The following is a 57671-nucleotide window of genomic DNA, read 5'->3' on the forward strand; positions in this document are numbered from 1 at the left end:
TTTGAAATAATCTTCCCAATAGATGAAGATTTAAATCACAACAATATTACATCTGTTACAACAGCGTATAGAAATGTAAAAATACAACAAATACACAACTCTTTCAAATTAGAAGATTCCCAATTTATAGAAAGTAATGATATTGGAATAGTTCAGTCTAATACAAAAACTAGAAGATTAGGTTATTTGAAATTAATAGTTGAATTATTTGAAAGTTCAAATTATTTTCCAATTACTTATTTAGGGAAACGAATTGAAACCGATAGTATGTTGTACAATGATGCCCTTTACGAGTACGGGAGTCGTATGGGAGACGATAAGGGGCTAATTAAAAAGACAGATAGCGGTTCTTCAGCTAAACCTTATATTGAATTATTGGAACAGCTTAATTTATTAACACAAGTTAATAGTTCTTACATATTAACAAAACAAAGCAAAATATATTTTCAGTTAAACAAATTTTTAAAACAGGAAATAGATGTAGTTGATGCAAATTTATTTCAACTTAATCTTTTAGATAAATTGTTCTTTTTTCGCCAAATTCTAATTTCTGACCCTTTGTACATTTGGGTAATTATTGATATTATTTTTATTGTTAGAAAACCAATTGGTACAATGTCGATAAAAAAACTTTTTGTAGATTATATAAAGAATGAGCTTGATTTAAGTCAAGCTCATTCAAACAATAATGCTACGAAGAGGAAAATTATAGATTTAAAAACACGGATATCATCTTGGCAAAAACCTCTAACTTATTTAGAACATATTGTTGAACCAAGAATAAACTGGTTAGTAGATTTAGGTATTTTAGAATTAAAAACAGAATCAAAGGAAAAACTTTATTACTTCTCTAAATCTGGTTTAAATCTTATTAATGTTTTATTTGAAATATTAGAAAAAAATCTGAATAAACATCTGATTATAGAATCTGTTATTAATAATCACTATTTCTATATTTTTAATTATATCTTTGATTTGAATAAAGATAAAGGCAGTTTGGATATCAACAAAATTGAAAATTATCTTTTAGAGGCCTTTCAAGTATTTAAAACTGAAGCCCCTAATAGAATTGCTGCTTCACAAGCCATTGATTATGTTTGTTTCAAGTCATTTTTTGATGATAATCTAATAGTGGAATTTGAAGAAATAAAAAAACACTTACACAGACCTAACAATAAATTCTCAATGGATTGGTTCAAAACAGAGAATGATGGTGCTTTGTATTTAAAAAAATAAATCAGTTATGGAATTATCAGACTTAAAACTTAAAGAAAATCCTTTTAGAACAGGACCATCAATTAACCCTAAAGATTTGATTTGGGCAGGATTCCCAGAGTTAAAAAAGAAAATAGAAGAGCGTTTAATTTTTTCTATGAAAACTTCTCCATCCAGAATAGTTCTGAACTGGGGTAGATATGGTAGTGGAAAAACACATGCTGCAAATTTTTATACAAAGACAGATAGAATAAAAGTTTTAAATGACGAAAAGTCAGCCAAGCCATCTAAAAATATTAAAATAAACTTACCTCGTACATCTAAAGATCCTGTACAATCTTTTTTTAGAAGTTTTCTAGGGCAGATTAGCTTGTCGGATATCAAATCTAATTTTGATTTAGTAAAAAATGCCTTGTTAGAAGAAGAGTCTATAGATGCTATTATTGAAGTAAATTCTAATGATACCATTATATCAGACTTATTTAAATTGATAATATCAGATGACAATATTGATCAATTTCAAGCCATTGAAGCATATTTATTTGGAGATGCAACAAAAGGGACATTAGTCAAGTTAGGATTGCCGTTTGGTCTAAAAGATGATGAACAAATTGTAAATTTCATAAGCACATATGTAAATTGTATAACTTTTGAAAAAAGAGTCTTTTCATCTTTCACTCTTTGGTTGGATGAATTTGAAGATATAGATACCTTAAATAAGCAAAGCCAAGATAGAATTACTACTTTCCTAAGACAATTATTTGATAAGACACCAAATAACTTTCTGTTATTTTTGAATTTTACTCCTAAAACATTCTTTAATATTGAGGATTTATCCATTATTTTGGGTGAAGCACTTTCAACCAGAGCAAAAATAAGGATACCTTTTGAAGTCCCTTCTATTGAAGAAGCGATTCAATATGTAGAAGAGTTAATCTCTCCTCAGTTAGACAAGCCTGAAGATAAGTATGGGCCGTTTGAAAATGAAGAAACGTTGAAATATGTACTCGACAATATTGGGAATTTATCAATTCGTAAAATTAATGAAGTGTTTTCTTTAATCATTGAATTAGCAATTTTAATGGAAAAAGATAAGATAGACATTGAATTTATTAGGTCTGTAAAAGATGAAATCCCTTCATTTGAGAGTTAATTATGGTTGCTTATTTGGATACTTGTACTATTCTTAATTTGCTTCAAATTAATTATGATGATGAATATATCAAACACCTTGTAAAGTCATTTGAAGAAATTAAGCTAACTCCAATAGTTTTTCAAGAATTAGGGAGTAATAAATTTGTTAATGTTATTGATGATTCTAATAAAGAAGTATTGAATAATGTGATTTTCAATCAAATACAAAAATATGTTGATTATTCAAATAGTGATGATACATTAGCATTTACAAAGAAACATAATTCTGAATGTTTTAAAGATAATGGAGAGTCTCATTCTGTAAGTTATTCAGTAAAGGTGAGTCGTTTTGGAAAAAATGATTTCGGAGATAATCTTCTTAAAACACATTTTATCTCTGATGATGCTCCAGCTCAAAAAGATTTTAATCATTTTTATCAAATTAATGTCGTAGGGCAAATTTTAAATTCAATTGATTTAATGACAATTTTTTGGTTGAAACAGTATATAACAAAAAATGATTTAATAAAATACTGTCACTCTTTAAAACAGCTTTATAATAAAGATATAGGGCTATTGCTAATCAAACTTAAAGATTATAGTCGCGATTTTGTGGATGATCTAAATAGTAAACAAAAGATTGTATTTACGAAATTGATAGAAATATTGAGTAATATTCAAGATGACACCAATAATAAAATATCAGAAATAATAAGTGATCCTGATTTCAAAGATGTTTTAAAAAAGAATAAAGATTGGAAAGAATTGCTTACAAATATTCAGCAAAGTAATTTTAGAGAAAAAATTCCTTATATTAATAAAAGAATGCGAGATTTGGAAAAGGTTTGGGAAGTAATGTAATTTTTTGCTTTTAATCTTAATAAGAGACTGAAAAAAATTACAGCTCATTTACAAATTTAATAGTGTTCTTAATTTTCAAGACCTTATCAAACTTTGGTATAAGGTCTTGATGTTGGTTAAGTCTAAATTCAATATCATCACGATTCCACCAATCCGCCCAAAATTGCTTTTGACTTAATTTTTCCAAAGTTTCTGTTAATGGATTGGTTATTTGAGTACTAACTGCTAGGAAAAATCCACTAGCGTCATGTTGCTCTATAGTGTCTCTAATATCTTGAACTTTACTTTTTCCAATAGAATTATTACTTGCTTTACATTGACCAACAATCTTTCGAATTTGAGAAGGAGATACTCCTTGATGAAATAATTGATTTTTATCAGCAATTTCCCAATCTATAATTAGATCTCTTCCTTTATCTCCTTGATTAGTTGGTGCCGCTATTCTTACTCTTTTTACTTTCACATCTCTTTCTAAAAGGCTTTTTATCAATAATTCAAATTGTGTTGGGCAGGGATTCTCTAACCATTCGAAAATTGGAATTGGAAACAAGATTGAGGCTTCAAGATTATGACGCTCTCTAATCAACTCTTTTTCTTTTTTAAATGCATCTAAACCTGAAGATATACTTTTCGCAATGATAAATTCTTCTTCAATATTTATTATGAGATTTTCAATAACGATAAAATTGTTTGCTCTATGACGTAGGTTACTATTGATAGATGTCAGAACACTTTCAATTTCTTTTAATGCTTCATAATTGAAAAAGTTATAAGTTCTTGAATCAATTAATATATTCCCATTTATGCCATTTATCTTATGAGGTTTATAATCGAATACTTTTGTTATTGTCTCTAAGTAATATGCTAGCGACTTGGATTTTATTATAGTAATATCATTGTCAATATCATAAACAAAAGAATATGATGGTCTTATTCTACTTCCACTATTATAGCGATTAATTGTTTTTGCATAATCATTAAGGTTAGCATCGACATCATAATCTCTTTCATTTACAAGATTCTCTTCTTTCATACACTCTTCACACGGACAACCAATCAACCCCCAAAAAGAATATCTCCATTCAAATAAAATATGAAGAAGGTTTTCAATATACTTTAGAACATTATTTGAAGAATTCGCGTATTGTTCAGGATAAATGTATCTACCCCAAATTTCATCATCAATGACAGGATGAGGTATATCAAATATAGAACAGGATATTTTAGCTTTCACTTTTAGAAAACTCGAAAACATTAAGCTAATAACTATATGTATATCGCTTCTGTCTCCATGATATACTATATCACTAGTTCTTACTAAAAAATAAAAACTTAATTTATCGTCTTCAATGTTTAAAAATAAAGTCAATCCATCAATTTCTCCTGTAAAAATTCTGAAAAAATTGACATCAGAATTGTCAACAATGAATGAAAAAGACTCACATATTTTTTTTACATGTTCTTGTATTTTAGTATTATCCATTCAATTTAGTTATAAGTCGTTAATAAATCAAAAACCGCAAGATTAAATAACTATTTCTTTTAATATCAATCGTCCAAGGTTCCGATTAATTGTTCCATACCAAAATTCAATAAAAAGTCGGAGTAGTAGCTATCAAAAACATCACGGATGTAATCATCGATAGTTATTTCTTCGTCATTGTTTTCAGCCACCAAAGAAAGTCGATAATTCTTCTTTTTCGTGATCATATATAGAAATAAAGAATGAAAATAAACAGAGGCGATATATCTCTTTTGAGCTACAATTATTTGATCTTCGTTCTTTAATTTCTTTCTGTAATTCAAATAGACGTTACTATCCAAATTTACATAGATTTTTTCCAATATATCTCCCGAAGCTATAGGATTCATAACAGTGTCATAATTCATAGAAATACCATGAGATTCCAAGTCATCCCATTGTTCTTGTGAAACTCTTACTAATTCAGGTAATCCAATATTGGTAAAATCTTCTTCCTCTTTAGGTGCAAGTTGCTTTTTTTCTTCGGGATCGACAATTTTGAGGAATACAATCTCTTGGAAAAAATCGTTTCCGGCACCTTTCAACGATGCTTCAATTTCTATTTCATCACCTTGTCTCAATTCTATGTCTGGATTGAAGGTAATTTTAATTGTTCCTTTATCCGGACTTGATTTAATAATATTTAATAACTCTCCAGGCTCTTTTTCATTCCCTTGTTTATTGCCTCCTTTACTATCCGTTCGTTTTACTCTTAAAATGCTCACTTGTAAATCGCCGGGTTCATCTGTACGGTCAAAATAATGATCTTCTACATCGGTCTCAAACCGCAATGTCTTTTCGCCTCCAGTTGGTACAGGAATAGGACTGTTAGCTTTATGTTGTAATTTAAAAAAGCTAGGAAAACGCTCCGGTTTAAATGGTTTTTGTTGTTTTTCTTGTGGTCTATTTCCTGCATGCTCTTTTTTCTCCGGTTTTTCTTTTGATTTTTCTTCGAGCTTGAGCGTATTTTGTAATAACTTGAAAAGTTCGCTATCCTTGGATAAGTTTTTTGCAAAGCTCTTTATAAGTTCAGAAGTATCTTCACTTTCTAAACCGATAGAATCTTTCCTACGCTTATTAATATCATCAAGTTTAGATTTTGTTAATTTCTTTCGTAAATAATCCCTTAATTCTTCTGCTTTTGTTCCATTCTTCAAACGATCTCGGGAAGCCATAAAAAGGTCTTTTCTAAATTCATACTTCATCTTTGTACAATCCACATTGATAAGCAAATAATCTTTGAGAAGATTGTATTTTAGACTTCTTGTTATAAATTCAGAAGTATAATGACCATGAACCTGTCCGTTCATTGAAAATAAGGAGGACATATTATTTTTAAAATATCTACGCTGTATATCCGCTTTTGTCTCTTTAACTGTTTTTCCTTCTTGCTTTGCCTTCAAAACATAACACGTAACTTTCATTTTACCAAAAAGAGTATCTTCATATTCTTCAGAAAACCAATCTTCAACATAATCCTTTTCTTCTTCCAAACGCCTTTGAAGGCCATATACAGAAGTTTCTAATACCTTATTGTTTGGATAACGTTCCTTGGTATCGATAGTGAATATTGGTAGAACTGGTTTAAATAGAAATTCATTCAGACTTTGGTTTAAATCTTGGGCAAATCCGGAAATTCCTTTCATCTGATAGGAATACATTTTAATAATAGAGCCAGTTTTAAATTTTCTGTTAAGGAGATTTAAATCTAATTCCGAAATATCAAAGGAAGGAATCTCTCGGTCAATTTTTAAATATTCATACCATGTATTTTTTTTAGTTTCTAATTCATCCTTCGATAAGGGATGTTCTCTCACTAATGTAAAACCAAAATTACCGGAATTATCAAATCTTTTAGAGCCAATTAATTGATAGCCTTTGTTTCCACAAAATACAATTGCTCCACTACCACCCATGTTGTATTTTCCTTGAACAAAATGAATTTCATTTTTATTTCCTCGCATTAAAGAAAGAAAAGTTTTCTCAAAATCTTTAGGATGCTGTCCTTCTCCATTATCATAAATAATCACAGAACTTTGCTTAGTCGGTCCATCTGCAATTATTTGTATATCTTCAGCCTGCTTTCTTCTAAATGTATTTAAGTCCCAATTTTTATTATCAGGAAAGAATAGTTCAATTGCTTCATCCATAGATTTAGGTGCATCTTTACTTTTAGGATCTAATCCTAATTCAAGGCATTTTTTCATCAATGTAGCATCAATAGAGTTGGTAACTTTTTCAACTAATGCTGCAATTGGATTAGATTGCTGATTTTCAATAATACTGAAATTTGATTCATTTTCTCCAATTGGAAACCAGTTTAATGCATCTTTTAAGTATGCATTCCCAGAGATAAGTGCATCGACATCGGTTTCAGTTTTGCAGAGATATAGTGATTCGAATAAAGTTTTAGGCATAAAAATACTTAATTATCGGATTGCTATAAAGTTATGAATTCTTTCCAAGAATATTTCGATATCTTCCATTGTATTCTCTTTTCCGAGAGAAATACGGATACTACTCATAGCATTATCATTAGAAAGTCCCATTGCTAAAAGAACATGTGACGGTTGGATGATAGCGGAATTGCATGCAGAGCCGTTACTTACAGCAACATCCTTATTCATACCAATAAAAAATTCGGTGTCAAAATTAGGAATACAAATATTTATTGTATTATAAATTCTTGAAGCATTTTTACTATTTATAAAAGATCCTTCAATTTTTGATAACGCTTTTTCTAAAGTATCCCGAAGATTTTCAATATGAACACGATTGATTTCCATTTCCTTTTCAGCAATTTCGAATGCTTTTCCTAATCCTGCTATCAATGGTACATTATGCGTTCCGCTTCTTAATCCTTTTTCTTGACCTCCACCATGAATTAAAGGTTGTATTTTATTTTGTTTTGTAATTATGTGGTTGATATATATTCCACCAATACCTTTAGGAGCATACATCTTATGACCAGAGAAGCACAGTATGTCAATATTGGATGTTAGGACGTCTATAGGTAATTTCCCTACTCCTTGTGTGCCGTCACAAACGAAATATATGTCAGCTTCTTTTGTTATTTTACCAACTTCATTAATTGGATGAATAACGCCTGTTTCATTGTTTACCCACATCAAACATATTAGCAAAGTATCTGATTTTATTAAAGACTTTAACAATTCCAAATCTACTGTACCATCATTATCTACAGGAAGGTAATCAATTTCATATCCAATACTTTCTAAATAATGGCAAGTTTCTAAAACTGCTTTATGTTCTGTAAGGCAGGTAATGAGATGTTTTTTTTTATTAGTGGGATTTAATGCTAAGCCTTTTAATGCTAAATTTAGGCTTTCGGTTGCACCAGAAGTAAAATAGATCTCATTGGAATTACTTCCAATCATAGCACTGATTTCTTTCCTTACTTCGCTTATTCTACGTAATGAATCCATTCCAAAAGAATAGGAGCTTGATGCATTACCATACATAGTAGAAAAATATTTGTAGCTATAATCTAATATCCTTTTATCAACTGGAGTTGTAGAATTGTTATCAAGATATATCATTGAATTTGTGATATTTATATCAACCTGTAAAGAGGATTTTATGAAAAGTTAATGAAATCACTTACGAACTATCCAGCAATTATTTTCGTAAAAACAATGAATAGTTGAGATAAAATTGCCTTCAAGATCTTGAACATATAAATTTCTAAATGTCCCTAATGCAATAATAAAATTATTTTCAGGAATCTGGAGTAATTTTGAAACTTGTTCTTTTAAAATTTCTGAATAATTTCTATATACACTTAACCAGCTGAAATTATTTGTAATACTTATGTCTGTATCATATTTCTTTATACTACCCTCTGTTATAATGTAAGGTACTTCTCCAATATTTACACCTGATGAATAAACCTCAATATAAGTACCGAAGTCTATAATTTTTTCTATAGGTATCTTCAAAGATAATTGTACTCTTTCTAATTCTTCCATAATTTTTTTTCGATTTATAATTTTTTTTCTGACGTTACTTTTCAAATTTTTTATTCCTATTAAATACATCAAATAAAACTCCTATTTATTAGGTTTATCAAATATACAAAATCATCACTTAAAATAAATAATGGTACTTTGATACCTTTCAAAAACCACAAATATGAAAACACTAAAAATCTACAGTGTAATTGCTACTATTGCAATCATCGTATTATCAATAATTCTTTATCAGAAGATCAAAAAGCACGACAAAACCCAAGAAGTATATAAAGAAACAGAAGAAGTTCCCCATCAATGTTCAGATAGATAATACAGCGAATTGAATAAATAAATATAAATCGCAGGCATGCACTTTAATCTGGGATAGTTATGCCTTTAGCATTTTCAAATTCTTTAAAGAACTGTTCTAAAGAAAACTGCTGATGCCTAAGTATATTATAAATAGTTGACATGGGAATATTGTAACCTTCTGGCAATTTTAGTTTAGAAATTGTAGAAGAGGTTATGCCACAGAGTTTAGCATATTCATTCTGTGAAATAATTTCGCCTTTTTGGTTATAATATTCTCGCAGTAATTTACTTTCAATAAAATTGCACAGGTGCTTATTCACAAGTGCATTCTTATTATTTAAAACTTCTTTGTCTATCATTCATTAGTAATCTAGACAAAAAAATTTTTTATAATTATCATCAAAAATTTCTCTATAAAAATCTACAATAGGTATTATATCAATCTGTTTAATCGCCTTATCATGTAGGTTGATTAGTGATCCGTTCGGACCAATTTTTCTAAGCTCTTCAATATCTATATTCGTTATTGTGAAATAGCCATCTTTTTCTAAAATAGTACGAAGTTGTTTTTGGAAAGTATTGTACGCATGAATTTCATTTATTGTAGAATAATTCATTGCTAATAATGCACAGAATTGTAATAGCAGAAATTGATGAAAATATGCATTCCACTCCTTCTGAAGATGAGATTAACAGGATATACGAGGCTATACAACAGGACAGAATAAATAAAACTGCAAGAGTTAAGGAAGCTTTATCAAAAATTGTTGGATAAAGAGAATCCGTTGTTTACAGTAAAAAAATAGGAATTTCAGATAGTTACATCCGTGAGATACTTGAAGGAAAAAAAGTGAAAGCAGGTTATGAGATAATTGATAAGATAGAGTTGTTTTTAAATACGATCCTACCTGATTTTGAAATGTCTATTGAAAACCCACTAACTTTAAAAAACTTCACGCAGGATTATGTCAATACGATAACAAATGAGATCAATAGAGTTGTCGTAAATCTAAAAGATTATCGTTTTAATCTTGCTCAAATGATTACAACAAGAGAAACTGCAACAGATTGGAAGGGTGATAAAATTTCGGTTACAAGATCAATTGAATATTCCATAGAAAGACCTAGTTGTTTTTTTTATCATCTGAGAAGCTTTATTTGTTCAACTATATATATTGTTTCACTTTTTCTTCTACAAATGAAAAATCAATCCATTTACTAAAATGCAATAAAGCAAAGTGGTGCTGTTCTGTATCTAATTCTTCCAGTTTTTCCATAAGAACTTCTGGCTCAATCTCTTTTCTGATAATTTGATATAATAAATAATATGAATAGTCTACAGATTTTAGAAAATCAAAAGAATCAGGATTTTCTGAAGCACAGATCTCTATAATTCTTTTTTTATGTGAATGATATAATTCAGTTTCCCAGATTCCTTCAGCATTTTGCGCCAAAATATTTGCATTTTCTGGTTTTACCAACAAATTTAAATAATGGACATAGCCGGACGAAAGGTATTCATCTAATAATTTTTCAGTTACATCAGTTTGCGCAAACTCAACGTACCGAATTGCTGCTCTTTTATCATAAGAATATTCAGAATTAAAGAAGGTATTAAAAAAATCAATTTTATAATCGTCAGGCAATTATGATAATTGTAATTCTAAAATTTTTCTTAATCTTTGGGATTTTCGATAATTCATTCCTGCTTCTAAAAGCTCATTAAGATCTTCAAACATTTTTTCATGATCATTATAGTTTGGTATTCTCCTTTCAATATTGTTGTACATTGAATCACTAAATTCGGGAATATTATTTTCAATGTAATCTCTAACTAATCTTTCAAAATCTACGGTATTGAAAGCAGCCTGAATTAGTGCGCTATAAGGATGATCTATTTGTGCTGTCACATCTGCTTTTTTTTCAAACAATAAGATTAAAAGTTCTTTTTGATGTTCATTCATGGTTATTTTTTTATGGTCTTACCTTTTCAATTATATCTTTCAAAGTCTGAAATTCCGGATCATCTAAAATATCCAGAGAGTTATTTGTTGCCAATAGTATCGATTCTCGACACAGATTAATTCTTCGCAATAATGGCAAAACTATGGAATTGCCATGTTGAACATATTTTTTTATTTCGCTGTTATTAGTTGGAATTTTATAACCTTCACGACTACTTGCGATAAGAATACCCTTATCTCGTAAACTACCAACCATATTTCCAAATTGTTCTTTACCTAATTTGGACTCTCTGTTAACATTAAGATGTTCGATGAACTCCTGGGCGGTGGTGTAGTTTTTATAGTGATTGGATTCATGGTATCGAACTAAGACTTTCAGAAAGTTTATAGCATCCTGCATTTGTTGGGTTTCGGGAGATGCAGTATCAAGATAGTCAAAAATGCTTCGAAGACTTAAATCTGTAATTGCCTGACTGTAAAATTCGTCAGCCTTCGTTTCATTGTACTCATTAATTTTATACACTTTTGGAAAGTGATTAATACCGATAATCTTTCCAGAAAGTCTTTCTAAGAATTGCTGAGAATGATCACTTTTTTTATGCTCATCAAAAATATAACCTAATGTACCGGCAATAAAATCAGCGACTTGTACTCCTAACTCTTTATCACTTTTATTAACAAAAAACTCAGAACCTTCAAATAATGTGCGAATATGATTTTGCCTTACATAATTCTTGAATTCGAGCATAAATTCATTGCCACCATGTTCATCGACTTTAAGCTCCAACCGTGGAAACGTTTTATAAAGTTCTTTATAGAGTATACCATTCAAATATTTGTAGAATGACTTTTTATATTTAAATCCTTCACCATAAAGCTTTGTCTTGTCAACAACTACTGAGTAAATATTGAATTTAAGCTTGGCAAGCTCATCTAATATATGAAGTCTCCTTTTATAATTATCTTTTACTTTAGATGATTTGATTTCTCCAGTCTGAAAATATCTTGACCTGATTTTTTCAACTTCAATATAAAATTTTTCCAAATCTTCATAATTTACTATTATACTGGCAATTATAAAGTGTGTGCTTTCCGTTGAAAATTTAAATGAGTTGTTTCCAAATTCATCTGCAAATGCAATTACTTGTTTCATATATCCTAAATTTATAAAGTTACAAGATTTTCTAATATTATTTTATTAGAATCTGCAAATTAACTTTTCAAATAGGATTTAGAAAATATGAATTAAAAGTATATTTGCATTTGCTCGATATTTTGTTGAGCAAGATTATTAGGTTAACAACAGAATATATGTTATCAACAGATATAAAAAATAAAGTACAGTCATTATGGGATAGATTATGGGCTGGGGGTCTAGCTAATCCAATTGAAGCGATAGACCAAATATCATATCTCCTCTTTATGAAAAGACTAGAATCATTTAAAAGTGATTTAGAAGATAAATACAAATGGAGTGTTTACAATAAGTTCAATGATAGTGAACTTTTAAATCATGTAAAAAATAATGTATTCAACTTTATAAAGAATGATTTAGCATCTGCGGAAGACCCCTATGCTATAGCTATGAATGATGCGGTATTCAAATTTAAGAGCCCCGCATTACTTCGAGATGCGATGAATTATATTAATGACATCTATTCATTAATTGATGATGAGATAAAAAATAAAAACAATCATTTTCAGGATATTCAAGGTGATGTTTACGAGCATTTGTTACTACAAACTAATGAAGCGGGTAAAAATGGACAATTTAGGACTCCTCGTCATATAATATATTTAATGGCAAATATATTAGATCCGGATATAGATGGTAAAATATGTGACATAACATCGGGCTCAGGTGGTTTTCTAGTTGGAGCATACCAATATATACTTACGAAATATTCAAAAAAAGTTACTGATGATGAAGATGGACTTCCCCGAGGTATTGATGGAGATAATTTAGATGATACTAAAACGAAACATTTAAAAGAGCAAACTTTTTTTGGGTTTGATATAGATCAGACAATGATCCGTATTGGGGTAATGAACCTAATGATGCATGGAATTGAAAAACCAAATTTAGTATACACTGATTCATTATCTGAAGATTATGAGAATATTGAACTATCACGAAAAAAAGGTGAAAAGTCAGATGATATAAAAAATAAATCAATTCAAGGACTTTATAAATATATATTAGCAAATCCTCCATTTACTGGGAAAGTTGATAGTATAAGAATCAGTCAAAATTTGGATAGGGTATATCCTCCACAATTTGATAAAGAAGGAAATAGAAAAAATATTACAGTACAGTCTGAATTATTATTCCTTGAAAGAATTATTTATATGCTTGAAGAAGGAGGGCGTGCAGCAGTGATTGTTCCTGAAGGTGTTCTGTTTAATTCCGGAAAATCTCACAAAGCTATCCGGAAGCTTTTACTAACGGATTGCGCATTAGAAGGAGTTGTTTCGTTGCCAAGTGGAACTTTTCTTCCGTATACGGGAGTAAAAACATCTATTCTACTTTTTTCTAAAAGGAAATATAGAAATAAGGAGGATGATTTACAATCATTAAATGTTTGGTTTTACGGGATGGATTCTGATGGTTATTCTTTAGACAATGCTAGAAAAAGAACTATTGATTTTCCATTAAAGGATATGCTTAATGAATGGACAAATAAAAACAATAAAGATCAATCAAACCTTGAATTACATCATTTTGAAATACCAGTCGAAAAGATTATAGAAAATGATTTTGAGCTAAACTTCAATTTATACAAAGAATATGTATATGTTCCGCAAGAATTTGAAAAAACAGAATCATTACTAAAACAATTAAAAGTTCTTGAGAAATCTATTTCAGAACAGTTAAAGAACTTAGATAACTTATAATATGGAGTTTGTTGAGTATAAAATAGGGAAACTTGCGAAATCCATTCATACAGGAAAGACACCTCCTTCACAAATGAAGGAATATTTTAAAGAAGAAATTAATTGGATTACACCTTCTGATATGGATGGAAGAAAAACAATTACTAATACAATAAGAAAAGTATCTAAAAGTGCTTTAAATGATAAGTATGTTTTTCTACATCAAAAAAATACAATTGTTATAGGAACTAAAGGAGACATTGGAAAGGTATGCATTGTAGATTCTCCATCAGCATCAAATGATCAAACAACAGGCGTGTTTTTAGATTCGGAGTTAATACTTCCTGAATTATTCTACTATTGGGTGAAATTAAATAAGGGGATGTTAGAATTTAAGGCTAATAAAGCTATAATCTCAATATTAAGCAACAAACATTTAAGAAGAGTAAAAATAACTTTTCCAAAGAATATAACAGATCAACAAAAGATAGTATCTGAGTTAAATCAACTACAAGATGTAATTGACTTAAAAGTTAAAACTATAGAAATTATAGAAACGCTTAAGAAAAACTATTTCTTAGAGTACTTTTTGGATAATCCGTTATCCGAAAAGTGGGATTACATCAGTATAGATGCAACAAATGCTGTAAAAAGTACAAAATATGGATTGACAGAAAAACCGAACTCAGATATTGATGGGTATCCTGTTGTGAGGATGAATAATATTACTTACAATGGTGATATTGACCTTACAAATTTGAAATATGTTACAATAAAAAAAAGTGAATTTGAATCCAGTCAAATTCAAGATAGAGAAGTACTCTTTAATAGAACAAATAGCCCAGATCTTGTAGGAAAATTGGCAGTGTGGGATAAAGGATTGGGTTATACCTATGCTGGTTATTTGTTCAGAATATTATTAGATGAAGATATATTAAATCCATATTATTTTAGTGGTTATTTTAATGCTTCATTTGGTAAATATGTATTAAGAAACAAAGCTCGAATCTCAGGTAATCTAGCTAATATCAGTGCTTCAAATTTATTAAAGCAAAAGATTTTTGTAGCTCCTATAGACTTGCAAAGAAAGTATGAGAACGTTTGTAACACGTTGAATTCAATCAAGCAAAGATTAGAACATTCATTAAACATATTTCAACAGTTATTTGACTCTCATCTTCAAAAGTCTTTTCTTTTTGAGAATATTTCTGAAAGAAAGGATGGGATTAATGTTGAATATGAAATTTTTGACGATTTAATAAACACATTCAACTTAGAACAATTTAAAGAAAATAATAGACTTTCAATTTTAATTGATTGGATCGAGAATAATAAATTTTCAGATATTGAAAAGTATGATATTGCTTTTAAGCACCTCTTGTCATTATTAGAGAAAGGAGCAATTGAGCAAAAAAATATTAGAGGTAAAATTAAACTAACAGTATCAGAATGAAATTACTCAAATTAGAAATCAATTCAGATTATGGTAGTTTAAAGAAAGGATTCAAGCTTTCTTTCAGAGATGAATTTTGCGAATTTATTGAGCCTAAAATTCTGAGTAAGGAATGGAATGATTTTCACCCGTTTTGTTTTGCAGGTTTGAATGGTAGTGGAAAATCAAACGTTCTCGAAGCTTTGGCAAATATTTTTTATCATATAGAGAGTTGTGCAAATGTGAATCAGCCTCAAGTTTTCGTAGATAATTTTGATGAAAAAGATTGTAAACCCGATGCATTTCTATTGCGATACTACATTCTGAAAGAGAATGGAGCAAAGTCAAATATAGAAAATTTTACGTTGGTAACTATTCAAAAAAAAGTGGGAAAACGCCCAGAAATGTATCATCAGCCATATCCTTTTAATGGGGGAAAAGTAAAAGTTTCTGTTGTAGCTCAAAAAAATGGTAAGATACAAGCAGAAGCTAAAAAATATCTTCCAGATTTAGTTATCGGCTATTCTTCAGGTGAGAACGAGATATTAAGTATTCCTTTCTTAAAAACTCGATTGGTACATTTTGATGAATATTTAGAAGCATTAAATGAAAACTTAAAATATAATGAGCCGGAGAGTAGTCTGATTTATATTGATTATGAAATGAGTCAGGCGGTTTTGCTTTCAAATTACATATTTCAAGAAGATTCTGTATTAGAACCATTAGAAACGGAATTGGGAATTAAAAGTATTAAACGCTTCCGAATGAATGTAAACAAACACTTAGAAGGGAATAATAATATTATTGATCGATATTCAGCAACCCTTGCTAAGTTTAAGAAATGTAGCACTTCTTATTATGAGAGTGACGCAAATCTCACTCTAGATTTTTGGGTCAATCCTGAGACAAAAAAAGCATTTGATATAAACTTCAAGCATGGAATATTTGAACTTTTCAGAGCTTTTCAAATTCTTTATACATTAAATTATAGGACTGTTGCTGGCGCAATTAAATCTGATGTCTATCAGTCTAAAGGATATTATACTGATGGAAAAGTACCACGACCAGCACCTGAAGAAACCGTATTCCATTTTCTAGACTATTATATTGAGAAAGAGAATATCGTAACTAAAGAAATCTCCCAGCTATTAATGAAAAATTTGTCAGATGGTGAACAACAATTTTTGCATACACTTGGAATTTGTTTAATGTTGAAAAATAAGTCGGCTGTTTTATTATTAGATGAGCCGGAAACACACTTCAATCCTGATTGGCGTTCAAAATTCATTAGAACATTACAAAAAAGTTTAGAAGCCAGTAAAACAAAAAATATAATGAAAGATGTCTTAATCACTTCACACTCTCCATTTATTATTTCCGATTGTTTTCCTGATAAAGTTATTGTTTTCAAGAAGGGAGAAGACCCTCAGAATGCACTGAGAAAGAAATTTAGAACATATGGAACATCAACAGATTTAATTATGGAAAATCTGTTTAAGAAGAATTATACTATAGGTGATAAATCGAGGGAAGAAATCGAAGATATACTTAGAGAGATAAAAAACAAAAAAACTTTATTGCCTAAGGAAGTTTTAAAATATAAAAACAGGGTTTCTCATCTAGGGGATTCGATGGAAAAAATATTATTGTTTGCCCAGCTTAACGAATTAGAAAAACAATAAATATGCTAAGAGTTTATAAACCTGTTAATCATAAGATAAAAAACGTCCACAAGCTGATGGAGTATTTGATTGTCGAGGTCTGGTGTAAAGCTGATAGAAAACTACCCAAAACCAGATTAAACATTGAACTCAAATCTATTTACGAAAATAAAGATTATGAGTGGTTTAAAAATTCTGTGGATAATATATATTCTTTATTTCGGGACAAAAGTTTAAGTCAGGCAGAAAAGGATAAATTTCAAGAGACTTTCATCAATAATAATGAAATTGAGAAATTATGCAATGGTTCAAATACTCCTGTTTATTCAATGGATTTTCACCCAATAATTAAAGTTGCAATTGTGAATTTCTTCTCAGAATTATATACAAAATTTTTGGGATGGAAAGATGTAAAAGATAATTATGGTTATAAAAAAGACTATTATGATCTTTTAGTTTCTAAAACCAATCGTTTCAAAGAATGTCCCTGTTGTGGTTACGGAGATTTAAAAACCTGGTTCTCTGATAATAGATCAGCCTTCGATCATTATTTACCTATCAAGCACTATCCATTATCCTCTGTTAATTTTGATAATCTAGCTCCCATGTGCGATGATTGTAATGGTAGAGGTATAAAGGGAGAAAAAGATATTTTGTCAAGCGGTAAGAAAAAAGCATTTTATCCATTCAGTAAAATCCATTCAGCTATAAATGTTTTGGTTGATTTTAATTCATCCATTATTCCATTTATTATTGATGACTTAAAAGATGAAAAATTTGACAAGAAATCTTTTAAAATAAAATATAGTATTTCATCACCAGAGGTAGAGGTTTGGAATAGAATTTATAAAATTGAATCCCGATATCAAGGAAAGTTAGCAGACAATAAATGCGGATGGTTCAGGAAAGCTAAAAATATTTATGGTTCACTAAAAGACGAAATACCAGGATACAATGCCAGCAAAGCAATTGACTTTGTGATAAAAAATGATAAAGAAGAAAATTTAAGCTTTTTGAAGGCAGCTTATTTGGATAAGATTAAGACTTTTCCTACATTATTAAAAGCAATAGAAGAGGTGTCAGGATCTTCAGAGATGAAATAAAAAATCTAAAAATTTTGTTACCAATTTATAATAATTTTAAAAATTGAAAGCGAAATGCTCTCATGATTATGATATATATAATTATGCAAAAAATGTAAAATATTTTACAACCTCAATTTTGAATAAGGATTTTTATTATATAGGAAATAGAACAAACAGAAATGTTCTTCAACAATGTTCCGATCGATACTACAAGGTAACAGCTAAATAGTTATGAACTAATCCTTATTATCTTTGGGAATAGCAGTAAAAATTTTGTTATTAGCCTTATATTCATCAAAATTAAATTGCAATTTTCCGATATTTATTTTAAGCCCGGCAGCCAATGCAATTTTAACAACAGTTGATAGTAATGGAATATTTTCCTTATTAATAAGTCTGTAAACTTGCTTTCTGTCAACATTTGCTGCGGCTGCAAGATCCGCTAAATCTATATTATTATCTTTTATATAATCTTTAATGTAATCTGCTACAGCAATACAAAATGTGTCCTCAATCTTATTCATAGAATAAATGTGACATAATTGTCAAAAATTTCATTGACAAGTATGTCACAAATCAAAATTTTATGATATATTTGTAAAATAGGTTACAGAAATGTAACTTTGCGATACTTCAAAGAATTATAGAAGCTATTGCTTAGAATCTCGCTATTGAAAACTGGTAATTTTTAACACACGAGACAATAAGTATGATGCTCACGTCCTAGGCGTGGGTTTTCTCGCTTATCTGTGTGTATGGTATACCAGTGCCTCAATAGCAGATATTGTAGAATTTCCCATGCCGTTTTAATCTCATGTTGTCCGCTTTTTCTGCATAACATTCTAAGCCCGCTTTACACATAGAGTATCTTGACATGATACAGTAGGGTGTACAACCTATTGCGGCTTTACGGCTTTCTCGGGACAATTTCATTCATATTAATTAATATTTTTTATGCTTTCCGGTGTGCTCTGGTGATTGAGTTTTTTGAACTTATTGCTATTGGGCATTTTGGAAGACCTGTTTTCTGAACAGCAAGGGATTGCTTATGGAATCCCTTGGTTCAGAATCTGACTGATGGGAAGCAATCCACAGCGAATTAATATGTTTTACTAAATGATAAGAAACCAATGAAATAGAAATTCATCAGGCTCATCCTGACGGATAACATAATTCAACAAAAAAAGCCCCTTCCCATAAGTTTGGACACTGAGGAAGGAGCAATGAATATTGAATTAATTAAATTAAAACATTACAAAACTATGAAAAAATCCTATTATAGCATAGGAAGTATGGGTTGTGTCTTTATGCTGGCTGTGATATGCAGTCAAGCGGAGGCGCAGGACAGATTGATTAAAAAAGAGGTAAGGAAAGAGGTTAATGCTGTGGACTCAACACGCACAGCTGTCAAAGGCGATTCTATTCGTCCAGGTGATGTGAAGGGAATTGATGAGGTGGTGCTGAATACGGGCTATTATAAGGTTCGTGACAGGGAGAGGACGGGTAGTATTTCGAAGGTTGGTTCGGCAGATATTGAGAATCAGCCTGTATCTAATGTTCTTGCGGCAGCGCAGGGCAGGATGGCTGGGGTTTCTATTACGCAGAGTTCAGGTGTTGCAGGGGCGGGGTTTGATATTCAGATCAGGGGGAGGAACTCTCTGCGTAACAGAGGGAATTCTGAAGTTGACGGGAATGTTCCGCTGTATATTATTGACGGTGTTCCTGTAGGTGGAAGCACGATCTCAAGATATGCGGGCGGGGTACTGCCTAATGCGGATATCAATCCATTGAATGCGATCAATCCCAATGATATTGAAAGCTTTGAGATTCTGAAGGATGCTGATGCGACGGCGATCTATGGTTCCAGGGGTGCGAACGGGGTGATTCTTGTAACCACTAAGAAAGGGAAGAAAGGCAATGCTAAGGTGACTTTGAATTCTTCCTATGGTCTGAGCCATGCCATTTCCAATCTGAAGATGATGAATACGGAGCAGTATATCACTATGAGAAAGCAGGCATATGCCAACAGCAATATCACAGTATATCCTGCCACGGCGTATGATGTGAATGGGAAATGGGATGTAAACAGGTTTACGGACTGGCGGAAGGAACTGATCGGGGATCAGGCAACACTCTCGGCCAATCAGCTTTCGTTGAGCGGGGGAAGTGAGACAACGGCATTTTTGCTGAGCCTGGGACATAATGAACAGACGACTGTATTCGGGCAGGATTTCAAGTACAGAACCAATACGGTTTCCGGAAATATCAATCACCGTTCTCTTGACAGGAAGTTCAGTTTCAATATGTCCAACCAGTTTTCTGCAATGGACAATAACCTGATCAGTTCTGACATTACGCGTTCTGCTCATCTGCTTTCTCCGAATGCTCCGTCACTGTATTCTCCTGACGGGAGCCTGAACTGGGAAAGCGGAACGTTTACCAATCCGGTAGCTGCATATGAGAATTCCTATTCCAATGACCAGCTTCAGTTTCTGACGAATATGAGTACAGAATATGAAGCGTTCAGGAATTTCAGAATCAAACTGAATGGCGGTATTACCTATCAGACATTGGAGGAATGGTCACTACGTCCCAATACGGCATTCAATCCTGCATCAGGAACAACCCCTGCCAATTCACAGGCATCCAAAAGCAACAATAACCGGTTTTCAATGATTGTAGAACCTCAGCTCAGTTACCTTTGGAAAAGGGAGAAGCATCAGGTTGATGTTCTAGCGGGAGCTACTTATCAGAGGGATAAGGCAGGACAGGGAGCGATTCAGGGAATAGGATTTGAAAGCAATTCTTTTATTTACAACATCGGTGCTGCACAGACCAAGGTAATATTGGACCATATCAATACAGAATACCGCTATGCTGCATTTTTCGGTAGGGTGAACTACCAGTTTGACAAAAAGTATATCCTGAATATCACAGGAAGAAGGGATGGCAGCAGCAGATTCGGACCCAACAACAAGTATGCAAACTTCGGAGCGGTAGGAGCCGCATGGCTTTTTTCTGAAGAGCAGTGGCTGAAGGACAGTTCCTGGCTGAGCTTTGGCAAACTGAGAGGAAGCTACGGTACGTCAGGAAGTGATAATATAGGAGATTTCCAGTACCTGGATACGTTTACAACTTCAACACTGATCTATAACGGGGTGACGGGTCTGATTCCTTCAAAACTTTATAATCCTGATTTCAGTTGGGAACGGACTGTGAAAATGGAAGCAGCCTTAGAACTGGGACTATTTAAGAACAGGCTGAATTTGAGCGGTGCTTATTACCGCAACCGCTCCGGCAATCAGCTGGTAGGATATCAGCTTCCTGCAGTAACAGGATTTACTTCGGTGCTTTCCAACCTGGATGCAGTGATTCAGAATACAGGTCTTGAAATAGAGGTCAGCGGGAAGATTGTACAGTCCAAGGACTTTACATGGAACTCTTCGTTTAACATCAGTTTTCCACGGAATAAGCTGATCTCTTTTCCGGGTATTGAAGGTTCTACTTATGCCAATACGTATGTTGTAGGTCAGCCGGTGAGCATTATCAAAGTTTATCAACTGAACGGAATCAATCCGGCAACGGGTGTTTATCAGTTTACGGATTTTAACGGTGACGGTACGATTTCAGCTGCCGGTGACCGCCAGCTGATCAGAAATATAGGACAGAAGTTTTTTGGAGGGTTGAGCAGCAGTATGGCGTATAAGAATCTGAACCTGTCATTCCTGATACAGTTTGTAAAGCAGCAAAGCAGGAATTACAATGCGGCGATAGCTTCTCCCGGAAATATGAACAATCTTCCTGTGGAAGCATTGAATGTGTGGTCTGCTGAAAATCCGACGGGATTGTATATGCCTTACCGTCCGACGCCGCATCCGTCGCATACTTTGTTTCAGACGAGTGATGCCAGTGTTTCTGATGCATCATTTATAAGGTTGAAGAATGTACAGCTAAATTATTCCATACCTGTTAAGCAGACGGTTTTCAGGGAAGTGAAAGTCTTTCTGCAGGGACAGAACCTGGTAACGCTGACTAAATTTTTTGGCATCGACCCGGAACTGGGATCTGCCACATTTTTACCGCCCCTTAGAACGGTTTCATTTGGACTGCAGCTGAGCCTGTAATGCCAGGACAATGTATGCGGATCATAACTAATGATAATCAATAAACAGACAACAATGAAAAATTTAACACTATATACTAAAAAATGGGCAGGAGTGGTTCTTGTATCCTTTATGCTCTTTTCCTGTGAAAAAATACTTGAGACGGATCTTCCTGAAAATCAGATTGAGTCGGAGACCGTATTTGAAAATGTACAGACAGCAAATTCTGTTCTCTCGGGGCTTTATGCCGGGCTCTTCGATTCTTCTCCGGTCTCAGGTGACCAGAGCGGATACAGCCTTGGTCTTTACACAGACGATCTTGATTTTTATGCCTTAAGCAATACGAGCGGTTTGCTGGAGATTGCCAACAATACGCTCAATGACGCCAATGCTACGACTTCATCGTTCTGGACAGCGGCTTATCAGAAAGTCTATGTATGTAATACGATTTTGGAAGGGATTGAATATTCTCAGGGCATAGGATTAGCAGACCGGCAGAGAATCAAAGGGGAAGCTTTGGCCATAAGATCCCTGCTGTTCTTTTATCTGCAGCAAATCTATGGGGATATACCTTATCCTGTGACTACGAACTATCTGATTAATCAGTCAATCTCCAAAACACCTTCTGCCGAGGTGATGAACAGACTTGAGCTGGATTTGGAGGAGGCTGTGGGATTGCTTCCGGATGCTTACAGGAATGCGGAAAGAATTTTCATCAATAAGAAGGCTGCCCAGTTGCTTCTTGCCAAGGTTTACATGCAGCAGCTGAAGTCTCAGCAGGCCGAAACTGTTTTAAAATCTGTTGTTCAGAGTTCCCTGTATCAGTTTCAGAATGACCTGACGAAGGTATTTCTGAAATCGGGAACGCACATCATCTGGCAGCTCAAACCAAGAAACAATACTGATGCTGTTAAGGAAGCAACAGCTTATTACTTCGCCAATGCAGCGCCGCTTTATGTTGCAGCGTCATCATTACTGGTCAGTTCATTTACAGCTGGTGATCTTCGAAAATCTCAATGGATGGCTGCGGTAACCGTTGGCGGGACGACTTGGTACCGTATTGAAAAATACAAGGCAAGATCTGCCAACACAACTGAATATTCCATTGTATTCAGGCTTGAAGAAGCCTATTTGCTTTTGGCGGAAGCATTGGCAAGGCAGAATAAAACGGCGGATGCGATACCGTTTATCAATCCGATCAGGCAAAGATCAGGTCAGGTTATGCTTCCCGTTTCAGTAACGCAGCAGGTATTACTGGATGAGATTGTAAAGGAAAACAGAAAAGAGTTCTTTACAGAAATGGGAAACCGTTTCCTGACACTAAAAAGATTTGGTTTGTTGGATACACTGATTCAGACGAAACCCAACTGGAAGAATTACCACCGGAATTGGCCTCTTCCCCAAAGTGAGCTGCTGTTGAATAAAAATTTGAATCCTCAAAACCAGGGATACTGATGGTCAGGTTTTTTTTACTTCTGGTATTTTGTGCAGGAATTTTTATTTCTGCACAGAAAACAGGGGGGTCAACGGAGAGGAACATGCGGGAATATGCGAACATCAGAATCCTGGCTTCGTCTTCGGATCAGCGCTATGTAGCTTTACATAAAACTTACAAAATCAACAGCGATACTGTTTTGGTATTTGACCGGAAGTCTGCAAATCCAATAGCTGACACGACACTGGGTCAATCTGATGTTTCGTTTTTGACTGATGAAACAATACTTTCATCAGGATATAACAAAGCCGGGCTTCTAAATCTTCGAAGCAGAAAGGCAAAATCTTTTGATGGTGTGAAACGCACTGTAGTTTTGAAGGATAGCAAACAGTTTGTTATTGAAGACGGTAAAGGAACTATTACCGTATACAGTCAGAATGGAAACTTGCTGAAAACGCTGACGGATGTAACAGAACTTGTTGGTAACGGGAAGGTACTGTATGCTGTGAGAAAAGGAGCAGGCAGTACATATGAGATTATTAAATGGGACGGCCAAGGGATGAAGCGTGTTTATTACACCGGTTATAAAATAAATAAAATAGCATTTTTAGATTCAGGGAAATTTCTGACGGTCAATAAAAACAAAGCCGTCGGGAATAGTAATGTTTTTACCGTAGCTGTAGTGAGAATTACTGATGATAAAATATTTCAAAGTGATGCAGTTAGCTCATTCAAAAACGACAGGATCAATGTAACCCAGATATATAATGAAGAAGTCTTTCTGGTTGATTTTCAAAAAACAGAGAGGCCTGTGGAAAGCAACATGCTGGAAATATGGTATGCAGGTGATAAAACATTAAGAGATCAAAAGACAGGAAGTCTTTCGCATGATTACTATGTCTGGAATGTCCGGGATGATAAAGTTAAGCAACTGTCTGTACAACAATTTAATAATTATGTAGGGATGCTGGATTCACGGTTTCTTTGGGCATACAGCAGTGATGAAAACTTCAGTTATACTGGAGAGAGGGAGTTTGATATTTATCTTTATGATACTGAAACCGGTAAATCAGAAAAAATATTTGAGCGGACCGGCAGACTGATAGCTTCTGCTGACAGAAGATATACGTTGGGATATGAAGTCAACAGAAAAGGGTGGTTACTCTACGATCACCTTAATAAAAAATCGGAAAATCTTCACTTGCCTTTACAGGCTTCAAATCCTGTTTTTACCGATACTGGTGCTGAAATCCTGTTTGAAACGGACACTGATCTTCTGAAATATCATGTAAAATCAAAATCCTCAGAACTGCTTAACATAGGGAAAGGAGAGAAAGTAAAATTCTATAAGTTTAATCCTGAAGTAGTTCATGGATTCAGTACTTTCATCGCATCAATCAGCCAGATAAAAACGGGAGAAAGCCTTTTACTAAATGTGAATAGGTATTTGCAGGATGATAGTGCATACTATGCTTTTGATCAGTATAAGCTTACTGAAATTATACCTTTCACAAGAGAACATGTGAGAGAATTTACGTACAGTCCTAAAGCTGAAGTATTCTTTTCCGTAGAGGAAAATTTTAACCGACCTGCGGTATTAAATCAAAGAGAAGCTGGCAGTGCAAAAAGTAAACTGTTGTACAGTAGTACTCCGGCGGAAAACAGGATAGCAAGTCTTAAACAGGAGATCCTCCATTATAAAAATAGCTTAGGACAGCCTCTAAAAGGAGTATTGTATTATCCTGTTGATTATAATCCTGAAAAGAAATATCCTATGATAGTACATATTTATGGGATATTGCATACTGGTGCAAATAAATTCTTTTCCTCAGAATTGGGTAATAATGGCTTCAGTAAAAAGTTACTGGTGGAAAATGGTTATTTTGTATTTCAACCGGATATTGTACCTGATGGAAGAGGAATGGGCAGAGCAGCTCTGGATTGTGTGAACGCCGGTTTGGATGCCGTTCTCAAAAACATCAATATTGATGCAGCAAAAATTGGATTGATAGGACATTCACTGGGAGGTTATGAAACTAATTTTATTGCAACTCAATCAGACAGGTTCGCAGCTTATGTTTCAGGTGCTTCTTTGGGCGATATCACCAGTTTTTACTTTTCGTTTAATGACCTTTTCAAAGTTGCAGACTATTCCAGATTCGAGTCCGGGCAGTTTGCGATGAACGCATCCTACGCCGAAAATAAGGAGTTGTATTTCAGGAATAATCCTGTTAATTATGTTGAGAATGTCAATGCGCCTGTGCTCATGTGGTCCGGAAAAAAAGATATCAATGCTCCCACAAGTCAGACGATGAATTTTTTTATGGGACTGCTGAGAAACAGGAAAAGAGCTGTAGCATTATTGTATGATAGCCAAAAGCACAGTATTGCTATAAACTCTAAGGAAATTGTGGATTTGAACAGCCGGATCCTGGACTGGTGGAATTATTTTTTGAAGGATAAAAAAGAAATAGAATGGATCAATAAGGAAACAAAGGATGCTCTGTAGCATCTTCGTTTCACAATTAATTTGTTGAGGATATTTGTAATTCTACATGTCAGTCTAGAAATCCTATAAATATGAAAGACATATATTTTTAATAACATGATAAGATTTCTAAAAAGTAAATTGTCTGTTTACTTACATCATCAAAATGGCATTTATAAAATCGTTTGTTGATATTTTGATTTACTATTTTTCGCCAATTTCTGTAATCATTATATTCATTTCCTTTTTGATTATTTATTAATAAAGAGTTAATATCATCTATTGTTTTTAAACTTCACTCAATCTGGTAGATGTAATCATACTTTATTTTTTTAGCCCTTTTCTCCAAATCTTTAATAGTGTATTTTTGATTCTGAATTTCAATGCTTTGTAACCTCGATTGCCAATTATAATTTTTTGATTTTACAATCCTTGTTGTTGAAAATGCAGGTAACTCAACACTGATTGCAGAGTCCTTGACAAATGTTTTTTTTAAAGACTTAAGATTTTTATTTTTGATAAAATACTCAGGCTTTACTATTTCGTTTATATAATTAAAACCGAGCCATCCGTAAGTATCTTGTTCAGGATAATTCGGAATTTTCTCTCTGAAATTAATTTTTATAATTTGTTTCGAGGACGTTAAATTTTGTATAAAAAATTCTGTCGAAACTGAACATCCAAAAAGTAAAAAAAGAGAAATAAATCCTATAAATATTTTAATTTGCTTCATGTGGAGAAGTATTTAATATTAGCAATAGTTCCTACAAATTCACACTGTATTGTCTGTGGGCATTAAAGAGATAGAGCATATTTAATTCTTATATCTTCCTTTTCTGAGATTTTTAATGACTGTAAAATTATTTAGGTTTATAATGTCTAATTGCTATCACAATTAGAATTATTTCTTAATAAATTTTTCACTGACCTCAGTTTTTGCGGTTTTTAATTTTATAAAATAGATTCCTTTATTTAATTGACTTGTATCAACCGAAGAATTTTCTAAAGTTAAGTTTCCGGTTTTTAAAAGCTGACCGGCTGAAGAGTAAATTTCAAAAGATTTTAAAGCTTCTTTGCTGTTGATATTTAGAATATCGTGTACAGGGTTCGGGTATATACTGATTTCTGCCTGGGCTGATGTCTCCTCAACCGACATCTGTCCGCAGGTCGACTTTGCAAGTTTAGAAATGAAAAATTGAGATTTCCCACTGTTTCCAGCTGCTATGAGTGTATTTACTCCATCAGAGGTATCTGTAAAAAGCTGGCTGTGAAAGAGGCCGCCCACTACATAATTACCGTCATTATCCACAGCAATTGCAGAAAGCTCATCCTGAAAACCGAAGTTGCTCTGTATTTCATTGGTTCCCAGTATGTCTCCAGTATCCTTATTCAGTCTCACCAATAAAGGATCTGCAAGATCATTTTGTGCTCTGGTCATTTGATAAGTCCCCCATTTGTCACCGATTGCCCCTTTAATAAATGCCAGCTCGTTACCGTTAATAACCATAGATCCTCTCATAAACCGGTATCCCATGGGTGCGGTAGCAGTTAAACCGTCGTGAATCTTCGACCATTGTACAGTTCCTGAAGAATTAATCTTCAACACAAATGGATTGATCCCGCTGTTAAAAGGTAATGGAAAGCTGTAAGTGCCAAACGTCGCGATAGATGTAGGGTCTGTTCCTCTGTAATAATAACCTGAAAGATAAATATTAGATTCATTATCTTTTACAAGTCCGAATATTTTATCGTCCTGAGAGATGGTATTGGGTGTATTGAATTCTTTTCTCCAGATTTCATTTCCATTGGAAGCATTTAGGGCCAGCATAAATCCGTCATTATTAAAAGGAACAGAATTATATGAAAAAGGAAATGGGTTTCCGAAGCCTGAACTTCTTGAGCCTGCAATATAATACCTGTCCAGAGTTTCATCATACAGCATATTTATTTTGCCTCCCCCAACAGCTGATGCCAGATTCCCTGTGACGGGAAGTAAAACCGGATTTGGTGCCGGCGTCATATTTCCATTATTGTTATTGAATTTTACAAGATAATACTGAAATGTATTTGTAAAAGTTGAGGGTACAGTTATCATTCCATTAAGGTGCGTTCCCGCTGCAAAACCCAAAACTGCATGAATATTTTTAGAGTTGTCCATACACCATACACCATTATCAGCGAATCTGACCGAATAACTTACATCGCCCTGCAGAGGCTTTTGCCACGCTAATGTGCCGTTTGAAGTATTATACTTTAGAAGGAATGCCGTATTAATCCCTGGATCAGGATCGGAGCTGTTATAAGCAACATTTACTACCGGCAGAGCAGTATTAACATCAAAGTGAGTCGCAGTGTACGTAGTAGGTGCATTAATGTTGGCTTGATTTACCACATTGGCCATGATATAAAGCCCTCCATTATTATCGGTCTCTAGTTTCCATGCACTTTCTCCGTCGCCATATCCGCCAATTGTCTGGCTCCAGCGAATATTTCCCTGACAATCTGTCGAGAATAGCAGCAGATCTCTAGAACCGTAATGTGTTACCGTTTGGCCGTCGAGTTGTGGAGTCCCCTGAAATACAGAAGAAAGATAATAGTAATTATTTTGGTTATCCACGGCCACACTACGAATCATCTCATCGGTAGTCTCATTAAATCCGACACCACTGGAACCACTGTTTCCGCCACCTTGCCTGGCCCATTGCCACTGATAGGTCTGGGAAAATGTAGTTAGAGGTATTAATAAAAAAAAGAGCTTAATTTTAAATCGAGTAATCATAGTAATTTGGTTTTAAAAATATCTGATAAAAATAGTATTTTTTTTAATATTTCAGTAATAGAGGATTTAATTTTGTGCAAGTATATTTAAATTAAACTTTCGTTCTGTGTTGGATTTTCTAAAGTTCAAATATTCGAATTCAGTATTTTCTTACCAAAAAAACATTTACGGAAATATGATTTCTGATCTTTAGTATCAATATTTGTAATTAATATGTTTTTTGATCGTTTTTTGAGATTTAATTTAATCTACAACGGTTGGGTATTTGTGCAGGCGGGATAGAATACGAAAACCCTCTACTTGCTAAAAACTTAATTAATTGCGAAAGTCTTCGATGAAAACCTTCATACTCGCTTGTATAAATACCTTATTAGCAGAAGTTATTATTTCAAAATTTCACTACGATTAATAACATAGCCTTCAATTTCTTCTATTTCAATGTTAAATGTATATGAAACGTGAAAATCTATTCGAAGAAAATCGTAAAATTTTGTATTGCCCGAAACTTCTTCATTGTTATAAAATTTACTGTTTAAGATTTTATAATTCTCATCATAGATAGATGAAGGCATATAGTATTCAACTTCGCAAATCCTTAAATTAAAATTTAACTCTAGAAATATTAAATTGGGGTTGTCTAAAATTTTATAATTTAGATAGGATAAATCTTCAATACCTTCTTCAACGTGAAAATTTATCAAATTTACAGATGCTAATAATTTCTTAAGCTCAGGATTTCTTCCCGTTATTTCTATTTTCTCTAAATCCGAAAGACTATTGATATAGTGTTCTGTTTCAATTTCAATAAGGCGTTCATAAGGTTCAATAAGATCCTCACCAATTGTTGCAATATTTATTGCGTGTTTTGATTTATCAATTGTAGATTTTACGAATGAATATAAATCTTTAAAAACTGAAAATTTATTCTCAATATTATATTCTTTTAAATCTTGTAATAGTTCTTCTTTTAAACCATCTTTTTTGCTATTATAAAAATCAGAAGAATTATTATTAATAAAAATTATTTCCTCATTACTATTATTAGTTCTAATATATTCTAAAAATGATAACCAAATTAGAGTATCCCTAAATCCTTTGTCTTGTTCTTGAAAGGGTTTAACTCGCTTGATTGCTCTTTCAACTAAGATAGAATTTGCAATTTTATCATAGTTATAAAAAATTACATTTTCGCATTTCGCTGTAATAATTTCTTTGAAACTATATACTTTACCATTCAGATCTGGAATTGTAATGTGAAATTTTTTATCAAATAATTTCTGATATTTTTCCGTATGTGCAATTAATGAACTGTAAGTTTCGGCAGATATCTGATTCCATTTATTATTAATCTCATTGTTAACAATTTCAGAAATGAGAAGTTTTGATCCTGTATTTGAAACAAAATTAAAAAGCAATTTGAAGTTAGCATTTGTGACGTGCCAATTATTGAAAAAAATATTTGTGTCTAGGAAGATGATCATATCAATTTAACTGCTTTTTTATAATTTCTGCTAACGTCAGTCTGTGAAAAAACCCCTGTTAATTACTTTCAAAAGTAGCAAAAACATTTCAATTGTGGGAGATTAAATTCGTATCTTTAGTGATGCATCATATCACAGGAATTGCCCGTAATCAAATGGTTTTTACGTGTTTGGAACAGAATATTACGAAAGATAATCCGGTTCGTTTTATATATGGTTTTCCATGAATTGAGGCATTTTACTCCAGAATCAAAATGATAATCGCCCCATTGCTAAATTTAGATTGACGTTCTACACAATTGCTTTAGTAAAACAGCGGCGGTAGTCGAAGTTAGCAAAGCTAGAATTATATAATAGAATTATATAGTTCTCTTTATTAAAAGTTTTTAACAAAGCCAATCCCTACGTTTTTATTCTGATAAAAAGGCATAATCATAGTCGCTGACTTTTGATTTTCCCCTCCTATCAAATGATTGATTTTAGGATATAACCAATAGGCTAATTCTGTCGAAAGGATACCGAAACCTGCTCCCCCGACAACATCGCCGAACCAATGTTTGTCATTCAGCATTCTGTAGACCCCTGTGAAAACAGCTAAAGAATATCCTGAAATTCCCAATAAGAAATTGGTGTCCTTGTATTCCCTGAACATAAATTGGGCAGAAGCAAATGCGATCGCAGTATGCCCTGAAGGAAACGAGAGATTGTTGGACTGATCCGGCCTCTCTTCTTTCACAATATGTTTTAAAGGCACTACAATAGCTGATGTTATCAACATAGAAGTTCCGTAAATAATACTTCTATCTCTAAAATTATGCTTTCCTTGCACTCCGAAAGCATTTAAACCGTACACCAAAGCAGCAGGGGCAAACTGGGTATAATTATCCAGTCTGATATGATCCGGTTTGTGTTCGTTGATCTCATCTCTGGTAGAGAAATTCAGCTGTTTAAGACCATTCTCACTTAAACTCCCAACACCATAACCGATCAATGCAGTGGGAATGATCAGTTTTTTATATTTTAAAGTATTCTTTTCGGTATTTAAAACTACTGTACTGTCTATTTTTATTTCCTGAACCTTGATCGTATCATTATTTTGAGCTTTTCCGAAGACCGATACTAATATGAAAAGGCAGCCTGCAGTTTTCTGAAGATAATTGGACATTTCTTTTTTTGTGTATTAAAATTCGTTAGGATAATTACTGAATCGGACATTCACCTCTTTAAATTTCGAAAGGATATTTTGTCCGTATAGTGTAAAATATTGATGATTTGAAAAGAAATCATTGTTCTTCCTCTTCCATTCTTCATCGGTAAAAATGAGCCCAAGGTATTTTTCGAACTCCAGTCTTAAAGCTTTTTCATATTGATAATAGTTGGTTTTTGTTAAATGGAACATATCAGCATCACACATCACCTGATCCGTTAAGAATGTCGGATGCTGGGGATATTTTGTGGAATCAATGCATTGCAAAACTTGATTGACAAAACTATTTTCACAACCGAAGTTTTCTAAAAATGTTTTAGCAATTCTCTTGCTTTCCTCCTCATGACCTTTGTAACAGGAAGCATACCCGCAATCGTGAAACCAAGCTGCAACTTGTACAATACGCATCTCATAGTCAGAAAGATGGGTTTGTAAACCAATCTCCCGCACTGCATCAACAACATCGTATGTATGTTCTATATTGTGAAATGTAAGCTGGTCCGAAAGATTTTCCGACAAAAATAATTTCACATAATTGCTTACAGCTTCTACTAAATTATTCATATCCATTCTTAAGTTCTCAATTAAAATTTGTAACTATAGCCTAGTCTCAACACTTGCGTTTCGTAATAATCATCGCTTGAGTAAGCAAATCCATTTCCCTGGATATTTTTCTTAATGGCCATTGTATTCAGCAGATCGCCGGCATTAAGGAATATTTCTCCTTTTCCGTTTTGGATTGATTTTTTAATGCCCAGGTCAATTGAAAATCTCGACCCGATCTTTCCCTGCGGAATAATATCCGGAGCCAGATAAACGGCGGTTAACTGGGCATCAAAACTTTTGGAAATCTTAAAAACATTGTTCAATTTCACATTTCCGGAAAGGGCTGTTTCCTGATGCGCAGAAAATATATTGAGTTTCGGATAAAGGTTCTCTACCGAAAATGCATCGATATGATTTCTGTAAATATTTCCATTGATATTAAAAGAATAGACCTTTGAAACCTTCTGATTCAGGATTGTTTCCAGCCCTGAATTATAACTTTTTCCGGCATTTTGAAATACAGCAAAAATCAATGTGCTTCCAGGAACAATACTGGAGATTCTTGTGATCGTTCCGTTGGCAAAACGGTGATATAATGCTGAATATAAATAACCACTATCCCAGTTATACTTATGTCCCATCTCGACGGAATTGGTAAATTGCGGTCTTAGCTGTGGATTTCCTACCTTTATAATTTCAGCGTCATCGTATTTTGGAAATATTCGGATATCAACTTCGTTCGGCCGGTCTACTTTCCTATTATAAAATATTGATATCTTGTTATGGTCGTTTAATTTGTAAGCCAATCTCAGGTTTGGAAAAGGCTGCGTATAATGATAGCTGTCACTTTTATAAGTCTGATGATCGGGGTTGACATCATACTGAATTTTTACATATTCCAGTCTTACTCCCAATTCGGCTTCCCATTTTTCATTTTCAAAAATGTAATTCCCGTAAAGTGCAGGAATCAGTTCTTTATAAGTCGCCCCACCTCCCGCGTTGACATCTAATACCGAATTTACACCCGGAATAAAATTCATATCCGTAGGAATGCTTCTGTTTCTCAGCTTGATCCCTGTTTCAAATCGTCCGTATTTCAGAGGTTTTACATAATCAATATTAAGATCATAAACCTGCTCATCTGACAATAATTTAAAAGCATCCGTCCCGGTCGAAGACGGCAAATAATTATCATAGAAATATTTTTCGTCTTCTCTGTGGAAAGTATAATTGAATCCAACATTCAATAAATGCCCGGCATCTTTGAATTTATGCTGATAAGAAGCCGTTCCCATAACTGTGGTTTTCAGCTCATCCTCCAGAAACTGCCAAAGACGAAGACGCTGAGAAAAATCTGCGTTAAAAAATGGCTGATCCCCGCGGTCAATAATCTTTTCGCTTCCATACAATCCTGAAATGGTCAATGTATTTTGAGCATCGATACTCCAGTCGATTCCTGCTTTTGTGGTGAGATAATTTGTATTTCTGTTTCTTTTTAATTGTGAATTAATGATCGTCCCGTTGTCGTATGTTCGGGTTACAAATTCATTTTTATTCAATGTCTCCGTATATAAATTATCTGCCTGAAGGAAAATATTGACCTTATCCCTTCTGTAATTTAGCGAAACCGAAGGATTGATTTTTGGCGTGATCGTATATTGAGGTCTGATCGTGGGAAGATTTTCTTTTCTCACCCAATATGAGCCTGTTCCATATGTGAAACCAACTTTGCCGTTCCAGCCGTCCTGCTTGTTTTTCTTCATAATAATATTGATGATTCCAGCATTTCCGTTGGCATCATATTTCGAAGACGGATTGTTAATGATTTTGATCTTATCAATTGCAGAAGCCGGGATATTATCCAATCCGCTTTGGCTTCCAAAACCTGTCAGAGCGGTTTGTTTATCGTCAATCAGAACTGTTACTTTATCATTTCCACGAAGCTGTACTTTGCCGTCCTGAACGGTTACGCCTGGAAGATTTTGCATACTTTGCAAAACAGAACCTCCATTTTGGCTGATATTATCTGCGACAGAATAGGTCTTTTTATCAAGCTGATCGCTGATTTCGTTTTTTTTAGAACCTGTCATAACAACTTCTTCGATTTTTGTTTCTTTATCAGCTTCTTGTTCAAGTTCTATTGGAGGAATCTCTAAAAATTCTGATAAACTTCCTACAAAAAATGTCTGCCTATGTTTCCGAAATCCCGAAAGCGAAAATTCCAATTGATAATTTCCAGGATTGATTCCTGTTAACGAAAATCTGCCTCCTTCATTGGTAATTGTTCCTGCTACAAATGCAGTATCTTTTTCTGTTCTTGCCAAGACATTCACATAAGACAAAGCCATTTTGTTCGTTTTATTTTTGATTAATCCGGAAATTGTAATTCCTGCAACCTGTGCATAAGCAACAGATGAGTATAATACCGTTATCAAAAAAAGCAATAATCTGATTCTAAACATCATATTTATTTTGAGACAATATTCTAAAATGATTTTGTAGAAATTTTGAATTACTCCATATCCAACTTGATAAGTTGTTTATTTTTATAACAATAAAATTCATAGCTGGGCTGTTTCTTGAAAACAAAAACCTTTTCTAATTGAATCGTATCATATTCCTTAAGAAGCAAATTATACTTTCTAAGAAGATGAGGGGGCAATTCATCTGAATGAACGGGTCTCTCTATTTCCAGACCGTCATTATAACTGTACTCCAGTACAAGGTCCGTATTTCTCCATGAAATGATGGATTCTTTTTTAACATTATTCTGAACAGTGGCAAAAGCAATTTTATCCTGCTTGATAATTTTATCAGAAGTTCCTATCAATAAGGTAATTCCAGAAACAACCATCGCTCCATACCCTATTTTTCTAAAAATATGTTCACTTAGGTAAGGAAGAATATATTTAACGGTATAGGATGAAATTATCGTCGCAACCGCGATCGCCAAACCTAACCATAAAGCTGTCTGGGAATATAATCCCAATACGATGTAGATAATCAGTTTTATAAGATGGAGGAAGACCTCATTGGCAGCTCTTGTTGCGACTATCTCTTCTTTCTTTAGTCCGAATTTTAAATAAAAACGGTTGAATAAAAGACCGATTGCACCGGTAATCCCTGAGACAAAACCTGCAAGAAAACCAACTATAGCCAAAACAAATTTGTGATATGGCTTTTCTTCTAATTCTTCTGTCTCTTTAGATTTAAAAACCTGAGGCAAATTGGCCACAAGAAATAAGGCAACGATCAACTGTAAATAATTGGGATTAATATACTTAATAAGATAAGCACCCAATAAGACCCCAAGAATTGAAAATGGAACAAACCAAATGAAAATTTTCCAGTTGATATGTTTTTTAAAGACAGCGATCCTTGAAACAGAACTTGTAAAAGTACCGATAGTCAGTGAAAAAGGAACTACTGAACTAGGCAGTAACAAGTTGAGGATTGGGATGAGGATAAGGCTCGCTCCCCCACCACAAATGGAGCTGAGCCAAAAAGCTAAAATAGTTCCTGAGAACAAAAGCAAAATTTTTAAAACCATATTCTCAATAAAAGATTACACATTGTCATATTTTACAATACAAAGGTGAATCTCGATTTGGAAGATATTTTGAATTTTTGTTTCAGATTTCAGAAACATTTTTTTCTTTTTCAATATAAAAATAACCCATAATCAAAACGATGAATACCCCCAAAACAAATGCACCTAAAACATCAGTAAACCAATGGGCACCAAGATAAACCCGAGAGACCGACCCAAAGAAAATAACTGAAAGGCAAGTGGCAATAAGAAATAATTTTATCTTGTTTTTAATGGCTTTAGAACGAAGAATAATCAATATCAAAGCTCCACAAAATACGGTGTAAAACAAAACGTGACCACTGGGAAAACTTTGGAATTTCGTTTCTTCCAAAAGCACGACCAGATCTTTGGAAGGCCGAGGACGGTTCACAAGCATTTTCAGTCCTAATCCCAGAATGCTGGATAAAAGCGTTGATAAGATCAATACAGCTTCTCTTTTAAATTTGAAGATGAATAACGAAAATGAACTTAAGATCACAATGGCACCTGCCGTTAAAGGCTGGCCAAACCAGCTGATCCAGATCATTATCTTATTGAGAAGCGGGGTCTGTTTCTCTTGTATTTCTTCAGATATATGAATGTCCAGAAATTCGGGCGGTGCTACAAAAACAAAGACCGCCAGCACTATAAATATGACCAGAAGTGTTATTAATGTAGACTTAAATAAAAGTCTCTCATTGTTTTTTAGAAAAATGGTCAATCTCATTACAAAGGAATTTATAAGTACAAAACAACAGTATGAATCTGAATTAATTTTGAATTTAAAACCCCTGGAAAACTATGTGAATAATAATTCTAAATTAAAAGTTGGTTATGATCAGATTAAAATCAATCCTCCTGGTTAATATTAAGATCTTTATTCTTAAAAAATATTTTGAATAAAATCCAGATAAGGCTTCCGGACACAATACCAACAATCGCCCCGCCAATAACATCAAAGGGGTAATGCACGCCATTGTATACCCTGCTGTAGGAAACGAATAAAGCCCATAAAAGCAAAATTATTTTCAGCCAATTGTATCTCGAAGGCAATAAAAAGAAAAGAAATGTGATGAGCCCAAATGCGTTGGCACTGTGAGACGACACAAAACCGAAATTTCCTCCCGCCCCTGCCTTGCTTAAGTGGATTAAATGAATCAATGATGGATCGTGTGAAGGGCGCAACCGTTTCGCAAGATTCTTAATCAACCCTGAAGCGGTCTGATCACACAATGTTATTGTAACAGCAATTGCAACAACAATATAAATGCTGAATTTTTTATAAATCCTGATTAAAAAAAATAATAAAATTGCATAGAATGGAATCCAGAATAGTTTATCGCTCGCCCAGTACATTAGGGTGTCAAAAAAAACATTGTGATTTCCGTTGATCATCAGAAATACTTTCGTGTCAAACTGTTTTAAACTCTCGATCAATAATCCCATAATTATTAAAATTTTACCTAACTTTCATCTTCCCATTCTTAAATCTCACACTTGCCGTCTGATAATATGAGATGGTTTTGGCAGCCAATCCCTGATCCTTTGTTTTTAATTCGGATAAAGTTTGCTTTTCATTTCCTGAAACATTAAACTGCTTTAATCTCTTTCTGTCATCAATTTGGGTAAATATATTTCCCTTCAACATTCCCAACGTTCTGTAATTGCCGATAAAAGCTCTTTCATCTCCAGCTTTCATTTGATTAATATCTTTTCCGTACAGACTTGTATTGTAATTCCAGCCCAGATATCCGAACAATGTAGGTATCAGATCGATCTGTGAAGTCAGGCGGTCAATTCTTTTTGGTGGCTGTGGAAGATTATAAATAATGGCAGGAATATGATGCCTGTCGATATTGATCTCCCACTTTCCGGCGCTGCTCGCACAATGGTCTGCAACGATAACAAATACGGTATTTTTGAACCAGGGTTTGGTTTTGGCATCGGCAATGAATTTCCCTAAAGCATAATCTGTATATTTCACGGCAGCATTTCTGTCACCTTGCGGGAGATCGATCTTTCCTGCCGGGAAAGTGTAGGGTTTGTGATTGGAAGTCGTCATCACAAACTGGAAAAACGGTTTGTTTGCTTTGGCACTTTTATCGGCATACTTGATGGATTGTTTGTAAAGGTCTTCATCGCAGATTCCCCACGCATTTTCGAATTTCACCTCGTTATCAGGAATTGCAAATCTTTGTGTTTTGATATCATCAGATAATGGATTTCCACGATCCCTGTCTACAATGTCAAATCCCTGTCCGCCAAAAAAAGTGTTCATATTATCAAAATAACCGTCACCACCATAAATAAAATATGGCTGATAATTTTTTGACTTTACAATTGTAGAAACCGAGAATAAATTCTGATTATTTGGTCTCCTTACGATACTGTTTCCCGGAGTTGGCGGGACAAATAGTGTTAAAGCTTCCATTCCACGAACCGTTCTCGTTCCCGTTGCATAGAGGTTTGTAAAGAAGATACTTTCATTGGACAATTGATCATAGTTGGACGTGAGATGATCTTTATTCCCGAACTCTGTCAGAAAATCTGCACTGAAACTTTCTATGGCAATAAGAATAATATTAGGTCTCTGTTCCTGATTCCCTGTGGTTATTCTGGAGATGTCATTGTATTTGGTAGTTGTATATTTTTGATTCTGCTGTAAGAGATCACTTTTAACAATGGAATAAGCATCTTTTTCGGGAAGTTTAGGATAGAAAGTTTCATAATCAAGTTCGTTTGATTTGAAAGCAGTTACAAAAGAAAAAGCACCATTCTTCCCCAATTCATTGACCACTAGATTATTACTGAAATCTGCCTGCTTGTTCTTCATTACCAGTCCTAAAATAACAGCAATTGCCAAAACCGGAACGGCATGGGTAAAACGATTACGGAAAGGACTTTTTTCAGAAAATGTGTTTCTAAAAATATTTGATCTTTTAAACAAGACAAACGTTGCTATGATCAACCCCACCAAAACAACACCGATCACGGGCAAAGGATAAGATTGGTTGATGTTTTCAACAACTTCGTAGGTATAGATCAGATAGTCTACCGCAATGAAATTGAATCTTACACCAAATTCATCCCAGAAAGGAATTTCTGCCAAAAGACTGAAATAAATGATGATGAAAATTAAGATCAGATAAAAATAAATAAAACATTTGTCGAACAAAGATCCGATCCATCTTTTTGGTAAGATCAAAAGGTAAAAGGCGTACAATGATAAAAACAATGAACCCATCGTCACATCAAACAGAAAACCTGTAAAAAATGCCCTGATTATATTGATGAAATTAAGATCGAGATCTTTCACTGACCAGAAAAGCAATACGATCCTTATTATCGTTGATAATAAAACATATAAACCTAAAACACCGAATAGTGTTGAAAATCTTCCAGTTATAAGCTTTTTCATAAGTAAGGGAAATATATTATAGCGAGTAATATTAGAACTGAGATCACAGCGAAAATCATTGCTCCGGAAGCGATGTCCTTAACAAAACCGATTTTTTTATGATAATCCGGATGAACAAAATCGCAGAGTTTTTCCACGGCGGTATTCAGACTTTCCGCAGTAAGAATAAGTCCGAAACCCAGGATCTGGAACATCCATTCAAATTTTGTGATCTTAAAATAGAATCCGAGAACAATGAAAATAACACCAACAAAAGCCTGTGTCATTATAGAATGCTCTGTTTTTAGCAGCAAATAAGCGCCTTTAAATGTGTACTTAAGGCTTTTGGCTCTTCCTTTCAGGAAATTGTCATTGATATCCTTCATATCAATGATTTGCAATTTGAAAAACACTTTTATTTTTAAATGCCTTTGTAATTAAGGAACAGGAGATTATCTGCATACATGAAATTATGCAGCAAAACTAGAAGTGAATTTTGAAGAAATTTTGAATTTTACAATTTGACAGTAAAAATGTGCAGATTATTTTCAAATTTGTAATCGATCGTCCAACGGTGAAAATTGCATATCTCATTGATGATTGCCAGTCCCAGGCCACTTCCGCTATTGTCTGTAGAAAGCTTTGAAAACCTTTTAAACAGAAGGTCTGTATTTAGTTTTTCTTTTCCAGAATTGGAAACTTGAAAAAATGAATTTGTTAATTTTACGGAGATCGATCCTTCACGTGATGTATGTCGGATTGCATTTAGGATCAGGTTATTGATCAAAACTTCAGTCAATCCAACATTTCCATTGACATTAACATCGAAAGAGATATTTTCTGTTACAGCGATATTCTTTTGCTCAAAGTGCTCGCTGAAAACATCCATACTTTGATGAAGTATCTCATCGATCTGAATGCTCTCAGAATTATCGAACTGGCTGTTATCTATTTTAGCCAGCAACAAAAGGTTTTTATTGATTCTTGAACTTCTGGTCAGGGCTTTGTTCATCTCCTCTGCAATGTTGTACTGTTTTTCAGTCAGATTTTCATCTTGCAACAAGAGATCAAGTTTGTTCTTGAGAATGGCTAAAGGCGTCTGCAATTCATGTGAGGCATTTTCCGTAAACTCTTTTTGCGTCTTGTAAACGGATACATTATGGTCGATCAGCTTTCTCAATGAACCATTTAATTCTTCAAATTCAAAAGTATCCGTCTCTTGAAATTCAATGTTTGTCTGGGTATTGAGATTGAAGTTTTTAAGTTTGTCCAATGTGTCCCGAAACGGCATCCAGATCGTCTTGGACAGCCTTCTGTTTAGAATGAACAATCCAGTTACGATCAATATAAAAAAGAATAATGTAATGAGACCAATGATCATCACTGTGCCTTCAGTTTCCTCAATATTAGTCTCTATGGTAAAGAGATAAGGTTGATTTTTAATGTAAATAAGCTTTTGAAGGCATCTGTAACGTTCGATTGTTTTGTCCGCAGAAAAAGGTTTGTATTTTTCTGTTGTAAAGATCGAGTCCTTCTTTAATTGATTGGAAGATATTCTTTCAATATTGGTTCCAGGCTGAATGTGGTTCCATAATGCAACACTGCGTTGTAATTCATCCATGGAAGCATTCATCTTGTTAAGCTCATATCCAGTTTTTTCTGCAACAATCTCATTATGCTCATCCAATTCATCCTGCCAAATCGAATCTACCACAAAATAATACACCGGAATACTTATCACCAGCACAATCATTACAAACACTAAAAATGGTCTTGTGGTTTTACTTAATAAAGGTTTCATAGTTTAAATTGTTTGCCATTTATATCCCGTTCCATACACTGTTTTTAGATAGTGATCACATCCGGCATCGTATAATTTCTTTTTTAGATTCTTGATGTGGGCATATACAAAATCGTGGTTATCCAACATATCTGCAAAGTCACCGGAAAGATGTTCAGCCAAGGTACTTTTAGAAATTACTTTATTCTTATTGCCTACAAAATAGATCAACAGGTCAAATTCTTTCTTTGTTAGGATAATTGTCTTATTATTGATGGTAACCGTCTTAGATAAAAGGTCGATCTGCAATTCATTCTGATTGATTATATTGGAATTGTTGAACTGTTTTCTTCTAATAATGGAATAAATCCTAGCCATCAATTCTGAAAGATGAAACGGCTTGGTAAGATAATCGTCAGCACCCAATTGAAGTCCCTTGATCTTATCGTCCAAAGCATTTTTGGCCGATATAATAATGACACCATCCTGTTTATTTTGCTTCTTCAGTTCCTCAAGAATTGCGAGGCCACTACCATCGGGAAGCATTATGTCCAGTAGGATGCAATCATACTGGAATGTTCCTATCTTTTCAATAGCCTCGTAAAAAGTGGTTGCGAATTCACAGATGTAATTTTCGCCAGATAGATATTCGGCAATGCTTTTTGCAAGTTCGATCTCGTCTTCTATGATAAGGATTTTCATTGTGCTAATTTACACTTTGAATTTTGAAGAAATTTTGAAGGGATATACAAAATTAAAAAAGATCGTTTTTGCAAAAAATGTTTTATATATACATTAGTTTCAAATTTAGATACTCATAATAAATCTAAAAAGGATTTTTTATTCATTTTAGGAACTAATTAGCCCATATCTTTTAAGTAGCCTCCACCTGCTATGTCAACTGCTTCACACATGAAGCAATTTGTGATAACTGTATATTCTAATATAATTACATATAATGTAAATATGGTATATATTTCGTAATATTTTCGCTTTATGATTACGTATTTGGTATTAATATTGCAAGATGACTTAGTAACCAAAATCAAATATTATGAAAAAAGTCTTTATTTTTATCGGGCTGGTCTCGACCGTTGCATTATCTAATGCTCAAATCGTTATTAATGAAATTTATACGGGAGGTGGAATTTTAGGAGCAACGCTTACTAATGATTTCATAGAACTAAAGAATATTGGAAATGCTACATCTACACTTAATGGTGCAACCATACAGTATGGCCCAATTTCCGGAGCATTTACCCAGTATCATACACTGCCTAATATTACCTTAGCTCCCGGACAGACTTATTTAATTCAAGAAGGTTCTGATGGTGGCGGAATTATCAATCTCGTTAATCCCAATCTTATTGTAAACGTTGTACTTAATTTTAACGGAACCGCTCCTACAGTAGGACTTGGCTTAGGACTCGCCCTTACTTCTGGTAAAGTTGCTTTGGCAAATAATACCACACAGGTTAGTGGACCCACTGCATCCAATGTTTTAGACTTTGTGGGATATGGTCTGGCTAATCAATACGAAGGTTCAGGAGCTGCTCCTTCTCCGAGCATATTAAATTCAATTACGAGAGTCTCAGGAGACACTAATAATAATAACGTAGATTTTACCGTTACCCTTCCTAGTCCACAGGCTGGAGTTTTAGCCGTAAATGATATATTATCCAGCTCCATGAATAACAGCAATTTCATACAAAATACTTTGGTAAAGAATAATGAAATTTTTTTCCGTCGAGATGTGAAAGATGTAAAAGTTTATACTCTTTCAGGGCAGCTGATTAAAACAGGATCAGTAAATAATAATGATAAACTTAATATCGCAGAGCTGCAAAAAGGAACTTATATTATTAAAGGTATTAGCGACAATAAAGTGGTTTCCCAAAAGATTTTAAAAGAGTAATTCGCTAAACAATTAACTTAGAAAACAGTTGCCCTCTGCAACTGTTTTCTTATTAGCCAATAATAGCCTCTTATGATTTGAATGTTTTTGAATTCTCATTCTATTATACCTACACTTATTCTAAATCTTTATTTAGGTACAATTTTTAAAGCTTTTGAGAACATGTGACGACTTTTGCTAAAATCAAATGGATTATAAAAAGAGTAAATCAAAGTATTGGATTAACTTAATAAATATTCTGATTTAATACTATTAGAAAAGACTGCTGATAAAATCAGCTATCTTTATTGCAATTTCTAGAACTACTTGGATCATGTGTTAAGTTTTTTTTGGTTATCTAATTTTGTGTGAATTTAAGGAGAATTATTTAATAATACACTGTGTATTGATTTCTTTCGAATTTATAAATCAATAACAGGGCATTTAGGCGGAGCTATGTAAAGACTTGCAAACGAAAACTTCTGGCAGGGTATATTTGTAATTTTAATGTTAACTTTTAGGAAATGGTCTTATTAGTTGTAAAGTAATTAAAAAGGGACGCAAAAAGCGTCCCCTGATTGTTATGGTAACTCATAAAGATTATCACCACACATCGTTTCAGAAGCACCGGCGTTGTGCAATTCTACATTTGGATCTGCAGTCCATTGGCAGAATGCGCCTACTGCAATGTTGCTGCAGTCCTGTAAGGTGTTTTGACACTCAAACTGTCCGCCTCCGACATCAACAATTCTGTAGCCTTTTACAATGGCTTTTTTACTCTCTTTTGCCATCATTGTGGCAAATGCTGACCCTGTTCCTAATACAATTAGGGCTACAGGAAAAAGAATTTTTTTCATAATAAAAAAATTTGATAATTGTGCCTACTCTTGGTCACGGTTTTCGGCTTCCCCGTTTTTCAAAATGTTTTTTTAATGAATTGGTTATACGGTATCGGATAAGTTGATGACCGACAATCACGTAAAAGTCTTTTTCGGTGATCAGAAAATCTGATAATGTTTCTTCTCCAAAATTTTCAATATACAGGCTTCCGATATATTCCTGTTGATCTGTTCTGTAAATGTCGATCACTTTACTATTTTTCCATCTCCTTTTGGACTCATTCTTACCCCTCAAGTCAGAAGGATTGAACAGTAGTCCGAGAAATGGAGTAGCCTGACCGTTAACTTTCAGAGGGGGCTTTTCCATTTTGTTTCTACCATCTGAGAGCGCTCTGGTTTTAATCTGAGCTTTCTCAATAGTATCAATTGTCCGCATTTTATTTTTCAGCTGCATCACTGAATCCATGACTAAAAATTGATTTCTGTAAGAATAAATGTAACTGACAACTCCTCTTTTATGATCGGCGGATAAATGACCGTCTGAATCAAAGACTCCGTCATCTTGCCTTTCAAGAAGCTGAGGAAATAATCTCACCTTATTCTTACCGGTTTTAGTGATGGTAAGTTGGCCCAGCATCAGATTTTTAGTTTTTGCAGATTGCGTTCTGAATGCAAAATTCCTTTCGTTTATGAGTTCAAGTTGAGTGAAGAATACATCATTAATACTGATTGGCCAATTTTCACTGTTATCCAGTTTTCCTTTGAGGATTATTGGGATAGTTCCGTCATAGATGTAGTAATATCCGTTACTAACTTTTATTTCAATTTTTTTGTAGGAGTATTTTTTCAAATCGAGTTTTATTTTGAAACGATTTATTTCACGTAAAGAACTGTCGACAGAAATCAGCTGCTGCGGAAAATTACGGTCCCCCAGAAATATATTCCCTTCACTTACACCTGCAAAATATAAACTGGATGTTTCCATATCTCTGGTACTGGTCTTAATCAACGGATGCATCAGGAATCTTCTGGTAAAATTATTTTCCTGTTTAATGATGTACTCGGATTTTAGAAATAGAGTAGTCACTAATAGGATTGCTGTAAAATTGGATATGATCAGGTAAGCAAGTGATCTTTTATAGGTCGATTTAAAAGTTTTTGCATTGATCAATACTGAGATTGCGCCTAACACAACACAGCATAAATTAAATATTAAATGTTCAGTCCAACCAAGGTCCTCTAAAATACCTCCGCAGGAACAAGGTACAAAGTCACTGTAATTCAATATCAGAAAGATGTAGACTGTAAATGCTGTCATTAATGCTGTAGAAAAATATAGTCCGGACTGTCTTAATTTATCTATGCTTAGAAAAAACACCACGACAATTTCAATTATGATCACTGTGTATGAAACCCATCCTGCATAAGCACTGAGTAAGGGAGACTGTCCAATCTGAACCTGAAAATTTTCAAAGTCCATTGCTTTGCTTACAGCAGCATAACAAAAAAGCAGAATAAAAAAGTAACTTACTACTTTTGGAACATGTGGGATTAGTTTTTTCATTATTTTCTTATTACTATTAAATTATGGAGATTAATATCCATTGGACTTCAATTCCGCAGTAATCAGGCATTATCGAACCTTTTGCCAGAGTAATGGTCGTCTTAAAACTCCCCATACACTGCCATGTCCCGCTGGTCGGACATGTTTGACCCGTTGACTTTTTAGCAGATAAATGAGGAGTAGCTTTCATAATTTTATGGTTTTTTTCTCCAGTCATGTGTGTCTTTCACAGGTGGATCAGGTTCCAGTTCCAAATCAGAAACTTTCGATTTTGTATAATCCTGCCTGCTGGAATAACTTGTAGGTTGGCTCTCCTTGACATTGCCGGAAGCAATTTTATATGTTTCAAATTCTACTTCTTCATGGGCACAGTTTTGAACGACAAAACTTCCGAATAAAATACCTAATAGTGGGATTGATTTTTTCATTTTAATAAAATTTTGTAAATAATTCCCGGCCGGATTATTAAGAATTCTTAGGTCAAAGATAGAGGGAAGAAGTGCCTGATAAAAGGCAATGGGGAGCATATTTTAAAATTAGGACGCGCTTATTCCGATATTAGTGCATCTAAAAAATTCAGGAAACAGGCACTATGTCTTATTGTTTCTTCATTAGGCAGTCAGAATCTTTTATCCACCTAGAAAATGCAGGATTATCTTTCAATTTTTATTTATTTTTGAAGAACACCAATCACATTTTAGGAATGTCAGAAAGAACAATACTTACTTTTTTTCTTTTAATCACCGGAGTGATGTTGCTGTCACAAAAAAATGTCAGCCCATCCTACGCTGAGCTCAGAAAGAAATATGAAAATCTGGAAAAAGAAGACACGGCTGCCCTGCCTTATGTCAGTAATTTTATTCAGAAAGCAAAAAAGGAGAATAATTTTGAAAAACTTTGTTTAGGATACAAAGATGCAGTATTTTTTACCACGGATGCACAGGTGAAGCTTTCCTATGCTGACAGTACCATTGCAGCAGCATTTAAATCAAAAAAAAATGAATTGATCAGCGATGCATTTTTGGGAAAGGGGATTATTTATTATTTCAATTTCAGAAAATTTCAGTTAGCTTCGGATGAATATGTTAAAGCGCATCAATATGCTGTCAAAACTGATGATGAATATCTTCAAAAGAAAATTATTTATCATTTGGGTGTTGTCAAAAGCTATCTTGGATATTACAGCAAGGCATTACAGCTTTTCAACCAGTCCATAGAGTTTAATGAAAATAAAGCAAAAAATGAAACCAATGCCAACCTGCGTTTTAATTATTGCAGGGGCTATCTGAACAGTCTTCATCAGATGGTAATCTGCCATCGGAACCTCAATCAAAATGCAAAAGCCGACAGCTTACTGGACGTAGGTCTGTCAGCCACAAAAAATAAATCAGAATTTACACTTGAGCGCGCTTATTTTCTTAAATGTACAGGAATTATCTTTTATAAAAACAATCAGTACAGCGATGCGCTCTATTATTTAAAAAAGGCTTTGCCGGTCATTGAGCAGAAAAATGATTTTACATGGGCAGCCGTGATTCACTTCTACCTGGGAAATATTTACCTGAAGCATGGGGATGACAGAAAGGGAATTATGGAATTTAAAAAAGTTGATTCTATCTACAACAAGCATCAATTTCTTCTGCCTGAAGCATCAGATAGTTACAGAAGTCTGATTAGGTACTATAAAAATAGACAAAATGAAAAAGAGCAGTTGTACTATACCGATCAGCTCCTTAAGGTGAATGAAGGCATAAGAAGGGACTTTTCATATTTGGCTGAGAAAATCTATGAAGATTTCGAAATAGCGGGACTGGTTAAAGAAAAACATCAATTAGAGAAGTCGATTACTTTACAGAAAATGACCATTTTACTGGTCTTTATCCTTTCTTCAGGTCTTATCCTTTTTCTGATTCGGAGATACCGGAAACGGGAGCAAAATCTGAAGCAGAAGTATGCAGAACTTATTCTCAGACTTAATATAGCACAGAAACCCGAAGAAGTTTTGCCACAGCCACAAGCTCCCTCAAGGAATAAAAATGAGCTGCCCGGTGATCTGGTACGAAGGCTGAAAATTAAGATTCAATATTTTGAAGACCATCATCAGTTTCTTGAAGCCGGACTGACTGTTGTAAAACTTGCGGATCGCTTCAAGACAAATCCAAATTACCTGTCTGCATTTATACATGATTATAAGGGCGCCCACTTCTCAATCTATCTTATGAATTTAAGAATTAGTTACATAACCAATAAGCTAAATTCAGATCCAAATTATCTGAAATTTACGGTGAAAGCTTTGTCTCAAATGTGTGGAATTGCTTCGAGAAATAATTTCGCAACCCATTTTAAGTCTGTCAATGGGATAGGAGTTTCCGACTTTATCAAGATGAAAAGGAAGGATATTAAGGGAGACTTATAGCGAAATGCCACAGGAAGTTTGTAAATTTCTGAAAAAAGGACATGGTAAACAAAACAATTTTAAAAAAGACAGAACAACTTTACGAAAAATTAAAACTTGATCTTGAATACATCGAACTTGAAGAGGAAGATTTCATAAGGATTTCAGAGCTCAGCCTTTTTAAAATCGACGAGGCGGTCAGAGGCTTAAAATCCCTGCTTACTAAATTTGAATTTGAATGTGCAGCAGATGAGATTTATTTTTTCAAAAACCTGAAGCCTCTTTTTATTTCAAAATTCATCTATCATTCCAGGGTTATCGATATTCTGACCTATCTGCCTGCTGCCGGCCTCGAAGCGCAACTTAATTATTACCGGCAGGAAATTGAAAAGCTCACTCTGCATCATGATAATCATATTGAATTTTACAGCTACTACAGAAGAGGTGCTACTTATCTCGATCAAAAATATTTCCTGAGAAGAATGTATGACCTTAAAATGAGTTTACCCTCCGGGCTTTATAATTACGACGAAAACTTTACCACTTCACATGATCATCTCGTTGCACAGATACTTGCGCACAGGGAAACCGAAATTTTTATTAACCTGAAAATAGAAAAATTGCGTCAGTATGGAGATCACAATGCTCAGGCACCTACCACCCTGGTCTGGTCTGAATCCAAAGTGTCGCTGGTTGAGCTTGTATACGGTCTTTTTCAACTGAGCTGTTTCAATGGAGGAAACATTGAACTAAGTGAGGTCATCAGATTTACTGAAAAAACCTTTAATATCGATCTGGGAAATTATCATAAAACCATTTTTGAAATCCGTAACAGAAAACAGGGTCCTACAAAATTTCTGCAGATGGTCAATGACCATCTTGTTCAGCATTTTAATAAAATGGATGATTTTCAATAGATAGTTTATTATTCCAGATATGCTGTAACTTTTGAAAGCAGTTGCGAGATTTTCTCCTGACTGAATACTATTCTGGTACAGTAATTGTGAAGGATAAAAACGCATATATTATTCATCTTTAATATCCTTTCAATCCAAACCCCAGCATTTAAGCTGAGGTTTTTTTTATTTAAAATCCAATAGGATATAACTATAGCTCGAACAATTAAATTGAAACAGAATTAACAATTTGATGTACAGGTATATGTGATACTTGAGGTTGAGAGCATATCATCTGATCCTATTTCAAAATAATTAAATCAAATGCTGCAAATCCGGATCATTTTTAATCCTTTCCAGTTCAAAAGTGATTATGGCCGAAATGTCTGTTTTAATTCTTCGGTAATTTTCATCAATCACCTGTTTCATCTGGTCATTTCCATCGTTATCTACAAAACTTAAAACCTCCGGTATTTTCAGATAGTTTTTTGTTTCCCTTGCAACCAGATCATTATCGACAACAATTTCAGCATGAAACATTTTCTGCTCAATCCTTTCATCAAAATTATCAGAAACTGCTCCGACAAAAACTCCCTGAGTTAAAGTAGATATTTTAGAGGCCGGTATTAAAGTATCCAGCTGTGTCGAGATTGAGGTGGAAGTGTCATTTCTGTTGATCGATATGCTCTGTCTTTTCTGCAGAACTTTTCCAAAGCGTTCTGATAAGCTTTTAGCTGTTTCGCCCACTACCTGTCCGCTAAAAATATTACCGACTGTGTTCTGAATCACTTTACTTTCCTTATCCCCGTAATCTCTGGTCAGCTGTGAAAAATCCTGAAATCCCAGACAGACTGCTACTTTATTGCTTCTTGCTGTGGCAATCAGATTGTCAAGTCCCCGAAAATAAATGGTTGGCAGCTCATCAATGATTACTGAGCTCTTCAGCTGTCCTTTTTTATTGATCAGCTTAACAATTCTTGAGTTGTAAAGACCCAAAGCAGCAGAATAAATATTCTGTCTGTCAGGATTATTTCCCACGCAGAGTATTTTAGGTTCCTTGGGATTGTTTATATCCAGTGAAAAATCATCGCCTGTCATCACCCAGTATAACTGCGGGGAGATCATTCGGGATAAGGGGATTTTAGCGGAAGCAATCTGTCCCTGTAACTGATCCTGTGCTCCACCTTGCCATGCATCCATAAAAGGGGAGAGATAGTTTTCAAGATCAGGGTATGAGGTTAGAATGGTAAAGACATCAGAATATTTTTTATTTAACAGTTCGATGGCGTGTGGAAATGTACAGTACTTTCCATGCTCATAGATCTTCAAAAACCAAATAATCGCAGCGAGTAATATAATCGGGGATTCAACAAAAAAATCACCCTGTTTTTGTATCCAGCTTCTATTCAGATTCAGCATAATGGTATAGGCAGCTTCATAAGCGTCTGAAATATCAGTCATAAAATCTGGATTCAATGGATTGCAACGATGGCTTTTTCTTGGATCATCAAAATTGATTACAAAAAACTTTGGTGGTGTGTTGTACTGAGAAGAGTGCTTTAACAAATGATTGTACGCAATCGTAGAAAGATCATCAAATTTAAAATCATAAATATACATTGAAAAGCCTTTTTCAATATGCTGCCTGATATAATTATTGACAATCGCATAGGATTTACCTGAACCCGGCGTTCCTAAAACAATTGTTGCTCTGAAGGGATTGACAACATTGATATAGCCGTCATTCCATTTTCCTTTATAATAAAATCTGGTGGGAAGATTGACAGAATACTCATTCTGCATCAGTTTGGTTTCCTGCATAAAGCTTTCATTCTCACTGTTAAAAACATCATCCATCAGATTACTTCGCAGCAACCGGCTCATCCAGACTCCTGCAACCATCAGAGAAATATATCCCAATCCCATGGATAGTATATAAAGAATATGACCAATGTTTAGGCCTATATCCAAAAAAGGAAAATTTAAAAAAAAGAGGATAAACCCAATCCCAGCAACAAAATATATTTTTGACCATTTTATCTTTTCATTCTTTACACCTTTTGTTCCAAGGCAGCTTAATGCTAATAGTACGAGTGCAAATATTTTGGAATATAAAAGATTTGAAAACAGACCGGCCTGACGGTCAAAATTGTAAAGTATTTTATTAATCAGATTTAAAGTCCAGCCACGTTCCCAAAAAAAGCCATAACAAAACCAATATAAATGCATCAATACTAATAGAATACTGATGGCTCTCATGAACCCCATTATTTTTGCCAGACTTTTTGCGTCATCTTCTCCCATAAGATTATATAATTATTTGGGAGCGAATGTAAAACGCGATAAGATTGAATCCCTCATTATTGAAATTGCCGTCATTATTAGGCAGCGTTTGTCAATTTTGCAGAAGATATTTTGCACCTCAGCGTTTCTTTTTCCGTCTCTTTCTCATCTGATGCTCAAATTCAAGTTCCTCCTGAACACTGTCATTATCAAATGAAAATAATCCAACTGCTGATTCCATAAAGCTCTCTTCGGATTGACTACCATTTTGATGGTTTTCTAAAAAACCGAAAAGTTGATGTGGTTTTTCTGACAGTGCAACTGACGGTTTATCTGTATGCAGGATTTCATTTTTATCTTTGCGTAATTTTTTATTTTCCGATAGATTTTTATTTTTCCATCTTTCATTTAAACTATTGGAAGAGAATTCTTTCCCCAGACCTGATCCGTTCCATACAGTTTTTGACGTATGGTCAATGAATGTAATTCCATACATCATACCGCTGCTGTTTCTCCGAATGACTGTATTAATTCCCTGTCTGATTAAATTGTTTTTAAAATCATTTTCATTGAATGTCGATTCCAAGGTTTTGGCAATAACCCCCTTTAGATGAGATTTTAAAATGTTATCCTTCAAAGATTCACGACATTTTAGAAAATGTTTTTCCAAAGCTGAAAGTCCGGCATCTCTGCCAAACAGGGATGCCTTAAAAGGATTTCCTGCTTTTTCACCTTCTGCATTCAGCGGAAAGTAGAGTAGGCCACTTTGTAATTTACCTTGAAGTTCACCATCTGCTTTTTCTGTGGTAACATTAAACAGAGAAAGCAACGCATTGTATTCTCCTAAGCTACGAAACCGGTAGTACTTCGGAAGATGACGGATGACGGAGGCGATCTGCTTTTTAACATCGCCAGCTCTGTAATCGACAGGATGAAATGTCAACTCATATTTATCATCTTTCTTCATTATGGCAGGAGCTAATTCGAACTTGTTTTCCAACGCTCTGCATATCTCCATTGATCTTCTTTTCTCAAAGCGATCTGAAATCTTTCTTCCCATCTCATCAACAGCTACTGAAACAATATGAATGTGCGTCCGTTCTATATCCAGATGTTTAAAAACAACATAAGGCTGTTCTCCATATCCCATCTCTTGCATATATTCCTGTGCAAGCCTTACAAAACCTTCATCGCTGATCTTATCTTTTGGATCAGGATTCAATGAGATATGCAGAGTGTATTTTTCTGTATTTCGGTTTGCTGCCAGATAAGAATCAAATGATTGTGCTAATTGAGATACTGAATACTGGCCATCAGTCGTTTCAATCATTTTATTGGTCATTAAAATTTTTCCTTTCTCACTTTCAACCTTCTTATGATTGTAGGCTAGCGCACCATACAGATTACTGCTTCTCCCAATTTTTGCAATCATTTTATGATTCTTTTTTCAGGTGATTTCGATTAAATTCTTCCGTCATCTCAATGATTTTTTTACACAACGCGGCTAACTCGACAGTCTGCTTTTCCAATTTATATAAAAATGCAGCTGCTTTCCGGTCAGAAAACTGTGTATGTAAGAGCTTTACCACCTGATTATAATTGACTCCAACTGCACGAAACTGAGAATAAAAAGAGGTTAACCGCATGTAATAATCTACTGCGCCCTTGTCAATTTTCAACGTTTTAATTTCTTTCGAAAATAATATGGAGACTATAAATTTTGCTTTATTAGAAAGTCCTGACTCTTCAAAAAGCAACATTAAACGGTCATTTTCCTCATCTGTCAGTCTAAAAACGTGGCGATGTGTACTTGGATTGATCTTAGGTTTTCTGCCACCCTTGTTTCTGTACTTGTTATTTTGGTTGGTCATAATGTTGTAAATATTTAATTATAAAAACTTCGACTTCGGAGAATGTTTCCCGCTCCCGGCAGGGCAAGTTGTTTTGAGGCACAAAAAACAGTTATGAGGCACTCAAAACACAACTTGCCGTGTTCCGGTGAACACCCTTATTAATATGTAGATGATTAATGAATAGTAATTCCACATGATCAGAACATTCCCCATTAAATCAAAAATCTCATAAAAATTGAAGTGTGAACATTTACTGGATTTCATGGAGCAAAGTAAGCGCTTGACCAATAAGGTTCGATTGTCTCCATTGGGGACAAACTGTTCTTTGTAGTGACATGAAGCGCCATAGGCTGTGATAATATGCTGTAAGTTTTTTGTTTTGCAGTGTAGTGTTGGCAGGCACACTGACAGTCGTGGATGATCACTCTACTGTTTGTCTGCTTGAAGGATGAAGTTTGTTACAGAGAGAAGGAATGCAGGAAAGCAGGATTGCTGGAAGTCAAGACAGCTCGCATGATGGAATGCCTGAAGTCAAATCAGAAAGACGGAAGCAGATATGATGCTCCGTATATCATGCCGGGTAAACAGGTAGTGTGTGTGAGCGCATTCCTGAAAGAAAGATTGCATCACTGACAACAGTTCTGCAATCCATCGGCTTTGCATATGAGCAGGCTCACAAGCATTAAATCTCATCTGCCCGCAAGAAAGCCGGTCAGAAAGCAGGATTGAAGAGATGGCTGACTGTAGGGCTGAGGGACAGCATTATGAAATTATTTTGGTACTTAAATTTTTAGATATGGATACAAAAAAGAAAACTTTGTTCATTGCATTTTCATCTCAGAAAGGGGGTGTAGGAAAAAGCACATTCACCACTTTGCTGGCAAGTACTTTACATTACAGGATGGGATACAATGTTGCGGTGTTTGACGCAGATTTTCCTCAGTACAGTCTGTCAAAAATGAAATCTCGTGACTTGACAATGGTTATGGAAAATGAGACTTTAAAAAGACAAGCTTACAGGCAGTTTACAGTAATTAATAAAAAAGCCTATCCCATTATTCAGCACAAGGCAGATACGGTTTTGGAGGCTGCGAAAGATTTTATTCAATCTTCGGCGGTATCTCCGGATGTTATTTTTTTCGATCTTCCCGGAACCGTCAATACGTCAGGAATACTGAACGCACTTGCGGGTATGCACCATATCTTTACACCTATAACGGCAGACCGGCTGGTTATGGAGAGTACACTGGTCTTCACACAGTTATTACAGGATGTCGTGATGAAAAAAGGGGAGACCTCTATTGAGACAGTAAACCTCTTCTGGAATCAGGTAGACGGCAGGGAAAACACACCGCTGTACAAAATTTATGAACAACTTATAAAACAATTAGGCCTTAGCCTGATGGCTAGCCGCATCAAAAACAGTACACGGTTTCGGAAAGAAAGTGAGATTGACAGCAAAAATATTTTCCGTTCCACTTTACTTCCACCAGATGAACGACTGATGAAGGTTTGTCAATTAGATTTATTTGTGAAAGAATTCTTAAAAATAATTCAATTGTAAAATGGAAAAGAACTCTAAAAAAAATGTACCGGCTATTGATGAACAAATGATGATGAATATGATGGTCGATGGAGTAAAAAAAGATGGGTTTGAGGTTCCTGAGACCAACAGTCTATCTGAAGCTGACGCTGTAACGAAACTGGCAGCACCGGAAAATAAGCCTTCGCTCAAAGAACGAAATAAATCAAAAAAGCCATCAACTGAAAACTATGGAGACCAGTTTCTAAGCACACATTCCATGGCGAAGCGGGGTGATAAAAGCATCTACATCAGGCAGGAGTATCATGAAAGACTCACGCGTATTGTACAGGTAATCGGCGAAGACAATATTCCCTTATATGCTTATCTGGACAATATCCTTGAACATCATTTTGATCTGTTCGAAAAAGCAATCACTGAAGATTTCAATAATAAATTTAAACCGATTTTTTGATTATGGAAACAGTAATTATTATATGCCTTTTGATTGTCGTTTTCCTGCTCATGCAGGATAAGGCTGCCAATAAAAAAATATTGGACCCAAGTAGTCCCTGTGAAAATAAAAAAAATAAACATCCATCGGTTATGGGAGAGCCAAAGCGACTCATTCTCAATGGAGACCAATCAGATTCCTCAGAGCCTGAAAAAAAATATTCGGAGACAGCATTGGAACGTTTAAACGTCAAAGGCTCAAAAGAGGAAAGATCTGTTCAGATTCCTAATGAAGACCTGGATAAAGTTTTTTCCGGTCCGGTTGATTTGGAAGAGGAGGAAGAGGAATGGAAAAAATACGGATTTACAGTTGATTCCGCTAATTTAGCTCAGGGAGTTACTTTTGAAGAATTCAACGACGCAGGAAGATTGTTGAGAAGTGATCCCCTGCGACCCACTGAAAAAGATGCAGCGGTCCATCTGTTCAGCAAAATTCAGGGCACAGAATTATTTAACCTGCTCGAGAGTTCTATTGAAGGAGTGTCTGTAAAAATAGCAGCACTGCTGGACAACAGCTTCTCTGAGGGGGACATTAAAAAGGATGTGACAGAATTTGATATCAATGAGTTTATATAGCTCAATCTTAACAAAAAGATAACTTTATTTGGCTTTCTTTAGGTTTTTTTTAGTTTTTAATAAGACCTACTTTTGTATCATTCTCAATTTATTTGAGTTTTCATGGTTATTAGTTTTTTACCCGGCATCTGCTGGGTTTTTTTATGCTTCTTAAATTGCTGCATACCTGATTTTATTTTGAGAATGACTTACTGCTGTAGTGTAGTAAAGCAATCCGACGCCAATGTCTCTCAGATCATTCCAGTTTACCAGCATCCTTCAATGCTCCCGATACATTTGTTTCCGAAAGCTGCAGAGTGCAGTTTTCTTGAACTAAAATGTTTCAATTATGAAAAAACAGAAGATTAAAATTCTGATCTGCGGTTTATTTCTTTTTACTGCATCTCAAACAATCGCACAAGGCAACGGCACCGCCGGTATTAACGAAGCCACCCAAATGGTCACTTCCTATTTCGAGCCTGCCACCCAACTCATCTACGCTATCGGAGCAGTCGTCGGACTCATCGGGGGAGTAAAGGTCTACAACAAATTCAGCAGTGGTGATCCCGACACCAGCAAGACTGCAGCCAGCTGGTTCGGAGCATGTATTTTCCTCATCGTAGCCGCTACCATTCTCCGTTCATTCTTCCTTTAAAATATGATCATGAATACCTATCATATCAACAAAGGAATCGGAAGAACGGTTGAGTTCAAAGGACTGAAAGCTCAGTATCTGTTCATCTTTGCTGGTGGACTACTGGGACTTTTAGTGTTGGTCATGATCCTCTACATGGCCGGAGTTAATACCTTCATCTGTTTATCGATTGGAGGAATCAGCAGCAGTCTGCTGGTCTGGCAGACCTTCTCTTTAAACAGAAAATACGGTGAGCACGGACTGATGAAACTCGGTGCGAGGAAAAAACATCCCCGTTACATTATCAGCCGAAAGTCCATCTTCCGGTACATCAGAATTAATTCTAAAAAAGCAACAGCATGAGAAATACATCCAGGGCAGCAACTTTAGAAAGCAAATTTCCATTGCTTGCAGTAGAAGAACACTGTATTATTTCAAAAGATGCTGATGTTACAGTTTGTTTCAAAGTTAGACTGCCGGAGCTCTTTACTGTTGCTTCAGCAGAGTATGAAGCTATCCATTCCGTATGGTTTAAAGCGATTAAGACATTGCCTGATTACAGCATTGTTCACAAGCAGGATTGGTTTATCAAAGAAAATTACACTCCTGACCTGTCAAAAGATGATCAGAGTTTTTTGTCCAAATCCTTCGAAAGACATTTTAATGAAAGACCTTTTCTGAATCATTACTGCTATCTCTTCATCACTAAAACCAGTAAAGAACGAATGAGACTGCAGAGCAATTTCTCATCGCTCTGCAAAGGAAAACTTATCCCAAAAGAGATCAGAGATAAAGAAGTTATTGGAAGATTCATGGAATCAGTCGATCAGTTCGAAAGAATCATAAATGACAGTGGATATGTGGGATTGGAAAGAATGACAGAAGATGAGATTACCGGAACAAAAGATCAGTCAGGATTATTGGAACAGTACCTGACTTTATCCAGAGACCACAATCCATCCCTGCAGGATATTAATCTTGGTGCAGAAGAAATGCGGATCGGCAATAACCGAATCAGTATGCACACGCTTTCTGACACCGATGATCTTCCCGGAACAGTAACTTCTCACATCCGTTATGAAAAATTAAGTACAGACCGCAGCGACTGTCTGCTGTCTTTTGCTGCTCCGGCAGGACTTTTACTCAACTGCAATCACATCTACAACCAATATCTGTTTGTAGACAACAGTGATGATAACCTGAGTAAATTTGAAAAGTCAGCCAAAAATATGCACTCGCTGGCCAGATACAGCAGAGCCAATCAGATCAATAAAGAATGGATTGAGAAATACCTCAATGAAGCACATTCATTTGGTCTGCAATCCATCCGCGCACACTTTAATGTTATGTCATGGTCAGACCATCCTGCTGAATTAAAACAGATCAAAAATGATACAGGAAGTGCACTGGCTTTAATGGAATGCAAACCCCGGCATAATACCACAGATGTTGCCACATTGTTTTGGTCAGGTATTCCCGGAAACGCAGGTGATTTTCCAAGCGAGGAAAGTTTTTACACGTTTATAGAACCCGCCCTCTGTTTCTTCACTGAAGAAACCAATTATCAAAATTCACCATCTCCTTTTGGAATCAAGATGGCTGACCGGTTGACCGGAAAACCAATTCACCTGGATATCTCGGATCTTCCGATGAAGCAGGGAATTATCACCAATAGAAACAAGTTTATTCTTGGCCCATCAGGAAGCGGAAAATCATTTTTTACAAACCATATGGTCAGACAGTATTATGAACAGGGAGCTCATGTACTATTGGTTGATACCGGAAATTCTTACCAGGGTCTTTGTGAATTAATTAAAGGAAAAACAAAAGGGGAGGACGGAGTATATTTTACCTATACAGAGGACAATCCGATTGCTTTTAATCCATTCTATACAGACGATGGCA

General features: G+C 34.5%; 51 protein-coding genes (2 of these 51 running past the window's edge). 22 read left to right on the plus strand and 29 right to left on the minus strand.

The annotated features are described in order from the left end of the window. The 3 genes in view from ASG21_RS07240 to ASG21_RS07250 are tightly spaced (at most 7 nt apart) and all read left to right on the plus strand, a layout consistent with a single transcriptional unit that may run on beyond the window. Positions 1-1236: the 3' portion of a hypothetical protein gene (locus ASG21_RS07240; protein WP_056077618.1), read on the plus strand. 300 nt of this gene lie to the left of the window's left edge; only the last 1236 of its 1536 coding nucleotides appear in the window; its start codon lies off the left edge, out of view; the stop codon is at positions 1234-1236. 7 nt (positions 1237-1243) lie between these two features. Next, the gene (locus ASG21_RS07245) at positions 1244-2368 is read left to right on the plus strand and encodes a hypothetical protein (protein WP_056077620.1); all 1125 of its coding nucleotides are present in this window, start codon (positions 1244-1246) and stop codon (positions 2366-2368) included. Positions 2369-2370: 2 nt separating this feature from the next. Then, positions 2371-3210 (plus strand): hypothetical protein, encoded by an 840-nt coding sequence (locus ASG21_RS07250; RefSeq protein ID WP_056077623.1) that lies wholly within the window; start codon positions 2371-2373, stop codon positions 3208-3210. A 37-nt stretch (positions 3211-3247) separates the two neighbouring features. Here ASG21_RS07250 and ASG21_RS07255 read toward each other — a convergent pair whose 3' ends face one another. From ASG21_RS07255 to ASG21_RS07270, 4 genes are all read right to left on the minus strand, one after another. Beyond that, positions 3248-4693, minus strand: a complete 1446-nt coding sequence (locus ASG21_RS07255; protein ID WP_056077626.1) for a restriction endonuclease — start codon at positions 4691-4693, stop codon at positions 3248-3250. Positions 4694-4758: 65 nt separating this feature from the next. Beyond that, positions 4759-7149, minus strand: a complete 2391-nt coding sequence (locus tag ASG21_RS07260; RefSeq protein WP_056077628.1) for a hypothetical protein — start codon at positions 7147-7149, stop codon at positions 4759-4761. A gap of 12 nt (positions 7150-7161) precedes the next feature. Further along, positions 7162-8292: a cysteine desulfurase family protein gene (locus tag ASG21_RS07265; protein ID WP_056077631.1), complete on the minus strand. Its 1131-nt coding sequence runs from the start codon at positions 8290-8292 to the stop codon at positions 7162-7164. A gap of 57 nt (positions 8293-8349) precedes the next feature. Then, entirely contained in the window at positions 8350-8721 is a 372-nt protein-coding gene (locus ASG21_RS07270) for a hypothetical protein (protein ID WP_128414238.1), read from the minus strand. A 163-nt stretch (positions 8722-8884) separates the two neighbouring features. Between ASG21_RS07270 and ASG21_RS20325 the strand changes: the two genes are divergently transcribed. Beyond that, positions 8885-9034 (plus strand): hypothetical protein, encoded by a 150-nt coding sequence (locus tag ASG21_RS20325; protein WP_185113717.1) that lies wholly within the window; start codon positions 8885-8887, stop codon positions 9032-9034. Positions 9035-9077: 43 nt separating this feature from the next. Here the strand turns inward: ASG21_RS20325 and ASG21_RS07275 are convergent, their stop codons facing one another. Then, complete coding sequence (locus ASG21_RS07275; RefSeq protein WP_056077637.1) at positions 9078-9374, minus strand: helix-turn-helix transcriptional regulator; 297 nt, start codon at positions 9372-9374, stop codon at positions 9078-9080. A gap of 3 nt (positions 9375-9377) precedes the next feature. Beyond that, on the minus strand, positions 9378-9632 hold the full coding sequence (locus tag ASG21_RS07280) for a hypothetical protein (protein WP_056077640.1): 255 nt from the start codon (positions 9630-9632) through the stop codon (positions 9378-9380). Positions 9633-9640: 8 nt separating this feature from the next. Here ASG21_RS07280 and ASG21_RS20205 point away from each other — a divergent pair, with 8 nt between their 5' ends. Further along, positions 9641-9790, plus strand: coding sequence for a hypothetical protein (locus ASG21_RS20205; protein ID WP_157844519.1), 150 nt, complete (start codon positions 9641-9643; stop codon positions 9788-9790). 391 nt (positions 9791-10181) lie between these two features. On the opposite strand, the gene ASG21_RS07285 is transcribed toward ASG21_RS20205, so the two are convergent. Genes ASG21_RS07285 through ASG21_RS07295 form a run of 3 tightly spaced genes read right to left on the minus strand, consistent with a single transcriptional unit; the run spans position 10182 to position 12132 of the window. After that, positions 10182-10661 carry a hypothetical protein gene (locus tag ASG21_RS07285; RefSeq protein WP_056077643.1) on the minus strand — a complete coding sequence of 160 codons (480 nt, stop codon included), beginning with the start codon at positions 10659-10661 and terminating at the stop codon, positions 10182-10184. Then, positions 10662-10979: a hypothetical protein gene (locus ASG21_RS07290; protein ID WP_056077646.1), complete on the minus strand. Its 318-nt coding sequence runs from the start codon at positions 10977-10979 to the stop codon at positions 10662-10664. Positions 10980-10989: 10 nt separating this feature from the next. Beyond that, positions 10990-12132, minus strand: a complete 1143-nt coding sequence (locus tag ASG21_RS07295; RefSeq protein ID WP_056077649.1) for a DUF3800 domain-containing protein — start codon at positions 12130-12132, stop codon at positions 10990-10992. 158 nt (positions 12133-12290) lie between these two features. Here ASG21_RS07295 and ASG21_RS07300 point away from each other — a divergent pair, with 158 nt between their 5' ends. Genes ASG21_RS07300 through ASG21_RS07315 form a run of 4 tightly spaced genes read left to right on the plus strand, consistent with a single transcriptional unit; the run spans position 12291 to position 18049 of the window. Continuing rightward, positions 12291-13874 (plus strand): N-6 DNA methylase, encoded by a 1584-nt coding sequence (locus ASG21_RS07300; protein WP_056077652.1) that lies wholly within the window; start codon positions 12291-12293, stop codon positions 13872-13874. Position 13875: 1 nt separating this feature from the next. Then, a complete protein-coding gene (locus ASG21_RS07305; RefSeq protein ID WP_056077655.1) occupies positions 13876-15306 on the plus strand; it encodes a restriction endonuclease subunit S in 1431 nt (476 codons plus the stop codon). Then, complete coding sequence (locus tag ASG21_RS07310; RefSeq protein ID WP_056077658.1) at positions 15303-16967, plus strand: restriction system-associated AAA family ATPase; 1665 nt, start codon at positions 15303-15305, stop codon at positions 16965-16967. Before ASG21_RS07305 ends, ASG21_RS07310 begins: the two co-directional genes overlap by 4 nt. 56 nt (positions 16968-17023) lie before the next feature. Then, complete coding sequence (locus ASG21_RS07315; protein WP_128414239.1) at positions 17024-18049, plus strand: hypothetical protein; 1026 nt, start codon at positions 17024-17026, stop codon at positions 18047-18049. Positions 18050-18267: 218 nt separating this feature from the next. On the opposite strand, the gene ASG21_RS07320 is transcribed toward ASG21_RS07315, so the two are convergent. Beyond that, positions 18268-18555, minus strand: coding sequence for a helix-turn-helix domain-containing protein (locus tag ASG21_RS07320; protein WP_056077665.1), 288 nt, complete (start codon positions 18553-18555; stop codon positions 18268-18270). 738 nt (positions 18556-19293) lie between these two features. Here ASG21_RS07320 and ASG21_RS07325 point away from each other — a divergent pair. Genes ASG21_RS07325 through ASG21_RS07335 form a run of 3 tightly spaced genes read left to right on the plus strand, consistent with a single transcriptional unit; the run spans position 19294 to position 26078 of the window. After that, positions 19294-22155: a SusC/RagA family TonB-linked outer membrane protein gene (locus tag ASG21_RS07325; RefSeq protein ID WP_056082223.1), complete on the plus strand. Its 2862-nt coding sequence runs from the start codon at positions 19294-19296 to the stop codon at positions 22153-22155. A gap of 54 nt (positions 22156-22209) precedes the next feature. Continuing rightward, positions 22210-23589 carry a RagB/SusD family nutrient uptake outer membrane protein gene (locus tag ASG21_RS07330; RefSeq protein ID WP_056082225.1) on the plus strand — a complete coding sequence of 460 codons (1380 nt, stop codon included), beginning with the start codon at positions 22210-22212 and terminating at the stop codon, positions 23587-23589. After that, positions 23589-26078, plus strand: coding sequence for a prolyl oligopeptidase family serine peptidase (locus ASG21_RS07335; protein WP_056077668.1), 2490 nt, complete (start codon positions 23589-23591; stop codon positions 26076-26078). Before ASG21_RS07330 ends, ASG21_RS07335 begins: the two co-directional genes overlap by 1 nt. A 274-nt stretch (positions 26079-26352) precedes the next feature. Here ASG21_RS07335 and ASG21_RS07340 read toward each other — a convergent pair whose 3' ends face one another. From ASG21_RS07340 to ASG21_RS07405, 13 genes are all read right to left on the minus strand, one after another. Next, positions 26353-26790, minus strand: coding sequence for a hypothetical protein (locus ASG21_RS07340; protein WP_056077671.1), 438 nt, complete (start codon positions 26788-26790; stop codon positions 26353-26355). A 168-nt stretch (positions 26791-26958) separates the two neighbouring features. Then, positions 26959-28836, minus strand: coding sequence for a T9SS type A sorting domain-containing protein (locus ASG21_RS07345; RefSeq protein WP_056077675.1), 1878 nt, complete (start codon positions 28834-28836; stop codon positions 26959-26961). Positions 28837-29219: 383 nt separating this feature from the next. Further along, the gene (locus ASG21_RS07350; RefSeq protein ID WP_056077678.1) at positions 29220-30317 is read right to left on the minus strand and encodes a PIN domain-containing protein; all 1098 of its coding nucleotides are present in this window, start codon (positions 30315-30317) and stop codon (positions 29220-29222) included. Positions 30318-30693: 376 nt separating this feature from the next. After that, a complete protein-coding gene (locus ASG21_RS07355) occupies positions 30694-31482 on the minus strand; it encodes a phosphatase PAP2 family protein (RefSeq protein ID WP_082482393.1) in 789 nt (262 codons plus the stop codon). A 15-nt stretch (positions 31483-31497) separates the two neighbouring features. Continuing rightward, a complete protein-coding gene (locus tag ASG21_RS07360; protein ID WP_128414240.1) occupies positions 31498-32088 on the minus strand; it encodes an HD domain-containing protein in 591 nt (196 codons plus the stop codon). A gap of 20 nt (positions 32089-32108) precedes the next feature. Then, the gene (locus ASG21_RS07365; RefSeq protein ID WP_199767872.1) at positions 32109-34535 is read right to left on the minus strand and encodes a TonB-dependent receptor; all 2427 of its coding nucleotides are present in this window, start codon (positions 34533-34535) and stop codon (positions 32109-32111) included. A 47-nt stretch (positions 34536-34582) separates the two neighbouring features. Beyond that, positions 34583-35620: a sulfite exporter TauE/SafE family protein gene (locus ASG21_RS07370; protein ID WP_056077689.1), complete on the minus strand. Its 1038-nt coding sequence runs from the start codon at positions 35618-35620 to the stop codon at positions 34583-34585. Between the two features lie 82 nt (positions 35621-35702). Continuing rightward, complete coding sequence (locus ASG21_RS07375) at positions 35703-36368, minus strand: phosphatase PAP2 family protein (RefSeq protein WP_082482394.1); 666 nt, start codon at positions 36366-36368, stop codon at positions 35703-35705. A gap of 122 nt (positions 36369-36490) precedes the next feature. After that, positions 36491-37087 (minus strand): phosphatase PAP2 family protein, encoded by a 597-nt coding sequence (locus ASG21_RS07385; RefSeq protein WP_056077699.1) that lies wholly within the window; start codon positions 37085-37087, stop codon positions 36491-36493. Between the two features lie 13 nt (positions 37088-37100). Then, positions 37101-39059, minus strand: coding sequence for an alkaline phosphatase family protein (locus ASG21_RS07390; RefSeq protein ID WP_056077701.1), 1959 nt, complete (start codon positions 39057-39059; stop codon positions 37101-37103). Next, on the minus strand, positions 39056-39424 hold the full coding sequence (locus ASG21_RS07395; protein WP_056077704.1) for a diacylglycerol kinase family protein: 369 nt from the start codon (positions 39422-39424) through the stop codon (positions 39056-39058). The genes ASG21_RS07390 and ASG21_RS07395 overlap by 4 nt, the downstream gene beginning before the upstream one ends. A gap of 128 nt (positions 39425-39552) precedes the next feature. Next, positions 39553-40839, minus strand: coding sequence for a HAMP domain-containing sensor histidine kinase (locus tag ASG21_RS07400; RefSeq protein ID WP_056077707.1), 1287 nt, complete (start codon positions 40837-40839; stop codon positions 39553-39555). Positions 40840-40842: 3 nt separating this feature from the next. After that, positions 40843-41520, minus strand: coding sequence for a response regulator transcription factor (locus ASG21_RS07405; protein ID WP_056077710.1), 678 nt, complete (start codon positions 41518-41520; stop codon positions 40843-40845). Between the two features lie 352 nt (positions 41521-41872). Here ASG21_RS07405 and ASG21_RS07410 point away from each other — a divergent pair, with 352 nt between their 5' ends. Further along, positions 41873-42733 (plus strand): lamin tail domain-containing protein, encoded by an 861-nt coding sequence (locus ASG21_RS07410; RefSeq protein ID WP_056077711.1) that lies wholly within the window; start codon positions 41873-41875, stop codon positions 42731-42733. Positions 42734-43293: 560 nt separating this feature from the next. Here ASG21_RS07410 and ASG21_RS07415 read toward each other — a convergent pair. The 3 genes from ASG21_RS07415 to ASG21_RS07430 form a co-directional block, all read right to left on the minus strand. Next, on the minus strand, positions 43294-43569 hold the full coding sequence (locus ASG21_RS07415; RefSeq protein WP_056077715.1) for a DUF6520 family protein: 276 nt from the start codon (positions 43567-43569) through the stop codon (positions 43294-43296). Positions 43570-43603: 34 nt separating this feature from the next. Continuing rightward, positions 43604-45115 (minus strand): MauE/DoxX family redox-associated membrane protein, encoded by a 1512-nt coding sequence (locus ASG21_RS07420; RefSeq protein ID WP_241773471.1) that lies wholly within the window; start codon positions 45113-45115, stop codon positions 43604-43606. A gap of 194 nt (positions 45116-45309) precedes the next feature. Further along, positions 45310-45543, minus strand: coding sequence for a hypothetical protein (locus tag ASG21_RS07430; protein WP_128414241.1), 234 nt, complete (start codon positions 45541-45543; stop codon positions 45310-45312). Between the two features lie 275 nt (positions 45544-45818). Between ASG21_RS07430 and ASG21_RS07435 the strand changes: the two genes are divergently transcribed. Next, positions 45819-47531 (plus strand): AraC family transcriptional regulator, encoded by a 1713-nt coding sequence (locus tag ASG21_RS07435; protein ID WP_056077725.1) that lies wholly within the window; start codon positions 45819-45821, stop codon positions 47529-47531. 41 nt (positions 47532-47572) lie between these two features. Beyond that, positions 47573-48427: an RteC domain-containing protein gene (locus tag ASG21_RS07440; protein ID WP_056077727.1), complete on the plus strand. Its 855-nt coding sequence runs from the start codon at positions 47573-47575 to the stop codon at positions 48425-48427. A 294-nt stretch (positions 48428-48721) separates the two neighbouring features. On the opposite strand, the gene mobC is transcribed toward ASG21_RS07440, so the two are convergent. The 3 genes from mobC to mobA all read right to left on the minus strand — a co-directional run bounded on the left by mobC (position 48722) and on the right by mobA (position 52560). Beyond that, positions 48722-50710: a conjugal transfer protein MobC gene (mobC, locus tag ASG21_RS07445; RefSeq protein ID WP_056077730.1), complete on the minus strand. Its 1989-nt coding sequence runs from the start codon at positions 50708-50710 to the stop codon at positions 48722-48724. Positions 50711-50828: 118 nt separating this feature from the next. Beyond that, positions 50829-52121, minus strand: a complete 1293-nt coding sequence (gene mobB, locus ASG21_RS07450; RefSeq protein ID WP_056077733.1) for a conjugal transfer protein MobB — start codon at positions 52119-52121, stop codon at positions 50829-50831. A 1-nt stretch (position 52122) separates the two neighbouring features. Next, positions 52123-52560: a conjugal transfer protein MobA gene (gene mobA / locus ASG21_RS07455; protein WP_056077735.1), complete on the minus strand. Its 438-nt coding sequence runs from the start codon at positions 52558-52560 to the stop codon at positions 52123-52125. A 399-nt stretch (positions 52561-52959) separates the two neighbouring features. Between mobA and ASG21_RS07460 the strand changes: the two genes are divergently transcribed. From ASG21_RS07460 to ASG21_RS07490, 7 genes are all read left to right on the plus strand, one after another. After that, a complete protein-coding gene (locus ASG21_RS07460; protein WP_056077738.1) occupies positions 52960-53175 on the plus strand; it encodes a hypothetical protein in 216 nt (71 codons plus the stop codon). A 163-nt stretch (positions 53176-53338) separates the two neighbouring features. Beyond that, positions 53339-54106 carry a ParA family protein gene (locus tag ASG21_RS07465; protein ID WP_056082231.1) on the plus strand — a complete coding sequence of 256 codons (768 nt, stop codon included), beginning with the start codon at positions 53339-53341 and terminating at the stop codon, positions 54104-54106. A 1-nt stretch (position 54107) separates the two neighbouring features. Next, positions 54108-54539, plus strand: a complete 432-nt coding sequence (locus ASG21_RS07470; RefSeq protein ID WP_056077743.1) for a DUF3408 domain-containing protein — start codon at positions 54108-54110, stop codon at positions 54537-54539. 2 nt (positions 54540-54541) lie between these two features. Then, positions 54542-55153: a hypothetical protein gene (locus tag ASG21_RS07475; RefSeq protein WP_056077745.1), complete on the plus strand. Its 612-nt coding sequence runs from the start codon at positions 54542-54544 to the stop codon at positions 55151-55153. 328 nt (positions 55154-55481) lie between these two features. After that, a complete protein-coding gene (locus ASG21_RS07480) occupies positions 55482-55787 on the plus strand; it encodes a DUF4134 domain-containing protein (RefSeq protein ID WP_056077749.1) in 306 nt (101 codons plus the stop codon). Between the two features lie 9 nt (positions 55788-55796). After that, positions 55797-56129 carry a DUF4133 domain-containing protein gene (locus ASG21_RS07485; protein WP_056082234.1) on the plus strand — a complete coding sequence of 111 codons (333 nt, stop codon included), beginning with the start codon at positions 55797-55799 and terminating at the stop codon, positions 56127-56129. Next, a protein-coding gene (locus ASG21_RS07490) for a TraG family conjugative transposon ATPase (RefSeq protein WP_056077752.1) crosses the window boundary here: on the plus strand, positions 56126-57671 show its 5' portion. The gene runs 965 nt beyond the window's last position; 1546 of the gene's 2511 nt are visible here — the first part of the coding sequence; its start codon is at positions 56126-56128; its stop codon lies beyond the right edge, outside the window. The genes ASG21_RS07485 and ASG21_RS07490 overlap by 4 nt, the downstream gene beginning before the upstream one ends.

Origin of the sequence: Chryseobacterium sp. Leaf394 (assembly GCF_001424105.1) — a bacterium.
GTDB lineage: Bacteria > Bacteroidota > Bacteroidia > Flavobacteriales > Weeksellaceae > Chryseobacterium.

Excerpts from the sequence above, each read along its gene's own strand:
- ASG21_RS07275 (WP_056077637.1), bottom strand. The coding sequence starts at position 9,374 with ATGATAGACAAAGAAGTTTTAAATAATAAGAATGCACTTGTGAATAAG.
- ASG21_RS07460 (WP_056077738.1), top strand. The coding sequence starts at position 52,960 with ATGATCACTCTACTGTTTGTCTGCTTGAAGGATGAAGTTTGTTACAGA.
- ASG21_RS07365 (WP_199767872.1), bottom strand. The coding sequence starts at position 34,535 with ATGATGTTTAGAATCAGATTATTGCTTTTTTTGATAACGGTATTATAC.
- ASG21_RS07470 (WP_056077743.1), top strand. The coding sequence starts at position 54,108 with ATGGAAAAGAACTCTAAAAAAAATGTACCGGCTATTGATGAACAAATG.
- ASG21_RS07260 (WP_056077628.1), bottom strand. The coding sequence starts at position 7,149 with ATGCCTAAAACTTTATTCGAATCACTATATCTCTGCAAAACTGAAACC.
- ASG21_RS07315 (WP_128414239.1), top strand. The coding sequence starts at position 17,024 with ATGGAGTATTTGATTGTCGAGGTCTGGTGTAAAGCTGATAGAAAACTA.
- mobB (WP_056077733.1), bottom strand. The coding sequence starts at position 52,121 with ATGATTGCAAAAATTGGGAGAAGCAGTAATCTGTATGGTGCGCTAGCC.
- ASG21_RS07405 (WP_056077710.1), bottom strand. The coding sequence starts at position 41,520 with ATGAAAATCCTTATCATAGAAGACGAGATCGAACTTGCAAAAAGCATT.
- ASG21_RS07395 (WP_056077704.1), bottom strand. The coding sequence starts at position 39,424 with ATGAAGGATATCAATGACAATTTCCTGAAAGGAAGAGCCAAAAGCCTT.
- mobC (WP_056077730.1), bottom strand. The coding sequence starts at position 50,710 with ATGGGAGAAGATGACGCAAAAAGTCTGGCAAAAATAATGGGGTTCATG.
- ASG21_RS07325 (WP_056082223.1), top strand. The coding sequence starts at position 19,294 with ATGAAAAAATCCTATTATAGCATAGGAAGTATGGGTTGTGTCTTTATG.
- ASG21_RS07300 (WP_056077652.1), top strand. The coding sequence starts at position 12,291 with ATGTTATCAACAGATATAAAAAATAAAGTACAGTCATTATGGGATAGA.
- ASG21_RS07320 (WP_056077665.1), bottom strand. The coding sequence starts at position 18,555 with ATGAATAAGATTGAGGACACATTTTGTATTGCTGTAGCAGATTACATT.
- ASG21_RS07330 (WP_056082225.1), top strand. The coding sequence starts at position 22,210 with ATGAAAAATTTAACACTATATACTAAAAAATGGGCAGGAGTGGTTCTT.
- ASG21_RS07360 (WP_128414240.1), bottom strand. The coding sequence starts at position 32,088 with ATGAATAATTTAGTAGAAGCTGTAAGCAATTATGTGAAATTATTTTTG.
- mobA (WP_056077735.1), bottom strand. The coding sequence starts at position 52,560 with ATGACCAACCAAAATAACAAGTACAGAAACAAGGGTGGCAGAAAACCT.
- ASG21_RS07475 (WP_056077745.1), top strand. The coding sequence starts at position 54,542 with ATGGAAACAGTAATTATTATATGCCTTTTGATTGTCGTTTTCCTGCTC.
- ASG21_RS07280 (WP_056077640.1), bottom strand. The coding sequence starts at position 9,632 with ATGAATTATTCTACAATAAATGAAATTCATGCGTACAATACTTTCCAA.
- ASG21_RS07410 (WP_056077711.1), top strand. The coding sequence starts at position 41,873 with ATGAAAAAAGTCTTTATTTTTATCGGGCTGGTCTCGACCGTTGCATTA.
- ASG21_RS07335 (WP_056077668.1), top strand. The coding sequence starts at position 23,589 with ATGGTCAGGTTTTTTTTACTTCTGGTATTTTGTGCAGGAATTTTTATT.
- ASG21_RS07310 (WP_056077658.1), top strand. The coding sequence starts at position 15,303 with ATGAAATTACTCAAATTAGAAATCAATTCAGATTATGGTAGTTTAAAG.
- ASG21_RS07350 (WP_056077678.1), bottom strand. The coding sequence starts at position 30,317 with ATGATCATCTTCCTAGACACAAATATTTTTTTCAATAATTGGCACGTC.
- ASG21_RS07385 (WP_056077699.1), bottom strand. The coding sequence starts at position 37,087 with ATGGGATTATTGATCGAGAGTTTAAAACAGTTTGACACGAAAGTATTT.
- ASG21_RS07265 (WP_056077631.1), bottom strand. The coding sequence starts at position 8,292 with ATGATATATCTTGATAACAATTCTACAACTCCAGTTGATAAAAGGATA.
- ASG21_RS07375 (WP_082482394.1), bottom strand. The coding sequence starts at position 36,368 with ATGAGATTGACCATTTTTCTAAAAAACAATGAGAGACTTTTATTTAAG.
- ASG21_RS07390 (WP_056077701.1), bottom strand. The coding sequence starts at position 39,059 with ATGAAAAAGCTTATAACTGGAAGATTTTCAACACTATTCGGTGTTTTA.
- ASG21_RS07295 (WP_056077649.1), bottom strand. The coding sequence starts at position 12,132 with ATGAAACAAGTAATTGCATTTGCAGATGAATTTGGAAACAACTCATTT.
- ASG21_RS20205 (WP_157844519.1), top strand. The coding sequence starts at position 9,641 with ATGCACAGAATTGTAATAGCAGAAATTGATGAAAATATGCATTCCACT.
- ASG21_RS07270 (WP_128414238.1), bottom strand. The coding sequence starts at position 8,721 with ATGGAAGAATTAGAAAGAGTACAATTATCTTTGAAGATACCTATAGAA.
- ASG21_RS07435 (WP_056077725.1), top strand. The coding sequence starts at position 45,819 with ATGTCAGAAAGAACAATACTTACTTTTTTTCTTTTAATCACCGGAGTG.
- ASG21_RS07420 (WP_241773471.1), bottom strand. The coding sequence starts at position 45,115 with ATGAAAAAACTAATCCCACATGTTCCAAAAGTAGTAAGTTACTTTTTT.
- ASG21_RS07255 (WP_056077626.1), bottom strand. The coding sequence starts at position 4,693 with ATGGATAATACTAAAATACAAGAACATGTAAAAAAAATATGTGAGTCT.
- ASG21_RS07345 (WP_056077675.1), bottom strand. The coding sequence starts at position 28,836 with ATGATTACTCGATTTAAAATTAAGCTCTTTTTTTTATTAATACCTCTA.
- ASG21_RS07305 (WP_056077655.1), top strand. The coding sequence starts at position 13,876 with ATGGAGTTTGTTGAGTATAAAATAGGGAAACTTGCGAAATCCATTCAT.
- ASG21_RS07440 (WP_056077727.1), top strand. The coding sequence starts at position 47,573 with ATGGTAAACAAAACAATTTTAAAAAAGACAGAACAACTTTACGAAAAA.
- ASG21_RS07340 (WP_056077671.1), bottom strand. The coding sequence starts at position 26,790 with ATGAAGCAAATTAAAATATTTATAGGATTTATTTCTCTTTTTTTACTT.
- ASG21_RS07485 (WP_056082234.1), top strand. The coding sequence starts at position 55,797 with ATGAATACCTATCATATCAACAAAGGAATCGGAAGAACGGTTGAGTTC.
- ASG21_RS07245 (WP_056077620.1), top strand. The coding sequence starts at position 1,244 with ATGGAATTATCAGACTTAAAACTTAAAGAAAATCCTTTTAGAACAGGA.
- ASG21_RS20325 (WP_185113717.1), top strand. The coding sequence starts at position 8,885 with ATGAAAACACTAAAAATCTACAGTGTAATTGCTACTATTGCAATCATC.
- ASG21_RS07430 (WP_128414241.1), bottom strand. The coding sequence starts at position 45,543 with ATGAAAAAATCAATCCCACTATTAGGTATTTTATTCGGAAGTTTTGTC.
- ASG21_RS07400 (WP_056077707.1), bottom strand. The coding sequence starts at position 40,839 with ATGAAACCTTTATTAAGTAAAACCACAAGACCATTTTTAGTGTTTGTA.
- ASG21_RS07290 (WP_056077646.1), bottom strand. The coding sequence starts at position 10,979 with ATGAATGAACATCAAAAAGAACTTTTAATCTTATTGTTTGAAAAAAAA.
- ASG21_RS07250 (WP_056077623.1), top strand. The coding sequence starts at position 2,371 with ATGGTTGCTTATTTGGATACTTGTACTATTCTTAATTTGCTTCAAATT.
- ASG21_RS07480 (WP_056077749.1), top strand. The coding sequence starts at position 55,482 with ATGAAAAAACAGAAGATTAAAATTCTGATCTGCGGTTTATTTCTTTTT.
- ASG21_RS07355 (WP_082482393.1), bottom strand. The coding sequence starts at position 31,482 with ATGTCCAATTATCTTCAGAAAACTGCAGGCTGCCTTTTCATATTAGTA.
- ASG21_RS07370 (WP_056077689.1), bottom strand. The coding sequence starts at position 35,620 with ATGGTTTTAAAAATTTTGCTTTTGTTCTCAGGAACTATTTTAGCTTTT.
- ASG21_RS07415 (WP_056077715.1), bottom strand. The coding sequence starts at position 43,569 with ATGAAAAAAATTCTTTTTCCTGTAGCCCTAATTGTATTAGGAACAGGG.
- ASG21_RS07465 (WP_056082231.1), top strand. The coding sequence starts at position 53,339 with ATGGATACAAAAAAGAAAACTTTGTTCATTGCATTTTCATCTCAGAAA.